Here is a 57,065-nt window from a genome sequence, read left to right on the forward strand (position 1 = left end):
TGCGGGTGGTCGTGGGGGAGCCGTCCGGGTCGGGGATGTTCGCCCAGGTGAAGGAGCCGGAGGTGGCGGTCCCGGCGACCAGGACCTGGAGGGTGCCGGAGGAGAGGTTGCCCCAGGTGGTCGGGACGAAGCGATAGAGGCAGCCGCTCGTCTCGTCCTCCGTCAGGTACACGACCTTGCGCACCGGGTCGGCGGCGGCCGCCTCGTGCTTGAAGCGGCCCATGGCGTCCCGGCGGACCGAAGCGTTCACACCCCAGGGGTCCGTCTCGTAGACGTAGCCGAGGGACACCTCCTCGCAGGACAGCCAGGTGTTCCACGGGGTCTTGCCGCCCGCGCAGTTCTGCCGGGTGCCGGACAGGATGCGGTACGCGCCCGTGATCGCGCCGGAGGACGAGAACCTCACCGCGCTCGCACCGCCCGAGGGGTTGATCTCCGAGTTGGATACGTAGATCCAGCCGCTGCCGTCCGCGTAACAGGCTCCGCCGTCAGGGGCGTTGTGCCAGGTGTACGAGGTTCCGGTGACCGTCTGGCCGGAACGGGCGATCACTCTGCTCGTGAAACCGCTCGGCAGTCTGATGCCGTTGGCGTTCGCCGCGCCGAGTGCTCCGTACGGGCCGGTGCCGGGCTGCGCGGGCGCGGCGTACGCGGCGCCGCGCCACAGGGTTCCGCCGAAGACGGCGGACGAACCGCCGAGGACGGCCGCACGCAGGAGAGTACGACGTTCCACTGTCGCTCCAAGGGGGTGCCGAGATCGCTCCGTCCGCCGGTCGGCGACGGGGTCGCGCAACGCCGGAGCCTAGGAGGGCGGGGTGGCCGCGCCGTGGACGGATGGTGACGTGGACGCGTCACGTTTGTCCGCCCGTGCGCCATCCCCGTTTCCCGTCCCCTGTCCCCCGTGTGCCCCTCCAGCACCTCATACCTTCAGCGTCTCGTACGTGACCCCCGTCAGTCGCTCCGACTCCTCCCAAAGCCGTTCCCCCGCCGCGTCGTTGAGTGTCCATTTGGCACGCCAGGACTTCGCGGGGGAGCCGCGCCAGGACAGGAACGACGGACCCGTGAAGGAGTCCGGGCGTACGTCGGGCGCCGTCGCCGCGTACAGCGTGGGGAGGGCGCCCGCCTCCGCCGACTGGGCGAAGAAGCGGTTGCCGATCCGCATGAACCCCTCAGCGCCCTTGCGGCCCTCCAGCTTGGGGCCCTTGGTCTGGAGGTTGGTGGAGGCGTAGCCGGGGTGCGCGGCCGCCGCCACGACGTCGGAGCCGATGGCGGCGAGCCGGCGGGCCAGCTCGTGCGTGAAGAGGAGGTTGGCCGTTTTGGAGCGCGCGTACGCCGTCCAACGCCCGTACCCGCGCTCGCTGTTGAGGTCGTTGATGTCGATGTTCGACAGCGAGTGCGTCGTGCTGGAGAGACTCACCACGCGCGCACCGGGCGTGCCGAGCAGGGTCGGCAGCAGCAGCCCGGTGAGCGCGAAGTGCCCGAGATGGTTGACCCCGAACTGCGTCTCGAAGCCGTCCACCGTGCGCCCGAAGGGCAGAGCCATCAGGCCCGCGTTGTTGATGAGCAGGTCCAGGCGGTCGTGCCCTTGCCGCTCCGGCCCGTACGCCGCCGCGAACTCCCGTACGGAGTGCAGGTCCCCGAGGTCCAGGCGCGCGAACTCCACCTCCGCGCCCGGCACCTCGGTGACCAGGCGGTCGCCCGCCTCGGTGCCACGTTCCTCGCTCCGGCAGGCCAGGACGACCCGGGCGCCGCGTCGGGCCAGTTCGCGGGCGGTGACGTAACCGAGCCCGCTGTTGGCTCCGGTGACGATGGCCGTGCGGCCGCTCTGGTCGGGGATGTCGTTCGCGTTCCAGCCGGTCATGGCCCTGGACTCCCTCCGCATGCGGTACAGGACTCACTCCCGCTCAGTCTCTAGGAACGGTCAGCGCGATGCGTACTCCTCCGGCGGCGTGGCGTACTCCTCCGGGTGCGTCGGATACTCCTCCGCCATCGGACGGGTGTCCAGGTAGAACCACTCGGCGGTGGGGCCCGGGGTCGGGCCTGTTGCCGGGCCTGTTGTCGGGGGCCCGGTGCGGCGCCTGGGAAGCGGCCGGCCGCTCTCGTAGGTCGGTGAGGACAGGGGCTCGTCAACTGCCGTCGTGTCCATGGCGGTTGGCTGTCGTGTCGGTTTCGCCGGGCCCGGCATCAGCAGTTCCACGCGCAGACCCAGGCCGCGCTGCTGGGTGACGAACTCCTCGACCTGGTTGCGGCAGGCGTGGTCCAGGTGGGTCACCCCGGTCAGGTCGAGGCGGATGCGCGGCTTGCCCGACTCGCCGGCGGCTTCCAGGGCCTCGATCAGCTGCGGGAGGCGTAGGAAGGTGGCGTTGCCGGCCATGACGACCTTGGCGGTGTCCTCCTCCAGGTGCTGCTTGATCACGGTCTGCGACATGCGCAGCGCGGCCAGCACGATCCCGGCGGCGAGACCGATGAGGACGCCTTCGAGCAGCGCGGTCGCCACGATGACCAGAGTGGTGATCGTCATGACCGCGAACTCGCCCCGGTCCTGGCGCCACATCTTCGGGAACTCCTCCGGCGCGAACAGCTTCCAGCCGCTGTGGACGAGGACCCCGGCGAGCACCGAGATGGGGATCAGCGCGAGGACCTGGGGGAGGAGGAGTGCGAAGGCGAGCAGCCACAGGCCGTGCAGCGTGCGGGAGAGGCGGGTCTTGGCGCCCGCCTGGACGTTGGCCGAACTGCGGGCCACGACCGCCGTGATGGGGAGCGCGCCGAGGATGCCGGCCACCGTGTTTCCGGCGCCCTGGGCGATGAGTTCGGGGTTGTAGCGGGTGCGCGGGCCGCTGTGCATGCGGTCGACGGCGGCCGCGGTGAACAGGCTCTCCGCCGAGGCGATCACCGTGAAGGTGAGGATCGCGGTGATGATCCCCGGGTCGGCGAGGCCCGCGAGCTGCTCCGTACCGGGGACGTCGACGGACGCGAGCAGATTGCCGACCTGGAGCGTCTTCACGTTCACGCCCGGGAGGGACGCGACCGCGATACCGATGCCCACGGCGACCAGCGCGGCCGGGATCTTCTTCACCGGGCCCGGCATCTTCTTCCACAGGAAGCTGAGCGCGACGGTGATGACGCCGAGTCCGGCGGCGATCAGGGCCTGGGGGTTCGCCAGGGTGTCGGCGAGCAGGCCGGGGACGCCGGCCATGTTCTCGATCGGGGTACCGGGGGCACTGGAGTCGGACATCGGATACAACTGGCTGAACATCAGCGGCAGTCCGATGCCCGCGAGCATGCCCTGCACGACGGCGAGCGAGATCGCCTGGAAGAACCGGCCGAGACGGACCACGCCCAGGACGATCTGCAGGATGCCGGAGCCGAGGACGATCACGCCGAGCATGGCCACGCCGTATTCGAGGACGGTCTCCGCGACGAGGGCCGCCAGTCCGGCCGCCGGCCCGCTGACCTGGAGGGTGCTGCCGCGCGCCGCGCCGACCACCAGGCCGCCGATGACTCCGGAGATGATGCCCAGCTCGGCGGGGACGCCGGAGGCGACGGCGACGCCGATGCACAGGGGGAGGGCGACGAGGAAGACGACGAGGGAGGCGGTGATCTCGGTGGCGAGGTCGGCCTTCGGTGCCTTGGGGCGGGTGCTGCCACCGGTGTCGGTGTCGGTGCCGGTATCAGCACCGGGACCGGTGACAGGGGTGGTGTCGGGGACGGGGGCCTTGGCGAAGGCGGGGTTCGTGGCGGGTGCTGCCGGTACCGCAGATGCCTCCGGTACCGCCGGTGTCCCGGCGTGCGGTGTCCTGGCGTGCGGTGTCCTGGCGTGCGCCGGAACGCGCCCGCGTGCGTGCAGCCCGCTCATGCGGCGTGCACCCGGAAGCGGCCGTCCTCGTCCAGCTCGTGCACCTGACCGGTGTCGACCTCGTAGTACCAGCCGTGCAGCCGCAGCCGCCCCGAGTCGAGCCGTTGCTTCGTCCCCGGGTAACTGCGCAGTACCGCGAGCTGGTTGACGACGTTGAGCTGGGCCACGTCCGGCATCGACGGGTCCCCCGGCGCTCCGTCGAGCACCGGGGCCAGCTCCGGGCGGGCCAGGTCCAGCCAGGCGTCCACGCCGGGCAGCGCGGACAGGTCGTCGCCGGACTTCAGGGCGCCCATCGCGCCGCAGTGAGAGTGGCCACACACGACGATGTCCTGAACGCCGAGCACCTCCAGTGCGTACTCGATGGTGGCGGCCTCGCCGGAGGCGCCGTGCCGCCCGTGCGGTGGAACGATATTGCCCGCGTTCCGCAGCTCGAATATCTCTCCGGGTCGTGCGCCCGTGATCAGGGCCGGTATGACCCGTGAGTCCGAGCAGGTAATGAACAATGCCTCCGGATATTGACCCTCGGCCAGTTTCCGGTATTCGCCGCTCTCGAAATCGACCCGTCTCTTGAACGTGCGGGCGCGGTCCAGTAATGCCTTCACGGTTCCTCCCGGCATGGGGTTCGACCAGGGCTTTCCCGTCGTTCTCTCCACCGTAGAGGGGTGCCTGCCAGGGGAAGGTTAAGGGAACACTAGAGCGCGGCCAGCAATGGACCATATTTTGTCCGGGCCGCTCTCTGGCACCGCCAATCGGACACTCTTGAGCGGTTTTTGAGCGACTGCTCACATTGCCCCGGATTCGCGCGACGTGCCTTTGGCGGCTCTTGTAGCGTGGCACCTCCACGGCACGGAATTCGTGCTGTCCGGAGTCACGCGGATGGGGAGACAGGACGTATGGGCGTACGAGTGCTGCTCATCGAGGACGACGAGACGATCGCCGAACCGCTCGCCGAGGGCCTCGGGCACTTCGGGCTGACGGTCGACCGCGTCTCCACCGGGGCCGACGGGCTGAGAGGGCCGTACGGCGATGTCGTCCTGCTCGACCTGGGACTGCCCGACATGGACGGCATCGACGTGTGCCGCGGCATCCGGCAGGTCTCCGACGTCCCCGTCATCATCCTCAGCGCGCGGGGCGAGGAGGCCGACCGGGTCCTCGGCCTGGAGCTGGGCGCCGACGACTACCTGGCGAAACCCTTCAGCCTGCGCGAGCTGGTGGCCCGCGTGCGCGCGGTGACACGGCGTACGCAGCAGGGGCGGGGTACGCAACAGGGGCTGATGGGGCCGGAGTTCGCGGAGTTGTCGGGAGCGCGAGCGGAAGCGGGGGCGCTGGAGGCGGGGATGCTTGGTGCCGGGCCCCTCGCCGACGGCATGCGCGGGGGCGGACCACTCGGTGCCGGACGTTTCGGTGCCGGACGGTTCGGAGCCGAACGGCTCGGTGTCGGGCCGCTCGGGGCTGAGCCGCGTGACGCTGGGCCGGGTGGCGACGCACCGCGGGATGTCGGGCCGATCGATGTCGGGCCGATCGCTGTCGGGCCGCGCATCGCCGGGCCCCCCGACGGTGGGCGGCTGGACGCGGGGCCGTTCGACGCCGGGACGCCGGGCGCGGGGGCGCTGGGCTCGGGTACGGATGTCGCCGGAGCGCACGGCGAGGGGGCGTACGACTCGGGGACCTCTGGATTCTCGGGCTCCTCGGATGTCGGGCCGTCCGAATCGCGACCTTGGGCCGTGGGGCCACGAGGTGCGGAGCCGTTCGAGGGCGAGTCGTTCGGCGGGGAGCCGTTCGCCGGGGGGCCGGAGCTCGCGTCGCCCCCGTCGCCCGCACGGGCCTCGTACGAGCCCTCCGGCGCCACCCGTGCGCCGTCCTCGTACGACCCCTCCGAGGTCACCCGCACCACCTCACCGTACGAACCCCCGGACGTCACCCGGCACTTCGAGCCCTCGACCTCCTTCGAGACCGGTCCCTACGAAACGAACCGCCCCCACCGTCCCTACCGCCCCCACCAAGCCGAGGCCTTCGAAACGGGCCCGGCCTTCGAAACGGGCCCGGCCTTCGAAACGGGCCCGGCCTTCGAAACGGGCCCGGCCTTCGAAACGGGCCCGGCCTTCGAGTTCGCGCCGCCCATCGAGCCCGCGCCACCCGTCGAAGCCGTCCCCTCCGCCGACCCCGAGCCGGCCTCGTCGGCCGAGGTCGCGGCCGGTCCCGGCCCTCTCGTGGTCGATCGCCGCACCCGGCAGGTCTGGGTCGGTGAGTCCCCGATCTCGCTGACGCCGAAGGAGTTCGAACTCCTCGCGCTGCTCACCGAGGACCCCGGCGCGGTGTACTCGCGGCAGCAGATCCTCGACCGGGTGTGGGACCCGCACTACCAAGGCCCGACGAAGACGCTGGACGTCCATGTCGCCACGCTGCGGCGGAAGTTGGGGCATTCGGCGTGGATCCAGACGCTGCGCGGGGTCGGGTTCAGGCTGGCCGTGCGGAGCCGGCCGCCCACCGCGGGCGGATCGAGTGGGTCTGGCGGGTCGTCGTACGGCTCGGGCGGGTCGTACGGGGAACGGCCGGCCGGGTCGTACGGAGGGGAGCGCCCGAGCGGACCGTACGAGAACCCGCCGCCGAGCGGAACATACGGCGCGCCCGAGCGACCGGCGGCCTACCCATGACCCGTCGGCTGCTGCTCAGCTACCTCAGCCTCGCCGCCCTGCTCCTGCTTTGCCTGGAGATCCCGCTGGGGTTCGTCTACTCGCGGGGCGAGCGGGAGCGGGTCACCAACGTGGCGATGGACGAGGCGGAGTCGGTCGCCGAGTACGCCTCGCTGTCCATGTCGATGGGGCGTGCGCAGCGGGATCTGCCCGGCCGGGTGGCCCGTTGCGCCGAGCGCATCGGCGGCAAGGTGGTGATCGTGGACCCGTCCGGCGCTCTGGTCGCCAGCTCGCACCGGCTCTCGGCGGAGGAGACCCGAGGGCTGGCCACCCGCCCCGGGATCGCCGCCGCGCTCCGGGGAGCCGCCACCCAGGACGTCCGCACCTCCACCATCGGCGGCGTCCAGTACCTGTCCGTCGCGGCCCCGGTCGCACGCGGCACGTTCAAGCAGGGCGCCGTGTGGATCACGCTGCCCACGCGGATGGTGCAGGACCGGGTCCACCACGTCTGGATGCTGCTCGCGCTCGGCGGACTCGCGGCGCTCACCGCGGTCACCCTCATCGGCTTCGCCATCGCCCGTTGGACGGGTCGCCCCATCCGCGAACTGGAGCGCGCCACCCACAAGTTGGCCGACGGCGGCCCCGCCACCCCCGTGGCGATCACGAAGGGACCGCCGGAGGTACGCAGCCTCGCGGCCACCTTCAACCGTACCGCCGCCCGCCTCGAACACCTCCTCGCCTCCCAGCGCGCCTTCGCCGGCGAGGCCTCGCACCAGCTCAAGACCCCGCTCTCGGCGCTACGGCTGCGCCTGGAGAACCTCGAGCCCGACATCGCGCTGCACGCCCGTGGCAGCCTCACCGCCGCGATGACCGAGACCGACCGACTCGCCAGGATGGTCGAGGGGCTGCTGGCGATGGCCCGGCTCGATGAGAGCGCCGCCGTGCGCGAGCCGGTCGACCTGGACGAGGTCTGCGCCGAACGGCACCGCGCCTGGACGCCGTTGTTCGAGCAGTACGGGGTACGGCTCGTCCTGATCGGCGACCACGCGGGACCCGTACCCGTACCGGTACTGGCCGTGCCCGGTGCGCTGGAGCAGATCCTGGACAACCTGCTCTCCAACGCCCTGCGGGTGGCGCCCCTCGGCTCCGCCGTCTCCATCGACGTGCGCCGCCCCGCGTCCCACGAACGCCGCTTCCACCCCCGCCCGGCGGGCCCGTCCCGCGTCGAACTCCACGTCACGGACGAGGGCCCCGGCATGACCGAGGAGCAACGCCGCCGCGCCTTCGACCGCTTCTGGCGTGCTCCCGACGCGCCCAAGGGCGGCACGGGCCTCGGCCTGGCCCTCGTCCAGCGCCTCACGCACGCGAGCGGCGGCGAGATCACCCTGCGTGCCGCCGCCCGGGGCGGCCTGGACGCGGTGGTCGAACTGCCGCCCGTGAGAGGCAGGGACAGAGACGGCACCACGGTGACGGCTCCCCACCGGCCGCTGGAGAGCACCGCCCAACGAGTGCCGTGAGACACCTGGGCCCGGGTCGGGGTCTCCTCGGCCCGACTACCGCGATGCGCCGCCCCGGCGCACCCGTAGTCATCCCGTCAGAAGTGCCGAGATGGCGTTCCAAAGCTGGGCCGGTTGTGGGGAGGGCGGAACGTGCTGATGGAACGGCAGGGCCGAGCGACCCGCGGGCGCGTCGTCCGCCAAATGAGTGGTGAGCAGACGCAACTGCGGGCCTGGCGTCAACCCCAGTTGGCGCGGGAGGCGGTGATGGGTGAGCAGGAGAGCGGGGATGCCGGTGAAGGCAGCGGTCTTCAGTGCGCAGGCCACGTCGGGGACGTCGAGTGTGCGGGTGGTCCACAGAGCGAGGAGGTCGGCGGGCCGGGCGATGGGCATGCTCTGGGACGGCTGGTCGAGCGTCACCAAGTGCGGATGGCGGCCGTACCGCCACAACTCGGCGGTGATGACATGCGCCGCAGCCCGCAGCAGTCCCTCGACCGGCCCGAACGTCGGCGGGCTGGTGTCGAGGACCAGGGTGACCTCTCCTGGCAAGGGCTCCGCCTCCGTGACATGGAGCCGGTAGAGCAGTTCGTGGCGGGAGTGCTTCAGCAGCAGGAGCGGTCGCGGCAGAGCGAGTTGGGTGGGCAGGAGATGGGTCAGCGCGCCACGGTTGCTCGTGCCGCTCGTACCCGGCGCGTGGGCCGTCGTCCTCGTACGGGCGGAGCCGTCGCTCGCCTGCGTGGCGAGCAGCCGCAGTTGACGGCTGTCGAGTTGCGGCATGTCGGCGGCCGAGCGCGCGAGCAGCAGCGGAAGGCTCGGATCCGCCTCGACCGTCTCGGGGCCGAGGACGGTCAGCAGGGAGATCATCCGGTCGGTGACGGTGTCGGCCGCGGCGACGACCGGCGGCAGCGACACGGCCGGAACATTGCTCGCGCACAGGCCGGCGGCCAGCGCGTCACGAAGAGCTGCCACGCGGTCCGCGTCGCGGCTCCCCGGCGGAGGCTCGCACTCCGCGATCCGCTCGGTCCCGGCCGCGAGGAGACCCACGAACCCCACCCGTGAGCGATCCGGCCAGGCCAGATCCTTGAGCCGGGCCATTCCGGGGTGGTCGGCGAGCACACCGAAGCGGGGGTCGTGGAGTGCGTCGGTGGCCGCCCTGCCGGTGAGTGCGACCAGGTCTTCGGCAAGGGAGAGCGGCGGCCACAGATCAGCCTTGCCGAGAGCGACGAGGCCCGCCGGGTCGACGCGGAGGGTCGTAGGGCGCGGTGCATCGGGCGGTGGAGGCGAGGCAGGGGAGGCCTCGGGGACCGTCGTCTCCTTCTGCGGCCTCGGATCGGCCGGAGGAATCCGGTTACGGGGAACGACGAAGGGAAGCTGCTCGCGCCATACGGTGAAGTCGCTGCACAGTACGGCGACCATCGGTTCGCGGTCGGGCGTCATGCACCAGGTCAGCCTGGTGATGCCGGAGTGAGTGTGGCTGTACTCGAGAGTCTCGGAGTCGTCCCGCCGGTGCAGGAGCCGCCCACCGCCCACCGTCATGACGGTCAGCCGGCCGTCACCAAGACCAGCCGCCAGCAGCGTCAGGCCGGGCAGGGCAAGCCAGTCCAGCGCCCGCACGTCCGCGAGCTTCAGGGACGCCAGTGGCCCGGCGAGTACGCCGTCGCTGAGCGTCACTTCGGACTCTGTCGCACCCGCCACCAGAAAGCCCTTGTCACCGAATACCGGCGTTGCGGCCGGGACTGATATCCGGGATGGGAACGCCGGTATCTCGTGGTGGGTCGCTGACCGACCCCCGTCGGCATCATCCGCGATAAACGCGAACATCCTGCCACGGCTGTTGTCGGTGAAGAAAGCGATCGTCCTCCCCCGCGGGAGGAACACCCCGCAATCCGGCTGGAGGAGGCCCGCGTCACGTCTCCCCCACCGCAGTTCGCCGTACCGGCCGTCGGGGCCCCAGACGTCGATGACCGAGTGCGCCCGGCTGTCGAGGCGATTGAAGAGGAAGCGCCCCGCACCGCGGACTCGCGCCGCCGGGACTCGAACCGTCGCGCCGTGCACCCGGACCAGCAGCGCCGCCGTGAGGCCGTCCCAGATGGCCGTCCCGGAGTCGCTCTGGACCGCCAGCAGCGCCCGTTCCCCGTGGGTGTTCCATGTGACGAAACGCACCACGCCGCGTTCGGGCATCGTGCGCAACAGCCGGCCGGTCTGCCCGTCCCAGATCCGTACCAGGCCCGTCCGGGTGCCCGTTGCCACCAGCAGCGGTCCGCCGGGCACCGCGCAGATGTCCATGCAGGTGACATCCTCGGTCTCCGAGAGCTCCATGTTCAGAGCCGTGCTGCCGGGGGTCACCTCCTGTGACGGTCCGTGCGCGGCCACCGCCGGCTCGGCCGCCCCGCCACCGCGTCCCACCGAGCGGGCCTGGGCCAGCGCCCAGGCGCGCAGAGCCCGGTCCTCGGCAGGCATGGCCGACGTCACGGTCACCCCTCCCCGCCCGGGCCCAGCACCACGAGGTTCGCCTTCAGCTGCTCGCCGTACGCGTCGCCCAGTGTCACCGCGACATGCTCGGCGGCGATCCGCGCGGCCTCGTCCACGGCGGGCACCCGGTCCAGAAGGCCGTAGAGCTCCCGCGCGTAGAGCACCGCCGTCTCGTCGTCGAGCGGTCCCCGGTGGGCGACGACGGTCTCGACGACCCCCGTGAACAGTTCGGCCACCGCCCCGCTGTCGCAGGACGCCAGTACCAGCCCGCGCAGTCGCACACCGTCAGGTCGTGCGTACGCGCCAAGCAGTCTCGCCACGTCACGTGCGGGCACACGGTGGGCGTCGCCGTACGTGTCCTCGAAGATCAGGTGCTCGCCCTCTCCGTGACAGACGAGGTGCACAACGTCGGGGTGCACGTCCAGAACGCGTCCCAGGTCGGTGACGGCCGCGGCCGGACAGTAGTCCACGGCGATCGCACCACGTGCCGTGGCCTGTTGGACGGCTCGCAACTCCCGGTCCGCGCGCACTCGTTCGGTCCCATGCGGGGCCGCGCCCACGACCAGCACGCGGCCGATGGGCAACCGCCCCCGCGCCGCGGCACGGAAGACCTCGTTGTGCGGGAAATCCCGTCCCGCCGTCACCAGCAGCCGCCGTCGGCCGTCCGCCACCCTGCCCGCCGAGACGGCGTCGGCCACGGTGTACCAGAATTCAAGGGCGGTGATTCCGTACTGACTCGGTACATGCTCATGGGGGAATCCGGCCCGGTGGAGCAGGGCCTTGGCGCTCGGTCCCGGGGGGAAGACACGGGCGAGTTCGCGGATCTCCTCGTCCGTCAGGTTCATGGCTTCGGTCCTCGGCACGCGGCTACCGCCTCCGACGGGCGGCCTGCCGCGCCGCACGTTCATAAAGGTTGGCCGCGCGCCGGTCGTCACCGTTGCGCTCGTGGATCTCGGCGGCGGTCACCAGGTTGCCGGCGAACTCCGCGTCGAGTGCGGCGTCCCGCCAGTGCCGGGGAAGGCGGGGGACACCCGTCCCGGCGGGCCTCGGCGGGCTGCCGGGCAGTGGCGTCTGCCGCAGGCGTGGTGGCACCGCCGGGTCCGGCTTGGGCTGGGGAGTGAGTCGCTCGTCGACCACGCGCAGTACGGTCTCCGCCTCGTCGGGCAGTTGAAAGTCCAGCTCGGGCAGCGAGCCCAGCCACATGGTCCAGGCCGGGCGGCGCTGCTCGAGGTTGAAGACGAGAGCGACCCGCGCGGTCAGCACGACGGCTCTGTCGGCGTCGGGCTCGAAGAGAGCCTGCAGGGCGGAGGGCGGCAACAGCGGCTCCGTACGGAATCCGAGGGGGATGTACAACGGGCCCGGGCCGATGCAGTGCAGCGGTTCCCCCAGCGGCAGGCGCTCCAGCAGTCCGCCCGCCGCCAAGAGCAGATGCTGGTCGCGCCCGGTGACGACCTGGACGGCGTCGGCGAGAGGATGCCCCTCCAGAATCATCCGCACGGTGTCCAGTCCCGCGCTGTCCAGCAACGTGGCGTCGACCGTCGCGCCCGGTGTCCGGGCGGGCACGATCGTGAGGCGTGGTGCGTCGGGGGCGGCGGGTGCGTCGTCGGCCCAGTCGGGCGAGGAGCCCGCGTCCTGCAGCGGGTAGTCGGCCGAGAGTTCGACCAGGGAGCCCCCGTCGAGCGGCTCGCCAAGCCGCTCCAGCCGGGCGCAGCCGAACTCCGAACCCGACAGCAGCCACACGCCCCGCTCGGCGAGTGCCAGCAAGGGGCCGTCGCTCAGCGGCGAGGCCTGGCGGTACTGCATCAGTACGGTGTCTTCTCCCCCGACGCGCCGACACAGCAGCGCGAACGGGTCCCGGTGGAGCGCGTCGAGGAAACCGGCCGGCAGATCTCCGTCCATTGCCCGCAGGGCGAGTTCCAGTACGACGCCGTGCTGGACGGAGTCCGACGGCTCGTCGTCGAAGAGCGGGGCGAGGCGGGTGGGGCGGTACGTCACCTCCAGGCCCAGGTCGAGTGCTCGCCTGATGACGCCGCCGGCGTTGGGTGCCCGCAGGAGCACCACCGCCTCGTCCAGGGCTCGCCCCGGCACACTGTGCAGACCGGCCTGCCGTACCAGGTCGAGGAGCGTGGCAGGACGCAAGGGAGCCAGGGGCAGGCGCTGCGCCGACTTGCGTCCCGCGACGCGCTTCGGGTCGCCCCAGCCCTGGTCCCGCACCAGCTGATCGTCGCTGACCAGGAACACCGTTCCGTCTGCAGCCATCGCCAACTGCCGCCCGAGGTCCAGGGCGACGCGCGTGAACACCCACCAGGACGCTCCGTCGTCGCTCCGGCGGTAGTCATCGACCTGGGGCCTGCCCACGCCGAGCCGCCCGGTGAAGACCAGGGCGGCGGTGGCGGTGGCGAACCGCACAGCGATGGCGCTCTCGGCGAGATCACCGGCATCACCGGCGGCGTCGGGGGCGAGACGCACGGGTGCCGGTTCGGGGCGGCGGGCCGGCCCCGAGGCCGCAGGCGCAGCCGGTGGTGTCAACGGGCGGATCGGTGGTCTGTTGCCGACGCCGCTCGGCCTCAGGACCTCCTCCAGTGATCCGGAGGGCGGCCTGGGCGGAATGGAGGGTGCGGCCGGCGGTACGGGCGGCCGGTCGTTGCCGTCGTCTCTGCGTCGTCGAGGCCATTTCATGGTTCATCCCTGTCGGAGTGCACGGACGGCCTGCCGACGGTCGTCCGAAGGCGGAGCTGGGAGCGTGATCTCGGACCGCAGCACCCGCGCCGCCCACTCGGTCCAGCGCTGCGCCGCGCCGCTGCGCCCTCCTCGTACAGCTGCGGCGAAGAGGAGGGCTACCTGGTCGTAGCGTCGCATCGACTCGGCTGTCGCCACCGCCCATTGCTCCACGAGCCGGTCGTGGACGAGGGAGCGGGACTCGAGGAAGGCCATCGCCGCGGCGAGAGCGGCGAGCGGCTCCCGTTCGGAGCGGTCTTCGGCGACATCGCAGCGCGCCAGAGCCAGCCGCATACGCAGTGAGCTTTCCCGGGCGATTCGGTCATAGGTAGAGATCTGGTGCGCCGAAAATTCCAGCCCCATTCGGAACACTGCCTCAGTCCACTTGGGCGACTTGCGGGCGGCGGAGTTCCGGGTGAAGTGCGGCGCGAGCGCCACCGCCCTGGCCGCGGACGCGTTCCCGGCATCGTGGACGAGAACCCAGACAGCCATGTCCGTCATGTCGGCGCGCTCGTAGTCCGCTGCCGCCTCCATGAACTCACCCAGCTCGGCCCAGAGTTCGGCCGAGCGGCGGTAGGCACCCGCCTCCCTGAGACAGCGGGCGGCCTCGCTCGGCAGCCCGCACCGCAGGTAGCAGCCCGCGGCGCGTTCCAGCAACGCGGCGTCACTCACGGTCGCGCTCCTCCCGCCGTGTCGTCGGGCTCTCCTCGGGTACGGAGTGGTGCGGCTCGCGCCGCCGCGGACGGGGATCGCCCCGCACCTCCTCGATCAGGGCGTTGTCCTCGACGAGCCTTGCCAGCGCGGCGGCCGCCCTGTCGTGCCGGGCATCGTGGTCGGCGGCACGCGGACCGGAGCCGATCTCCTCGACCTCGTACAGCTCGACCTCACCGGTATCGGCCCGGTACCGGAACCTCACACGGACCCGCATGGCACCCCTCTCACCCGTTCCCGCAGTTGTCTCAGGCCCGCTAGATCTGGAGCTCGAAGTCGATCTCCAGTACGCCGTCGGTCTCCGAGCACCTGATGAACTCGGCCCCGCGCGAGCGCGCGTACGCCAGCACCGCGTCGCGGTACGCGTCGGCCAGGGCCTGATGGAAGTGGTTCCTGGCCATCACGCCCACCGCGGTCAGCCGCGCCGCCGCCCGTTCCCGCAGCTCCGGCTCACGGGCCCTGGCCGCCGCCGCGAGTGCTTGGTCGGCGCGGACGGCCGCCGCCTCCTGCGCCTCGTCGCCGGCTCCGGCCCCCGCATCGCCGCGGGCCGTGCGGACCCTTTCCTCGGCCTCCCTGTTCAGGGCCGCCTCGGCCGCCATATGTGCCTCGCGCCGTGCGGTCATGGGGTTCGTGCCGCCCCACTCGTCGTCGTAGTACATTCCCGTGCCCTCGGCCTCGATCGTCCCGGTGACCTGGCCGCGCACCGTCTCGGAGGCCTCGCCCACCGCCTGGATCTCCGCCGACTCGGTCGCCACGATCTCCAGCTCCGCCTCCGCCGGACGGTAGACCACGTGACCGCTGTCGAAGGAGAACCGGAACCCGTCCTCGGTCTCCTCCCAGCCCGGTGTACGGGCGAACACGCCTGGCAGCGCGGCCAGTGTCGGCGCGCCGACGGACCCCCGCAGCGACTCGCACACCCGCGCCGCTCCCGTCACCTCCCCGGACCGGACCACTCTCCGCCGTATTTCCTGCTCCCAGGCGACGGCCAGTTCACGCGTGGCCCGTACCCTGATGCGCCTTGGATTGCACACCTCGATCACTCCTCCGGAAAGTCCTCGCGCAGTTTGGTGAGCGTCTCGCGCTGGGCCTGACTGATCTCCTTGAGCAGCGGCTGCTCGGCCGGATGGTCTCTGCGTGCCTCGGCGGACAGGCGTCCGAGGAGCCGCAGTATTTCGCGGATCTCGTCGGAGGTCCGCAGCAGAGCCAGGCGGTTGCGGGTTTCGCGAAGGTCGATCCGCAGGTCGTAGGGATCGCGCAGGATCCGGCCGGGCGTATCGACCGGGACACCGTGGTCGGCGACGATACGGCGAAGCGACTGCTCGTCCCTCGGATCCGTCCACAGTCGCGACAGGACGGCCAGGTCCGAGACCTCCGCACGCAGCCGACCGGCCAGCAGCGCGGACGCGGCGAACGCCTTCTGTGCCTTGACGGCGCGGCGGTCGGAGAACGCGACGCCCTCGGCGCGCAGCGCCCGCACGATACGGGCGTACGGCTCTCGTACGGCGCTGAGGTCGATGTCGGCCACCGCCTGCTGCAGCACGGCCAGGTCCTTGAGCGGGAAGGCCACCTGTGAGCGATCGGCCGCGGCGACCTTGACCGGTGTCTTGCCGGACTGGCCGTCGACCGGGCCCGGATCACTGCGGATCTGCTGCTGCTCCGCCCGCCAGCCCAGTCCCAGCACCTCTTCGACCTCGTCGTCCGCGACGTAGTCGAGGCGGCAGCGGAACAGGAAGCGGTCGCTGAACGCGCCGAGTACAGGGTCGTCGGGGATCTCGTTCGATGATCCGAGCAGCGTGATCAGCCGACCGTGGATGGTCTTGCTGCCGGTGAAGAAGTTCCGCTCGTTGACCAGGGTCAGCAAGGTGTTGAGGATGGCCGAGCTGCCCTGGAAGACCTCGTCGAGGAAGGCGATATGTGCCTCGGGCAGCATGCCGGTGGTGTTCACCTCGTACACGCTCTCGTCCTGGAACTTGCGCAGGTCGATGGGTCCGAAGAGTTCGGCGGGCTCGGTGAACCGGGTGAGCAGATAGGTGAAGGGTGAGGTGTCCAGGATGCGGCAGTACTTCTCGATCAGCCGCGTCTTCGCGGTTCCCGGTGGTCCGATCAGCAGGGCGTGTTCCCGGCACAGAGTGGCCAGAGCCAACAGGTCGACCACGTCGTCGCGCTCGACGAAGCCCTGTTTCACCTCTTCCAGGCGGGTGGCGAAGGTGCGTGCCAGCAGCCGGGTCCTGTCGTGCCTCGTCGGCGTCGCGTTGTTCACGGTGTGGTGCTGTCCCCTCGGTCGAGCGGTGCCGCCCCGGCGGGGGCCCTACGACCCGAAGAGTCCCCCGCGAGTACGATCATGGCGGCGCGCTGGGAGCGCTGTGCCGCGTTGGCGGCCGCGTTGCGGCCTCTCTGCTGCTGAGTGCGGTCGAGGTCCCGCTGCTGGCGCGACCTGCGGAGTTCACCGACGAGCTCGCCGAGACGGCGGGCATCCGGGACGCCCCGTTTGCCGACGAGTTCCCCGGCGCGGGCGTCTCGGAACACCGAACGGATCTCGTCACCGTTCATCCCGTCCGTCGCGGTGGCGATCCGTTGCAGGAGCGCCGGCCGTACGGCGACCCCGAAGTGATCCGCGTGGACCGCGGCGATGGCGGTACGAGCCGTATGGTCGGGAAGATCGATCTTGATGGGGCGGAAGCGGCTGGGCCGCAGGAGCGCGTCGTCGATCAGGTCGATCCGGTTGGTGGTGCCGATGATCAGGACCGGCACCTCGGGCCGGAACCCGTCGAGTTCGGTGAGGAGTTGGGCCACCACGGCGTTCCCGGCCCGGCTGCCTCCGTCGTCGCGGCCGGTGCGCTGGGCGGCGATCGAGTCGAACTCGTCGAAGACGATGACCGCGGGCGCGTTGCGGCGTGCCTCGGCGAACAGGTCGCGTACCTTGCGCTCGCTCTCCCCGACGTACATGTCCGTGATCTCCGGGCCGGAGACGACCAGGATGGTCGCACCGAGTTCGCTGGCGACCGCCTTCGCGAACAAGGTCTTGCCGGTGCCGGGCGGGCCGTGGAAGATGAAGCCGCGCGGGACCAGATCGTGGCGCAGCTCTTTGGGGAGGTCGGCCGCGCCACCGACGATGTCCAGCGCCCGCCGGAGTTCATCCTTGACCTCCTGGTATCCGCCGATGGCATCCTTCAGCGACACGTTGGGCACTTCGAAGGCGCTGGACGTGCGCGCCTTGAAGATGCGCAGCTCCTGGAGGAGGTCGGCGAAGGTCGGCCGGTGACTGGGCTCGTGACCGTCGTCGAGGCCGGCGTGGTGGTGGTAGGCGAAGCGCACTGCGTGCCGGAGCCGAACGGCGTTCATGCCGGCCACGTGCTTGTAGAGGTCGGCCGGGTCGAAATCGGAGAACAGCTCCACCTCGGCCTGCGTGATCAGGGCCTGTCCGAGCGGCACCCGCTCACTGTCGGCGGTGACCACTTCGCGCGGCAGGATGTCCAGCGCGAGCCGGACGCCGAACCGGCCCGCGAGCACCTCCGGGACGACCAGGGAAGGGTCGGTGAACGCCAGCAGGACGCGTTCGCTGCGCTCGTACAGCACATCGGTCAGTTCCCGTGCCTCGGCGGTGAGGGCCGCGTCACTGCCACCCGCCAGCAGGTCGAGGTGGGGGACGACCACGACGTCCTCGGGTGGCGCGTCGGTGACGGCGGTGTGCAGCAGGGCGAGCAGTTCGGCGCGGCGGCCGGGGCCGAAGCCACCGGGCGCGGCGCCGCCGGCGTCCGTGCCGCTCTCCGCCAGCCGTACGGTCTGCTGCGGGCGCCCCGACCGTCCGGCTATCTCGGCTGCCAGATGCTCCACGAGCAGTTTCTCGCAGCGGATGAGTACCGACAGGCCGCTTTCCAAGTAGGCGGCCGCGCGGCTGATCTCGATGTCGTGCGCGATGAGGACGGCTTCCCTCTCACTCAGCCGCTTGGGGTGACCGTTCGCCGGCGCCGACGTGCGGTCCCGGGATTTCCGCGGGGAGACGGGAGCACTCGCGTCCGCGCCGGTGGTCGGCTCGTCGTGGGCCGCGCGGCCGGACAACGCACCGAGCCGGACACCGGGTGGCAGATAGAGCGGGGTGCCGGCGGCGGGCGGCTGATCGAGTACGTCCACGAGCACGCGGCTCAGGGGTAGCTGCAGGTGGTCTTCGCTCAGCTCGGTCAACGACAGGGCCGGGAATTCTTCGAGGAGTTGGCCGAGGGTGAGGTCCGGGTCGTCCACCGGAGCCATCACGCAACGATCCCGCAGGTCCTGGGGATCCTTGCATGCGAGGACGATGCGGCGCTTGGACATGGGGACCACTCCTCTCAGCTGGTCGCGGGCCGGTTCAGCCGGTAGCGGTGGACGAGTTCGACGGCCGGCTGGTGCCCGACCAGCAGGGGCCGGGTCGCGGGCAGCCCCGGGTGCCGGCGGGCCAGGTCCGCGAGCGGTGCCCAGAACCGGACGGTGGCGAGCGTGAGTTCGTCGGGCAGTGAGCGGGCCGCGAGCCGCCGCCGCGCCGCGCTCACCCGCTGGTCCCACTCTTGCCCGTACCGCAGGCGGGCGGCCAGGTAGGTGTCCAGCACAACCTCCGGGTGGTCCGTGGAGAGCCGGGTCAGCAGCTGGGACCGCCAGTCCAGTACCGGGGCGTGACCGTGCCAGGCGGCAAGTCCGCTGCACAGGAGCCGACGACCTGCCGGGCGGGCGACGAGCAGGGCGGCCGTACGCACGGCGGCGGTGGCTCCCCGGGAGAGCCGCCCGGCAGCGGGGCTGTACAGCACGGCTGTCAGCGGGGAGGCGTCCAGCAGTACCTCGGCGATGCGCAGTTCGTTCGCTTCGGCCTCGGCACGGCCCATCCCCACCGCTCCCTGCGCGGCCGGCTTCCCCTCGGAGCGCGACAGGCCGTTCAGGAAGGGATCGACCACGGCATGGCGGGCGAGCGCGTCGGACCAGCCGCCGTCTCGCTCCGACAGGCTTCTGGGCGGCAGCGCCTCGGCGACGGCGCACGCGGATTCCGGTTCCATCCGGCCGCCGATCGCCGCCGCGAGCAGGACACCCCCGGCGCCCGCCGGTTCCGGGTCACCGAGCGGTGGCCGACCGGCGCCGTGGCGCGCCGCGAACTGGCGTATCAGCTCCGCCAGTGCCGTACGCGCCTCCGTACCGGGGTCGATGAGGAGCGAGGTGTGCCGGAGAGGGCCGGCGGGCGGCCGGCCCGTCCCCTCGACCGCCCAGCGCAGCACGCGCAGGGCGGTGGTCAGGGCGTTCACCGCTCCCTCACCCAGTAGGGGACCGCGGTCATCGTGTCGGTCCCGTCCCGGCGGTAGAGGCGCACGACCCGCGACGCCCGGTCGATGTTGACGAGGGCCGCCACCTGCCACGGGCGCTGGAAGGTGGTCGTGTGCAGGTCCACGTCGGCCGAGGAGAGCCCGAAGCGGCTCGTGGCCGGGAACAGGTGGGTGTGGTACCAGCCGACGAGGCTCTCGCCTCGGGCCCGTGCCGCGAGCGATTCACCGATGCGGAGGTAGCTCTCGCCGGTGAAGGTGAAGTGCAGGAGGGAGGCACCGGTGCGTTCGGCGGGGATCGCCCCGGTCACCTCCACCACGTGGCCGTCGGGGTGTTCACGGTTGCGGTGGACGTGCCCCGCGAGGAAGCCGCCTTCCTCGACCTCGCGTGAGAACGGCCGCGTGCTGCTCAGTGCCTGGTGGATACCGGCGTGGAGCACCACGACTACCGGTTCGGACAGCGCCTGTGCGGTGGGTTCGGTGATGCCGAGTTCCTGGAGTGACGCGACGGGGGGCTCCGGGTCGGGCACCTCCTCGATGCCGAAAAGGCCTCGTCTGGGACCGCCGACGGTGATCTCGACCCGGTTGGCGACCACGGGTTTCGGTCGGACGAGGGCGGCCTTCTCAAGTCCGGGTCCGCGGATCCCGAAGCCCCAGTGCGTCTCCTCGGGGAGCCGCTCGCCCAGGAGTTCCTGCAGGGGCCTGCCGACGATCTCGCGCAGGGCGTGCGGGTGCTGGTAGAGCACGGTGTCCCCGCGGACGATCCGCACCCGGACGTAGCCGTGGCTGCCCCTCAGGTTGATGACGGAGGGGGTGCCGCGAACGGGCGTACGGTCGGTCAGCGGCAGGAAGGACAGCTCGATGGTGGCACCCTCGAGTGACTGGCCGACCATGGGCTGCAGGACGCTGCGCAGCAGCGGCAGCAGGGCCAGCCGCCCAGCTCGCACGTAGTCGTCGCTACGGAAGAGTTCCACGTCGATGTTCGAAGCGGTGCTCATGGTTTGTCGACGGGTTCGACGACGTTGGGGTAGCGGGGTGCGTCGCGGGGGACGGGTGTGGCGACGCTGCCGTTGATGGCGCTGATCCGGTCCTGGTGCTCGTCGACCCACTGCGCCGCGGTGCGGTCGTAGAAGTTTCCGCGTACCCGGGGAGTGCCGTCGGGCCCGAGTTCGCCCGTGGGCTCGAACAGCGAGTAGTTCCGGAAGCCCGCCATGTCGACGAGCATCTGGCACAGCGTTCCGAAGTTGAGCGACGGCTGGTACGACTCGGCCAGTAGTCCGAGGCACACCAGGCCCTTGCTCTGCGCGTAGGTCCGCGACTGTTCGCAGTCGTAGTTCGGGAAGACGTTGGGGTGGAAGACGGGGGTCAGCCAGTAGACCTCGGGGGCCGTCTCCGGGAATTCCGGACCGAGTTGGATCAGTACGACATGGTGCGTGATCTCGGACGGTTCCCCATCGGGGGCGGCGGGTGGGCCGAAGCTCAATTGCTCGAACTCCACCTCGAACTCGGTGGGCAGCAGTGCCGAATCCGCGCTGACGGCGAAGCCGGGGTGGCTTTCGGCATAGGCGACGATCTGGTTGCGCACCCGGTAGAGGGCGTCCTGGCGGTCGATGGGGTTGACCGCTCCGGCCGTGGTCTCGAAGCCGACCCGCATACGGTCCCCGTCCTGGACGCCCGAGTCGTGGAGGGTGGCGTCGGGATCCAGACGGCGGCCTTGGCCATCGTCCTGGACATGGTCGATGACGGTGGCACGGGTGGCATCGGAGAACCCCGGGCCGTACTGGTCGACCACGTCGGCGGCGACATCGCTGTTGGTCTGCTGGGCCGGGGCGTCGGAGAGCCGCCACTGTCTGCCGTCCGGGCCTTCGACGAAGAGTTCGCGCAGGAGGTAGTCGGGCTGGCCCGGGGCGACGACGGTCCAGCCGGACAGGGTTTCCCGCAGGCCGTCCCGCACCACGTCGGCCTGGTCGGAGTCGACGCGGAAGGAGACGGCATGGGCGGTCGACCAGATTTCTCTGGGCCGCAGGCCGAGCGCGGTGAGTGCGGCAGCCGCATGTCGGCGGTCGCTCTCGGAGCCTGCGCGGACGATCACATGGCAGGTGGGCTCGGCCTGGGGCACGGCCGCCGTGGCAGGGGCGGGCACGACAGCCGGCGACGGCACGGCTTGCGGGGCGGGAACAGCAGCCGGAGTCGCAGCGCCGGCGGCCGGCGGGAGGATGCCGTACCTGCGGGCGAGGTCCAAAAGGATCTCGTTGGAGCCGTACACGCGAACCGCATGGGTGATCAGCTGGCGGGAGGGGGCCGCGACGACCCCGTTGGCGAGGTCGACGAAAATCGCCGCCCAGGTGTCGTCGGGGTTCGCGCCGACGAAGTTGGGCCGCCGGCCGCGGGGAAACCCGATGCGGTCGAGGATTCCGCCCGCCTCTTTGTCGTTCGTGTAGATGCTCGCCAGTACGTCCTGCAGCCGGTAGAGGTCTTCCCTGGTGATGGGGATTTCCCGCAACGGCTCCTGGCCTGCCGCGCCGTGGGGCTCGGGCGGGCCGCTCAGGAACTCAGCCGATGCCATGTGTAATCCCCCCTCGGCCGTCGGACGGGCAGGATCTCCTGCGGGGGCACTCCGAGTTCGGCCAGTCGGGCTTTTGGAGCGGCGTCCCTGAGGCGATTGCTGAACCGCGGCCGCAGCCCCCGTCCGCAGCGGTCACATCGTGAGACCAGCGAGCCGGCCGCTGGCCGGTCACCGACGGCTTCAGTGTAGGGGTGGCAGGCCCGGCAGCGTGGGGAAAGCGGAAACCGCGACCAGGTGAGCGGCTCGTCACCGGGCGGCATGGTGGCCGTCAACTCACCCGCAGTCGCACGGTTGTTGAGCGGACAGGGCGTGATGTCGCCCTGAATCGGGCGGTGGTGGGGACAGTCGGGTGCGCGGGTCATCAGGACGGGTTCGCTGCGGCCCGTCAGGGTTTCGATGCGCACCATGCGGTACGGGGGTCGCATGCCGAGGACGCTGCGCAGCGCGGCCTGTGTCATCCAGGCGGCGACCAGGGCGGTCGTGGCGATGGAGGTGCCGAGCGGGCCGGCCGTCGTGTCGTCCAGGCAGCTCCACGGGACGTCGGCGCTGCTCCTCTGATGTGCCGTCAAAGTGCAGCCGTAGCAGGCTTCCTGGGTGTCGAGCCGCAGCCGGATCTCCCCTTCCCACGGCCCCGTCGCGCCGTCCACGAGGGGTGCTTCGACGAGCGCGCACCGGCCCAGCAGGCGCATACGGGAGCGCAGGCTGTCCAGGCAGCTCAGGACCACGTCGGCCGAGGCGAGTTCACCCAGTCCCACCCCCGCGGCGAGGTCGTGCGCGCGGGACTCGACGACGACGCTGTTCGACAGGCGGCGCAGGGCTTCGGCGGCGGCCTCCGTCTTGGACCGTCCGACATCGTGGGGGCCGAAGAGGACGGAGCGGCTCAGGTTGGTCGCCTCCACGGTGTCGGGGTCGCACAGCACCAGTCTCCCGATCCCGGCCAGGGCCAGGTTCTTGGCCGCTTCGTTCCCCAGCGCGCCGAGGCCGACGACGACGGCCGTGGCCCGGCTGAACGCCTCCGGATCCCACCCCGGCACCAGCCGCTCGCGCGCGAACCGGTCCTCCCCTGTCATCGGCGGCTACTCCTGTACGGCGACGAGCTTGACGGGGCAGACGGCCAGTCGGCCGTCGGGCCGCCAGCTCTCCCAGCAGACCAGACCTGCGGCGGGGTCCCGGTGGACGGCCGCGCCGCAGGCGGGGCGGCCCGGGGAGCAGGGGCAGAGCACGACATGCTCACCGGCGCGGAAGGTGTGTGCACAGTACAGGCAGCGGGGTGGCCTGGCCCCGTGGACGGCAGGACGGGCCACCTGCCAGTCGTCCGCCGTCAGCGGCACGGCCGGCACACCGTCGACCGGCGGCCAGGTGGCCAGCAGTCCCGCGGCGAAGTCGGCGGAGTCCATGGCGTCGGAGTGGGGGCCCTCCGACTCCTCTTCGGCGACCCCGGCGCAGGCCAGAGCGGGGTCGAGGTGACTCACGTCGTCCTGGGCCGCGCCCCCGTCCGTCAGCGGCCCGGCCCCGACGCGCACGGGGTCCCCGCGCCGGAACGTATGGCCGCACGTCGTGCACAGCCGGTGGTTCCACGGGGAGGAGACGTGCGTGACGGCCGTTTCGCCTGCCTGGACGGTTTCCTCCTGCGGGTCGAGGCCTGCCGCCATACCCGCCTCGAAGACGTGGTCCGTCCCGGCGTCGTCATCGTCGTCGGCTACCCGCACAGCATCTGCTCCATCGGTCCTTCACCGAGCGCGTCGAGTACGGCTTCCACGGCGCGCGGTCGCAGCGCGTCGCCGATGACCTCGATTCCGGACTCGGTGACACGAATGCGGACCCGGACGAGATGTCCGTGCGGGTGGTCCGCGTACTCCTCCGGTCCGATGAGATCGGGAATCCCCTCGGTGAACACATGCTCCGTGGTCACGATCGTGTCTCCCACCTTCCTGGAACATCCGTCCCGCACGAGGGGCAGCTGCCGTCGGCGAGTCTGTTGTCGAGTGTCTCCCAGATGTCCCGCTCCACGACGGTGAACGCACAGTGCGGACAGCGGGTGTTGCGGCCGTCAGATCCCAACGCCCGCTCCACGTAGACGAAGCGCAGTCCCTCCTCGGCCCCCGCACTCCGGGCTTCCGCCAGCGCGGACGGCGCCGTGGGGTCCTCGGCGCCCATCCGGAAGTCCGGCGTGAACCGGAGCAGATGCCAGGGAAGAGCCGGGTCGATGGCCGCCAAACGGCGTGCGATGGAGCGCAGTTGGGAGGGCTCGGCGGACGTTCCAGGGATGAGCGGCGTACTCACCTCGACCCATACGCCGGCGGCCCTGAACCGCTCCACTGCCGCCAGTACGGGTGCGAGCGGCGCGCCGGTGAGCCGTTGGTGGGGGCCCTCTTCGGCGGCCTTCACGTCGATGTTCACCGCGTCGAGCACCGGGGCGACGAGGTCGACGGCCCGGGGGGTGAGGAAGCCGTTGCTCTTCCACACGACCGCCACGCCCAGGGGCCGGGCATGCTCGGCGAGCGCGAGGGTGAGTTCCGGAGCGAGGGAGGGTTCGGCGTAGGACAGGGCGAGGCCCGCGGCCTGCGCGTGCGCCGCGGCCGCCAGTTGCTCCGGGCGGGCGGGCTCCCCCGTCCAGGATGCGCCTTCCTCCCGGCCGTACTGCGACAGCCGGTGGTTGACGCAGTAGTCGCAGCGGAAGCTGCAGCCGGGACCCGCCACGGTCAGGACCTTGCTGCCGGGCCTGAAGTGGTAGAAGGGCTTGCGCTCGATCGCGTCGAGGTGGGCGACGGAGGCGGTGAAGGTCGCGGTTTCCAGCCGGCCGCCGTTGTTGCGGCGCACCTGGCAGTAGCCTCTGTGCCCGTCCCGTATCCGGCAGCGGTACGGGCACAGTTCGCAGCGCACGTCGGTGCCCGCGGCCGGCTCGCCGAGGAGCGCGGGCCGCCAGTGCGGCTGGACCGCCCGTACGGTCATGACGGTGCCTCTCCTGTCAGCAAGAGCCTTATGGCGTCCTCGAACCGGCGCCCGCCCGCATCCGGCGGCAGGTGTACGTGGTGGCCCTCGGCCGGGCGGCCGCGGGGCGGATCGTCGTACATGTGGGTGGTGGCGAGCCGCAGGCGCGGGCCCGCCACGAGGGTGTGGTCCCGGACGAGATGGTGCAGGGCCAGCAGTACGGTCGGCATCCCGGCGGACGCCGCCGTTTTCAGCGCGGCTTGGAGATCCGGCGGCTCCAGTGTGCGCGAGGTCCACAGCATGGCCAGGTCCGCGGGGCGGGAGACCGGGCGGAGCAGTTCGGGCCGGTCGAGCCCGACGAACGCCGCGTGCCGGTCATGGCGCCACAGGGTCGTGGCCAACAGATGCGCGAGCGAGCGCAGGACGACTTCGGGCGGTCCGAAGGTCGGCGGGCTCGTGTCCAGTACCAGGGTCACCGGCTCAGGGACCCACTGCGCGGCAGAACTGTGCAAGCGGTAGAGGAGTTCGTGGCGTGCGTGGCGTAACGTCAACAAGTGGGCGGGCAGAGCCAGTTGACTTGGAATCAGCTGGGTGATCCGGCCCTTTCGGGAGACGCCGCCCGAACCGGGGGCATGCACGACCGTACCGGCGTGCCGGCCCGTCGTCGACGCGGCGCCGGTGAGGATCCGGAGTCTGCGCAGGTCCACCGACGGCATGGCCGGGGCCTGCTGTGCCAGGCGCAGAGGGAGCACCGGGTCGTCGGCGACGGCTTGGGGTCCGATGACCGCGAGCAGGGCGGCCGTACGCCCGGTCACCGCGTCCGCCGCGGCCGTCAGCTCGGCCAGTGGGGGTTCGCGCTCCGGCATTCGGGAGAGTCCCCCGATCAGGGCGCGACGCAGCGCCTCCGACAGCTCGCGGGGGCCGTGGTCGGGTGGCGGAATCGTGTTCGGCTCGGAGAGCCCGGCCGCCAGCAGACCGGCGAGTCCCGCCCGGGCGGCCACGGGCCACCGCAGGTCACGCAGGAGCCGGAGGCCCGGGTGGTCCGCGAGGCTCCTGAGCCGTTCGTCCAGCAGCGGCTCGGTCGCTGGTCCGGTCAGTGTGACCAGGTCGTGGAGCAGGCCGAGTGACGGGCACACCCCGCTCGTCGCCAGCCGCACCAGGCTGTGGCGCAGGGGCACCGGGAAGTGCCGGAACTGGACGGCCGCCGCCTGGCCCGTGGCCGCCGTGCGTTGCTGGGGGAGTCCGAAGGCATCCGACAGGCCGTCGAGTTCGATTTCCCAGATGCGTGTGCCCGTCTCGGCGGCGGCGTACAGCCATACGGTGCCTCCGGGAAGGAGCAGCCAGTCGACGGTGCAGCTGACGTCGGAATGCGTCACTCCGCGGGCGGTGAGGTCGTCGAACTCGTGGAGGACGGAGCCCGTCTGCCAGTCCCAGATGCGCACCGTGCCGTCGCTGTGCCCACTGGCGAGAGCACTCAGGCCGTTCGGTGCGACAGCCCAGGCCACAGAGTCGACGCGCCCGGTGCAGGGCGGGCTGAGCGTCCCCTGGGGGATGCCTGTCGCCCCGTAGACACAGACACTTCCGTTGTCGTGACCGCTTGCGAGCAGTGCCGATCCGTCCGGCTGGGCACTGCCCCAGGCCACTGCCCAGACGGCATGGGGGACGTCGTGCCTCTTCCAGAGGCGGGGTCCCGGACCGGCGTCGTTGAGATACCGCACGTCGACACGGCCGTCCCGGTGGCCGGTCGCCAGGAGACGGCCGCCGTCGGGCAGCGCGACCTCCCGCAGGTCCATCGACGTGACGTCCAGGGCACTGACGCCGGCGTTCGCCGCCTTGCCGTCGGCCAAGTCCCAGATGACGATATTGTCCGATCCCCGGGCAGCCAGCAGCACCCCGCCGTCCCGCCTCTTGGGCAGCAGCTTCGCCGATTCGACAGGTTCACCCAGGTCAAAAGATCTCTTCTGATGACCGTCCCCGATGCCTCGTACATGCAACTGGTCGCCGCCGCCCGTGGCGAGCAAGGCGTCGCCCTCAGCGGTCCGCGCCCAACCGATGGGCCATTCCATCGGTTCGAGGAAGAAGGGGAACCGGGGCAGCAGCTCCGTGCGAAGGCCGGTCGACCCCCGCGGCAGGAGTGTGAACACCAGCGGCAGTAGTCCGCCGCGGTTCAGAGGAGGGGTCATCGCACTGGCCACACCCAACGGCTGCCCGTCGGGCAGGACGGTCAGGCACAGTCGTGCGTACGGGCGCAGTTCGTCCGGAGTTCGGTCGATCACCCCGCCGAGCGAGCCGCTGCCCACCGCCGTCCGCGTTCCGGGCGCGACGGTGGCAGGGATCGCCGTGCTCCCGCCCCTGCTCACCGACCGTGCGTGGGCCTCCGCCCATTCGTGCAGGGCATCGTTCACAGATTCATCACCAGGCTGACCGGGTCCGGCACCGCTTCCCGATACCGCCGCATCACATGCCCCTTACGTACCGCTGCCCCGACCGTCACCGCCGCGCGGCTCGTCGAGCCGCGCGGTGCCCGCACCACCATGGCAAGCCGGTAGGTGCCGCCGATCTTCGCGGTCCGCGTGTGGCGGATCTCCCAGCCGGGGTCGGAGCGCAGTTCGCGGAGCGCTTCCAGGCACACGCGACTCTGCTGGGCGGTCCTGCTGTACCCCACAAAGGCGAGTTGGGGACCCAGTTGGGCGGAGGTCGTGCTCTGGACGGTCTCCGTCAACTGCTTCGGCGTCATGGACCAGGCCACGGGCTGGAATGCCACGGCCTCGTCCGCGGACAGTGTCAGGCCGATGTCGACTCGGTGCAGCTCGGGACCGCCGGATTCCTGCGCACAGGTGATCGAGAGGTGCAACAGGTGGTACACGGCGCTGGCGGCTTCCCCGTCCACAAACGCCTGGAGCTCCGCGTCGTGGGCGACAGCCTTCGCGTCCACCGGGACCGAAACCGGGCCGCCCAGCAGGATTCTGCCGCCGAGCGGAGGTGGCGGCGCCGGATCGCCGGGCCCTCGTACGGGCCCGGCGGCCGTCAGCCTGAGCTCTCTCTGGGGTAGGTCCGGGAGAACGACATCGATCAAGGCAACAGCCCCCAGTCCCTGTGATGGCCATCACAGGATAGCCAAGTACTCACTTTTGTGGACTGGTTGTGCGAGGCGAAGGCATCCCCAACTGCACGCCAGACACCGGCCATGCGCCCGAATCACACTCACCCGCGGCCTCCGCGCAAACGTCGCACCAGTGTGCGCACGGCGGGCAGCGCCGGCCCCGGCCGGGACAGCTCGCGCGGGCCGCCTTACTGCGCCCGCACCTCGTACGTCGCCACCATCACCGTCTCGTCGTCCAGGCACTGACCCTTCTCCAGGTCGAAGCGCTGCTTCAGGAGCGGCGAGGCGACGAAGGGGCGGCCCTTGTTCGTGCCGATCAGGCCCCGGGAGAGGACGGCGGCGCCGGAGAACGGGTCGCGGTTGTCGATCGCGTACATCCGGCCCGCGCGGTCCAGGAAGAGCGCGACCTGGCGGCCGTCCGGGAGCAGGGCCGCCACGCCGCGGCCGGGAGTCAGCACACTCAGGTCGCAGACGGTGAACCAGCTGTCGTCCAGGCGGAGTTGGACCTTCAGGGCGGTGGTCTCGGGTGCGAGCGTCATCGCTGGGCGCTTCCTTCCAGGGGACGGGTGCCGATGGTCAGCAGCGGCAGGTCGGGCTTGATCTGGTCGCGCTCGGGGACGAAGCCGACGACCGGGTCGGGGGTGTCCGGCGCGTTCACGAAGGAGACGAAGCGGGACAGCTTCTCCGGGTCGTTGATGGTCTCGGCCCACTCGTCGCGGTAGCTCGCGACGTGTGCCGTCATCAGGGACTCCAGCTCCTCGCAGATGCCCAGGGTGTCGTGCACGACGACGTCGCGCACGTGGTCCAGGCCGCCCTCGATCCGCTCCAGCCAGGTGGAGGTGCGCTCCAGCCGGTCGGCCGTGCGGATGTAGAACATCAGGAAGCGGTCGATCAGGCGGATGAGCTCGGCGTCGGAGAGGTCCTGGGCGAGCAGGTCCGCGTGGCGCGGGGTCGCGCCGCCGTTGCCGCCCACGTACAGGTTCCAGCCGTTGGCCGTGGCGATGATGCCGAAGTCCTTCGACTGGGCCTCGGCGCACTCACGGGCGCACCCGGAGACCGCCGACTTGAGCTTGTGCGGGGACCGCAGACCGCGGTAGCGCAGCTCCAGGTCGATCGCCATGCGGACCGAGTCCTGGACGCCGTACCGGCACCAGGTCTGCCCGACGCACGACTTGACCGTCCGCAGCGACTTTCCGTACGCGTGCCCGGACTCGAAGCCCGCGTCCACCAACCGGGCCCAGATGAGGGGGAGTTGCTCGACCCGCGCACCGAACATGTCGATCCGCTGACCGCCCGTGATCTTCGTGTAGAGACCGAAGTCCCTGGCCACCTCGCCGATCACGATGAGCTTCTCGGGAGTGATCTCCCCGCCGGGGATGCGCGGCACGATCGAGTACGAGCCGTTCTTCTGGAGGTTGGCGAGGAAGTGGTCGTTGGTGTCCTGGAGCGAGGCCTGCTCGCCTTCCAGGACATAGCCGTTCGCGCCGATCGTGGGCGCGAGTGAGGCGATGATCGAGCCGACCGCCGGCTTGCAGATCTCGCAGCCGTTGCCGCCGCGCGCGTCCTCGCGGCCGTAGCGGTCGAGGAGCTGCTGGTAGGTGTTGATGCGCAGGGCGAGGACGATCTCGTACAGCTCCTGGCGGGTCTGCGCGAAGCAGCCGCACAGGCCGTGGTCGACCTCGACGCCGCCGGCCTCCAGCTCGTCGTTGAGGAGCTGGCCGAGGACCTTGACGCAACTGCCGCAGCCCGTACCGGCCTTGGTGCACTTCTTGACCTCGGGAACGGAGGTGCAGGAGTGCTCGGTGACCGCGCCGCGGATCGCGCCCTTGGTGACGTTGTGGCAGGAGCAGATGATCGCCTCGTCCGGCAGCGCGGACGGACCGAGCGCGACCGGGGCACCCGAACCGGCCGGCAGGACCAGCTGCTCCGGGGAGACCGGCGGCACCGAGCCGGTGAACGCGCGCAGCGTGCCGTACGCCTCCGCGTCGCCGACCAGGATGCCGCCGAGCAGCTGACCGTCCCGGCCGATGACCAGCTTCTTGTACGTGCCGGAGCGGGAGTCGGAGTAGACGACGTCGAGGCAGTCCTCGGTGGCGCCGTGCGCGTCACCGAAGGAGGCGACGTCGACGCCGAGGAGCTTCAGCTTGGTCGAGAGGTCGGCGCCGGTGAAGCAGGTCTGCTCGTCCTCCTCGTCGGCGGCGATCGTGGCGGCCACCGTCTCGGCCATCTCGTAGCCGGGCGCGACCAGCCCGTACACCCGGCCGTCCGAGGCCAGCGCGCACTCGCCGATCGCGAAGACATGCGGGTCGGAGACCGTGCGGCACTGGTCGTCGACGCTGATCCCCCCGCGCTCGCCCACGGTGAGTCCGCAGTCGCGGGCGAGCGCATCACGGGGGCGTACACCGGCCGAGAACACCACGAGATCCGTGGCGACCTCGGAGCCGTCGGAAAGCTTCATGCCGGTCACGGCGCCGTCGTCGCCGGTGAGGATCTCCTGCGTGCCCGTGCCGGTGTGGACGGTGAGGCCCATGTCCTCGATGGTCCGCAGGAGCGCGGCGCCGCCGCCCTCGTCGACCTGTACGGGCATCAGGCGCGGCGCGAACTCCACGATGTGCGTGCTCAGTCCGAGGCCCTTGAGCGCGCCGGCCGCTTCCAGGCCGAGCAGACCGCCGCCGACCACGGCACCGGTCGTCGCCCGCGCCTTCGCGTACTCCTCGATGGCGAGCAGGTCCTCGATCGTGCGGTAGACGAAGCAGCCCTCGGCGTCCTTGCCGGGGACGGGCGGCACGAAGGGGTACGAGCCGGTGGCGAGGACGAGGGTGTCGTACTCGACGACCAGGCCTGAGCGGGCCGTCACCCTCTTCGCGGCGCGGTCGACCGTCTCCGCCGGGTCACCGACGTGCAGCTCGATCCCGTGGTCCTTGATGAACTCCATGTCCGTCATGGACAGGTCCTCGGGTGTGCGGCCCGAGAAGTACGAGGTCAGCTGCACGCGGTCGTACGCGGGGCGTGGCTCCTCGCACAGCACGACCACGCGGTGCGTGGCGGTCAGGCCGCGCTCGGCGAGCGCTTCGAGGAAGCGCTGGCCGACCATGCCATGGCCGACGAGCACGATCGTGGGGCGGGGGCGGTCCCCAACAATTGCGGTCGCGGACATCAGGAGCCTCCATCGTTGGTAAGCAGGTGGAGCAGCGGTGCGCCGTCAGTGGGGAGCGGCTCTGCTCCCTCCCAGGCGCGCGCGAGCGCGCCGACAGTGCCGAGTTCGCCGACGAGAACCCCGCCGACCAGGCGGTCGTCACGGACGACGACCTTGCGGTAGGTGCCGCGGGTCGCGTCGGTGAGCTGGATGACGTCGTCGCCGGGGCGCGGGGTGTGCTCGCCGAAGGCGGCGAGGTCGAGCGGGATGCCGGAGGGCAGAGTCAGGCGGGTGAGGGCCCGGGTGCCGGTGTATGACTGGGCGTCGTCGTCTCCCGCGAGCAACTCGGCCAGTACGTCGGCCTGTTCGAGGGCGGGAGCGGCGAGACCGTAGACGTTGCCCGCGTGCTGGGCGCAGTCGCCGATCGCCCGGATGTGCGGGTCGGAGGTGCGCAGTTCGTCGTCGACGACGATGCCCTTGCGCACGGCGAGGCCCGCGTCCTGGGCGAGACCCACACGCGGGTGCACACCACAGGCCAGCACCACCAGGTCGGCGTCGAGGGCGTATCCGTCGGCCATCTCGACCGAGCGGACCGCGCCGTCGACGCAGCGTACGTCGCGCACCCGGCACTCGGTGTGCACCTCGACGCCGAGGTCCTTGAGGTGCCGGAGCACCAGCTTGGAGGCCGACGGGTCGAGTTGACGTTCCATCAGCCGCTCGGCCTGCTGGGCCAGCACCACCTGGGCGCCACGCTCGGCGAGCGCGCGGGCGGCCGAGACGCCGAGCAGACCGCCGCCGATGACGACGGCCCGGGCGTCCTGCCGTACGGCCTCGGACAGACCCAGGCAGTCGTCCATGGTCCGGAACGCGTGAACGCCCTCCGGCAGTTCGTGCCGGTCCGGGGTGAAGAGGCCGCGCAGGGGCGGAAGGACCGGGTTCGAACCGGTGGCCAGGACCAGCGTGTCGTATGCGATCACCGAGCCGTCGGCGAGGTGGACCTGGCGTTCCGCGCGGTCGATGCGCACCACGCGGGCGCGGGTCAGCCGCTCGGGTGTCGGAAGCGCGATCACCTCGGGGGCGTAGCGTCCGGCCAGGACCTCGGCGAGCAGGACCCGGTTGTACGGGCTGTGCGCCTCCTCGCCGACGAGCACGGCGTCCATGCCGAGCTCTCCGAGCCGCCGGGCGAGCCGTACGCCCGCGAGCCCGGCGCCGATCACCACCACACGCGTATTCGAGGTCATGACCGCAGCGTGCGTTGCCGGTGTTACCCGGCCGCATCACGACTGTTTCCCGCGGGGAACGCTGCCCTCAGCGGAGCGGGGGCGGGGATGTGAGGGTTTTCGACGGACGGCACGGGGGCGGCGTGAGGTGGGGTCACCCGAACCGTGGGTGTGCAGGTGGCCGTACCTCCGGCTTCCGTGCGGGCACGATCGATCGCGCGACCGGGCCGCGGAACCCCTGAGTGTCGGGTCAGCCGCACACTGTGTTACGCCGCGCACATCAGGGGAGCGAGCCATGGACACAACCCAGAAGCGCGATCCACACTCACACCTGCACACGCTCCGTCCCCGTCCTCGGAGGCCCGGAGGCCCGGAGGCCCGGAGGCCCGGAGGCCCGGAGGCCCGGAGGCCCGGAGGCCCGGAGGCCCGGACGCCGCAGCTGTACGCGCCTGGCCTCGGGACAGTCCGTTGTCTCCACATACGCTGGTGCGGTGCGAGGTCCCCGGCACGGCTCAGGGCTTTTTCGTGCCGGACTGCTTCGCGCCTCTGCCCCTGTTGGTGCTCGTACCGCTGCTCCCTGGCTTTGCGGGCACGCTCCTGCGCGTCGTGGCCTCCTCCGTGCCTGCGGCCGTCCGCGACGGCGCTGTCCCGGTCGGTGCGGTCGGCCACTTGAACTCGATCTCCAGCTCGATCTCCCCACTACCGATCTCGACCTCTATCTCGCTGCGAAGGTCGTCGGGGATCCGCAGGCTCAGCGTTCCGGGGCTGAGTTCCAGTTCGGCCTCCCCACCTTCCCGCAGCGCGTCTGCGAGAGCCGTGAGCTGGTCAGCCGCCTCAAGGCGTGACAGGGAGCGCTTCTGCTCAAACTTGAGGTCCTTCATGGTGTCTCCGATCCGGATACGGCCTGGATGTCGGGCCGCCCCTCGAGGCCATCCCCTGCGTCATTGCTCCGACGGACCGGGAGCGGTGCACAGTGCCCGGATCACGAAGCCATTGATCGCGATCAGGACAACCGCCCAGAACGGCGCGCAGCGAAGCCACAGGAAGTCCGCGAGCATGGCCAGGCCGGCCAGCCCCACGCCGACGACCGTTCGGCCGGTCGGGTTACCTCCAATCTCGTCCTCTCGGGTTCGCTGCGCACGTCGGGGTGCCCGATGGGCGGTTCTCGATGAGCAGTTCGCGAGCCAACTGTGCAGGTCAGGGTGGTGCCGTCGCGTTTGCGGGCAATTAACCGATCACGGCAGCTCGGTTTTTCAGCACCTGCGGAGGACATCCCTTACGGTCATCCGCAAGTCGGCGCCGACGAACTGTGACAGGAAACAGCGTGGCCAGCCGCGCCGCCGGCGCTGGAACGGGCGGGACCTGTCGGCTCGGCCGATGGGCACCGTCACCCCGGATGGCCGGGGCCTCCGTCAGGGCCGGACCCTCCCCGGGCTGCACGCCCGCCGCCATGGCCGCGGCGAACATGAGCGCGCGATGCGCGAGGCCCGGATGGGTTCTACGGTTGAGGGGAGGCCCCACATTTGCGGAACTCGGTTCTTTCCGCCTCACACCCCCTCGGGCTCGAAACTCACCAGGAGGGCATACACATGTCCACTGCATCCGACACCCCTGTCCTGGACACCCTCGCCGCCATGACGGTCGACTCGATCGAGCGATGCGGGCTGGCCCCGGACATGCTCATCCTCACGCGCATCGCGGCACTCGCCGCCTCGGACGCCCCGCCCATCTCCTACGCGGCCCACATCGACCCCGCCATCAGGACCGGCCTGACCGTCGAACAAGTGCAGGACGTACTGGTCGCCATCGCACCCATCGTGGGCACCGCCCGCGTCATGACTGCAGCAGGCAACATCGCCACGGCGTTCGGCATCGCCATCGCCGTCGCCGATGCCCAGATAGAGGCCCAGGGCTGAGAGCAGCCGCCAGAAGCCCAGGGCTGAAAGAAGCCGCCCACCCGGTATCGATGATCCGCGCGGCCGACCTCGGACAGTCGGACAGAAGGCCAAGGAACTGCCCGTCGGGTTCGAAGTGCCCTGTGCCGGGCGTCCCCATGGCCGCAGGACCAGGCAGGAGCGTCCCGATGTCCCAGAGCGCGACCAGCGCGATGCGCGCGGCGCCCCACACCACGCCCGAGGATCGCGCGGCTCTCGGCAAGGAGGCGCGGCGCCGCTCGCCGCGGTCGGGTCACGCCGTGTACAGGCCGTCTTCCAACCGGCCGGACCCGCTGGCGATCCTGGAGGCGCAGTCCGCGGCACGGGTGCCCGAGCTGGTCCCGATCCGCTACGGCCGGATGATGGAGTCCCCGTTCCGCTTCTACCGGGGTGCCGCCGCGATCATGGCGTCCGACCTGGCCGGCAGCCCGCGCTCGGGGCTCACGGCCCAACTGTGCGGGGATGCGCACCTGCTGAACTTCCGTCTTCTCGCCTCGCCTGAGCGGCAGTTGGTGTTCGACATCAACGACTTCGACGAGACGCTGCCGGGGCCCTGGGAGTGGGATGTCAAACGGCTGTCGGCGAGTCTCGTCATCGCGGGCCGGGCGAACGGCTTCGACGACGCCGAGCGCGCCCGCATCGTGAGCTCCACCGTCCGTGCGTACCGCGAGGCGGTGATCCGCTTCGCGGGCGCGGGTAACCTCGACGTCTGGTACGCGAAGATCGACGCGGACCTCCTCGAGTCCCTGGTCGCGAGCCGACTCCACGGAACGAGGCGCGGTCAGAAGAACCTGGCCCGCGCCATGGCCAAGGCCCGCACCCGCGACAGCCTCCAGGCTTTCGACAAGCTCACCGAGACGGTCGACGGCCTGCCCAGGATCGCGGCGGATCCCCCGCTGCTCGTCCCGGCCGGCGACCTGCTGCCGGACGTCGAGCGCAGCGCGCTGGAGCGCCGGTTCCGCGGTCTCATCGAGCGGTACGGCAGCACGCTCGCTTCCGACCGGCGCACGCTCCTGGCGGACTACCGTCTGGCGGACGTGGCACGCAAGGTGGTCGGCGTCGGCAGTGTCGGCACTCGATGCTGGATCTTTCTCCTGCTCGGCCGGGACGGCCAGGACCCGCTCTTCCTCCAGGCCAAGGAGGCCGACGCCTCCGTGCTCGCCGCACACGTCGGCGCGAGCCGGTACCGCAACCAGGGCGAGCGCGTGGTCTCGGGCCAGCGGTTGATGCAGGCCGCGAGCGACATCTTCCTCGGCTGGGAGCGGGTGGACGGGATCGACGGCAAGCAGCGCGACTTCTACGTCCGCCAGCTACGCGACTGGAAGGGCATCGCCATGCCGGAGAGGATGCGGCCGAAGGACATGCGGGCGTTCGGCGAACTGTGCGGGGTCACGCTGGCTCGCGCGCACGCGCGGTCCGGCGACCGCATCGCGATCGCCGCGTACCTGGGCGGCGGCGACTCGTTCGACCGCGCACTCGCCACCTTCGCGGAGGCGTACGCCGACCAGAACGAGCGTGACCACCAGGCCCTGGTCGACGCGGTGCGCGCGGGCCGGTTCCCAGCGGAGGAGCTGCCGGCAGCCTGACCCGGGAGAGGACACCCGGCTCGCCCCGAACGCGTAAGTACGGGCCTTCCGCTACTCCAGCGAGGGCCGCTCGCGGTCGTTGTACTTCAGCACCAAGGTTCAGCACGAAGGCGGACGCCCTGCGTGCGCTCCACCCGGATGCCGAGTACCTCGCCGAAGTGGGGGACCGGCGTTCCGGGGTGGGCTCCGCGTCAACTGCTGGAGGACGGTCGAAGGCGTCGGTGGCGGCGCCAGTACCAGAGCGCGCCGACCGCGCCGGACGCCGTGGCCAGGGTGATGCCGAGGACCGGCCAGCGGCTGTCGGCGATGCGCAGGCCGGTCAGGAAGGTCAGGGCGGTCAGGACGAGCGGCACGAGGAGGGAGAGGAGCGCGCGGAGTGCGGCCGCCAGGACTTCCGGTTCGGGGCGGGAGGTCCCATGACGCGGGGCGGGTGCCGTGTCGAAGTAGTGGGCGAGGACGCGGTCTGCCAGGCGGGCGTCGGCGCGCTGGTAGGTCACCGCCATGTACGGGAGCCAGACGAGGGGGGCGACCAGTCCGACCAGGAAGACCACGCCGAGGAGCAGCCACCGCCAGGCCTGGACGGCGACCCGACGTACGCGCCGGCCCGCGGCCCGACTCTCGTCGCCTGGCGCGAGCACGCCGAGGAGGTGGGCCATGCGCAGGGTGACCTCCCACAGGGCCACCCATCGCTTCCAGCGGGCGGGTGCGTCGGCGGCGCGTCCGGTGCGGGCGAGTGCGTCCTGAGCCTGCCGGGTGTCCTCGTACACGCCCTGGAGGACGAGGAGTTCGCCGGCGCGAGCGCTCGCCGTGGGGTCGCGGCCGTCGAGGGCGGCCAGCTCCAGGACCGTACGTGCCTGGCGGAGCAGCGCCGCGCAGAACGCGACGGGAATGAGCACGAGGAACGGGCCGCCCACGAGGGATCCCTCCGATACGACGGTCCGTCGGCCGCGAGCGACCACCCGAGCCCGGAGTTCCGCCTCGGTGTCGTTGGGGTGGTCCCGCCGAAGCGAGGCGATTGCTTCTGGCACGGCCGGACCGACGCGGCGGACGGCGAAGTCGGCGAGGCGTTCGGGGAGGTGCCCGGGATCGGTGACGACCGACGCCAGCAGCGAGCGTTCAGCGGAGGGCTCCTTGCGGGAACCCGCCGTGTTCGGATTCTCCCGGTGCGGCACGAATCGTATCTATCATAAATAGCCTTAATTAGGACGAATAATCAATTTTCCTACCTTTCATCCCACCTGTCGGCCCCTGTGCGCCGTGCGCAGGGGCAGGCGGGCTGGGATGCTGGGGTGAAGAGGTGCAGCCCATGACCTGACCTTGACGGACAGCGGTGGTGAGCCCTGTGGCAGAGACCGACGAGAACGCTCCAGGGCTGACCGGTCCCACCGTTCCGTGCACCGATCCACTGGGGGACCCGTTTCTGCGCACCCGGATCGTGCTGCCGACGAGGCCCGCCACGTACCTGCGGCGGCAGCGGCTCGTCGACCACCTCGACCAAGCTCTCCGGACACCGCTGACCCTGCTCAACGGTGCCGCCGGTGCGGGCAAGACCCTGCTGGCCGCCGACTGGGCCGCCGGCCTGCGGCAGCCCGTCGCCTGGCTCACCGTTGAAGCGGGCGACCGGCGTCCCGGGGTGTTCTGGGCGTACGTCATTCAGGCCCTGCGCGCCTGCGGTGCGCCCGCCTCCGACGCGGTCGGGGCCCCCGCGGATGCGACCGGGGTGGACCAAAGGCTGCTGGCGGCGCTCGCCGCCGAGCTGAACGATCGCGACCGGCCCGTGGTCCTCGTGCTCGACGAGTACGACCGCGTGACCGCTCCGGAGGTCGCGGAGCAGCTGGAGTTCGTCCTGCACCACGCCGGGCGGGGGCTGCGCCTGGTCCTCGTCACCCGCACCGAACCGCTGCTTCCGTTGCACCGTTACCGGGCGGCCGACGAGCTGACGGAGATCCGCGCCGCCGAGCTGGCGTTCACCCCCGAGGAGGCCGCCGCACTGCTGGAGCTGCACGGTCTGAGCCTTCCGGTCCCTGCCGCGCGCGCCCTGGTGGACCGCACCCGGGGCTGGGCCGCCGGCTTGCGCCTGTCCGCCCTGGCCGCTCTGGAGAGCGCCGACCCGGAGCTCTACCTGAAGGAGTTCGAGGCGGACAGCAGTACGGTCGCGGACTTCCTGCTGGCCGAGGTCCTCAGAGGACAGCCGGAGGAGACACAGGACCTTCTGCTGCGCGTGAGCGTCCTGGAGCGTTTCTGTCCCGGTCTGGCCAACGCGCTGACCCTCCGGACCGATGCCGGGCCCATTCTCGCCGGGCTGTACCGCGGCAACGCGTTCGTCGAGCACCTCGGGCACTCGTGGTACCAGCTCCACCCGCTGTTCGGGGAGATACTCCGGGCCCATCTGCGCGAGCGCCTGCCCGGCCTGGAGCCGGAACTCCACCGGCGGGCCGCGCGGTGGCTGCGTCGTTCCGGATTCCTGCCGGAGACGCTCGCTCACGGCGCCGCCGCGGGCGACTGGGATTTCGCCGCCGGCGCCCTCGTCGACGACCTGGCGATCGGACAGCTCTTCACCGGCCTGCGCTCGGGTGACCTGACCGACTTGTTCTCCCACATGGGGCCCGAGGCCAGGAGTCCGGCGACAGACCTCGTGCGCGCGGCCCGCGACCTGTCCCGGTACAACCTTGACCGCGGACTGACCCGCCTGCGCCAGGCCGAGGAGCATCTGGCCGACGACGCGCCCGACGACGCGCCCGAAGCGGCGGCCGTCCAGCTGAGCTGTGCGCTGCTCGAGGCACTGGCCGCCCGGCTGACCGGATGTCCCTCACGGGCCGAAAGAGCCGCCGAAGCGGCCGATGAACTGCGGCAGGAAGTCCCGGTACACCTCCTGGACAAGCATCCCGAACTCACCGCCCTCCTGCTGACCCATCTGGGATCGGCCCGCCTGTGGGCCGGGCACTTCGAGGACGCGCGCACCGCCCTGACCACGGCAGCCGGCGCTCCCGGCGGGGCCTCCACCGTGCTGCCCCGGGAGGACTCGATGGAGCACCTGGCCCTGCTCGACTATCTGAGCGGCTGGCCCGGCCGGGCGGAGCGCAAGGCCCTGGCGGCGGTGCCCGAGGCGGAGCGGGTCGGTCTGCCCCAGCCGTCCGGCTCCGGCATCGGGCAGCTGGTCCTGGCCGCCGTGGCCGTCGATCGCCATGAGCTGGGCCGGGCCCAAGCCCTCATCGACGAGGCGGCCCGGCCCTCATCGGGAACGCGTGATCCGGTGATAGCCGCGGGACGAGCTCTCGCCACGGCTCGCCTCCTGCTGGTGAAGGGCAGGGCACGAGCCGCCGTCGAGGCAGCGAACCCGGCCGTCTCCGCGGCCGTGGCCTCCCCCTGGGCGGCAAGCCATGAAGCGCTCGTCACCTCCGCCGCTCACCTGGCCGAAGGACGGCCGGACAGAGCGGCCGAGGTGCTCCAGAGCGTGTCCGGCGACCAGCCGGCGTGTGCCGTGGAGGCCGCGGCGATCCAGGTCGCCGCAGGCCGTACCGGGGCGGCCATCGACCTGCTCGACAGCATTCGCACCGGGGGCCGGGCCGGGCCGGCGGTGACCGTGAGGGCAGCGCTGGTGAGGGCACAGGCCGCGGAGGGGGCGGGAGACACCGCCACCGCCCGTAGGCTCGTCGCGCATGCGCTCCTCGACGCTCGGCGGGAGCGGCTGCGACGTCCGTTCCTCGATGCGGGAGCGTGGATCCGGCCCCTCCTGGCCACGCCTCCGCTCCACGAGCTGGCAGCGGGCTGGCTCACACCCGGCCTGCCGCGACACGGTGAGCAACCCCGGCCGGAGTCGCTGTCCCCGCCGCTCGTCGCGGTGGAGCTGAGCGGACGCGAGCGTGACGTTCTGGAGCGGCTGGCGCGGATGATGTCGACGGAGGAGGTCGCCGCCGACCTCTACGTGTCGGTGAACACGGTGAAGACCCACCTCAAGAGCGTCTACCGGAAGCTGGCGGTGAACCGGCGAGGCGACGCGGTGCGCCGCGCGCGCGAACTCCGGCTGCTGTGAACGCGCGTCGGTAAGAGGGTTCGGCGCCCGCGCTCCCCACCGGTCGGACATCACGGGTGTGCAGCCTTCCCCCGTGGCGGGTGAGGCACGAGGCGCGTACTTCGGATGCGATGGGCGGGAGCGGCGGGGCGTGTGCGGGCCACTGCCCGGCCGACTCCGCCTGTGTACCGGCCGACCTGGCGAGATGGACAGTGTGAGGTGGACAGCGTGAAGCACTGGCGGGCTCTGATCGTCCTCGGTACGGCCCAGTTCCTCATGGTCCTGGACACCGCGGTCATGAACGTGTCCATCAGTCAGCTGGTCGAGGACTTCGACACGGAGGTCACCGCCATCCAGGCCGTCATCACTCTGTACGCGCTGGTCATGGCGGCCTTCATGATCATCGGCGGCAGGTTCGGCGACATCCTGGGGCGTCGCCGCATGTTCCTGCTCGGGCTGGTCGTCTACGGCGTGGGGTCGGCCCTGACCGCCGTGGCACCCACTCTGTGGGTTCTCACGCTGGGCTGGTCCGTCATCGAGGGACTGGGCGCCGCCATGGTGCTGCCGGCCATGGCCGCCCTCGTCGCGGAGTCGTATCGCGGGAAGGACCGGGCCGTCGCCTACGCGGTCATCGGCGGGCTCGCCGGCGCCGGGATCGCGGTCGGCCCGCTGCTGGGCGGCTGGGTGACGACGTACCTGACCTGGCGGCTGGTCTTCGCCGGCGAGGTCGTGGTCGTCGTGGCCGTCCTGCTGTGCCGCCGGGTGATCGTGGAGTCACCCCGGACCGGCCCGCGCCCCCGACTGGACGCGGTCGGTGCGGTGCTCTCGGCGGCCGGACTGGGGCTGGGCGTGCTCGGGGTGCTGCAGAGCAGCACCTGGGGATGGGTGCAGCCCCGCAACCCTCCCTTCACCGTCCTCGGCTTCGCCCCGACGCTGTTCGTCGTCGGGGCCGGGGTGGCCGTCCTGGCCCTCTTCCGGCACTGGGAGCGACGGCGGGAGCACCAGGGCGCCGACCCCCTCGTGCACCTGTCCCTACTGGGCAGGCCCGTGCTGCGGTCCGGCCTGATGACGCTGCTGAGCCAGAACCTCATCCTGCTGGGGCTGTTCTTCACCATCCCGCTGTACTTGCAGGTGGTTCAGGGGTTCGACGCCTTCGAGACGGGGCTGCGCCTGCTGCCCGTGTCCGCCACCATGCTGGTGACCTCTCTTTCCGCGTCCTCGCTGGGACGGGTGTGGGGACCGCGCAGGGTGGTCCGGCTGGCCCTGGCGATCCTGGCGGCGGCCATCGTCTGGCTGCTGACCACCATCGACCCGGTCATCGACGACGCGCAGTTCGCCGGAGCCATGGCCCTGCTGGGTGTGGGCGTCGGCCTGCTCGCCTCGCAGCTGGGCAACGTCGTCCAGTCCGGCGTCGGCGCGGAGGAACGCAGTGAGGCCGGAGGACTCCAGTTCACGGCACAGAATCTGGGCTCCGCGCTGGGCACCGCGCTCATCGGGTCGATCCTCATCGGTGCGCTCGCCCACGCCTTCACCACACAGGTGGCGGACAACCCGCAGCTGTCCGAAGAGACCCAGGAGCAGGTCGGTGTCGCCCTCCAGGCGGGGGTCACCTTCGTCTCCACCGATCAGGTGCGCTCGGCGGCCGACCGTGCCGGGTTGCCGCCGTCCGAGGTCGACGCCGTCGCCGACTCCTACGCCTCCGCGCAGCTGGACGGCCTGAAGGCGGCGATCCTGGCCACCGGCGGCATCGCTCTCGCAAGTCTCCTGGTCACACCGCACCTGCCGACCGCCCGGGACAGCCGTCCGCGGCAACCGGGCGCCGACTCTCCGGCCGGAGCGACCGGATCGACGCGCTGAGTCCGGAGGGAGTCACCAGTGTCCAGGACCAGGGGCGGCCCGGCCACGGCCCGCGGGGAGCGTCGTGCCGAGCGCCGAGACCGCGCGGACTACACGGGCGGAGTCTACGGATCCATGCTCGCGGCCTCCGTGGTGATCGGCGCCGGCTCCCTGGGCTCGTTCCCCCGCACCGAGCTGGTGTTGCTGCTGTTGCTCACCGGCGTGGTGTTCTGGATCGCGCACGTGCATGCCCAGTTGTTCGGGGCGCGCCTGGCGCAACAAGCTCTGGACCGCCGGGTCGTGCTGCAGGTGTGCCGTGACGAGTGGCCGATCGTCAAGGCCGCCGTCCCGCCGGCCACCGCGGTGGCCGTCAGCCCGCTCCTGGGCCTCGACGTGCGAGGTGCCCTCTGGCTGGCGCTCTCCATCGCCGTGGCCGGCCAGGTGGGCTGGTCCGTGGCCGCGGCACGCCGCGCCGGTGCCTCGCGGCGGCTTGTTGCCGCCACCGCATCGGTCAACCTGCTGCTCGGTCTGCTGATCACCTCTTTCAAGATCGTTCTCAAGCACTGAAACGTGTTGATCCGGGGGTCCGTTTCCGGGCCACGGGTCACCTGTACCGGGTGAGGCCCGAAGGGACGCGGCGGTGCACGATCGCAGGGAGGGGCGCCGTCCGCCTGTCCCACGCAGTCCATGGGAGGACAGCTCGTGCGCTACGAGATCCGAGTCGAGGGACACCTGTCGGAGACGCTGACCAAAGCCTTTCCGGAGCTGGGCCACGTGGTGATGTCCGGCCAGACCGTCCTGTTCGGCCCCGTCGTGGACGAAGCGCATCTGTACGGGCTGCTGGCACGCTGCCAGTCACTGGGACTGCGTGTCGTGGAGATGCGACAGCTGCCGGAGTGATGGGACCCGGGCGGTGTGCGGCACCGGATCGCCCGGAGGGCCATGAGCGAGCACCGGCCGGCCCGCTGGACGGCAAACCGTGCACATGCCCTGATGACGGCGACGGCGACTCGAGCATGCGGACGCAGTGGAACTCGAGCATGCGGACGCAGTGGATCGGCACCAACTCCGGTACATGATCGGTCGACTGACGCTCTATCACCCCGACGGGTCGGATCGCCGCCGCGCCGTCTCGTACCAGCCGTGGCACGAACGCGACGCGCGTCTGCGCGCATTCCCGCCGTACGCCGCTCGCTCGGCCGGTGCCAGGGACGCGGTGAAAGCGCTGGGTACGGTCATGGTCCGGCCTCCCGGTCCGGCGTCCCGGCGTCGGTACCGGGACGCGGCTGAGCCGACGGCCCTCGGCGCTGTCGGCGCAGCCCCGCCTGGACCGCGCTCGCCAGCACCCGTGCGGCCACGCCCACGAGCAGCAGCCCTCCAGCCATCTGCAGCATCGTCAGCACGCGCCCGGCCTGGGAGCGTGCCGTGATGTCCCCGAAGCCGACGGTGCTGAACGTGGTCAGAGTGAAGTACAAGGCGTCCGTCCTGGTCAGCGGCTCGCTGAAGGAGCCCGGGGCGGAGCGGTCCAGCAGGTAGTAGGCGCCGGCGAAGAGGACGAGGAACAGAACCAGCGTGGCGGCCAGGGCCTCGACAGCCTTCAGGCGCGGGTGGGGTGAGCGCGCGATGGCCCGCACCTCCCACCCGAACACCAGCAGCACCGCGACCAGGCCGCACACGAGCAGCGCCGACGCACGAGCCGTACCGCGCTCGTCCAGGGGCAGCAGGTAGTAGGCGGTGACGAGGCCGACGGCGATGAACACGGCGCGGGTGACGGCGACGGCCACCGCCCACCGGCGGGGGCGGAGCCGCCGGTGCGGGTGCGCGTCCGGCCAGGACCGGGTGCGGTCCGTCCGGGCAGTGCGCGGATCGCTCATCTCGTGTCTCTTCGTTCCGTCCGGCCGGAAGGCCGGTGGGCAGGCGCCCGGAGATTCCCACCCTCACCGCCACGGCGGCGTCGCCGGATCACCCGTGGCGGGTGACCCCGGCACCCGGCGACAGGCATGACCCTGAAGCGGTCAGGTCCTCGCACACCACCCCCTCATACACCGCCCCGTCGGCGGTCCGGAAACGACCGCTCGATCACGCGAGGAGGAGCCATGACCATGTCGCGTGGTCCGGCATCGCGCACCGGACAGGAACACGAGCCCGACGGGGCGGCCCCCGGTCCGATGGACGACCCCGCGCAGGCACTGGCGCGGCTCGGCCGTTCATGGACCTGGCTCCTGGCCTCGGCCGTCGCGACGCTGGTGCTGGGCGTCCTCGTACTGGTCTGGCCGGAGGCGACGCTGCACGTCCTGGCGGTCCTCATCGGCCTGTACCTGCTGGTGACCGGGGCGTTCCGGTTCGTGGACGTCTTCGCGCGCGAGGGGCACGAACGACTCCCGGGGCTGCTCCTGGCCGTGCTGTACGTCCTCGCCGGGGTGCTGTGCCTACGGAACCCACTGCAGACGATCGCCGCGCTCTCACTGATCGTCGGGGTCGTCTGGCTGGTGTCCGGCATCCTCACCCTCTACACGGCCCTCGCCGCCGCGGACCTGCCGCACCGTGGCGTCGTGCTGGGCGCCGCGGTGCTCGGCATCGTCGCCGGGATCGTGGTGCTCGCGCTGCCGGCCGAGTCCGCCCGCGCCCTGACCCGGCTGCTCGGTCTGTGGCTCGTCCTGCTCGGCCTGGGCGAGGCGGTGGTCGCCCTCGCGTGGCGAGCCGCGCTCCGAAAGACGCATCCCACGCGGCCGGACACCCCCGCCGAGATGGCCTGACACCGCACCCGCCGCTCCGGCGCGCGCGACAAACGTGGCGGCACCGGCGCACCGGGCCCGTGCGGTCGCCCCACCACGGTCACCCCGACCGGCTGCCTTCGCGGCCGGGGCGGCGCACACACGGAAAGGAGCACCCATGAACCCGGCCGCGACCCCGGATCCGCCGGACTCCGGCGGAGCCTCACACCGGAAACACGTCATGACCGCCGAGGAGCGAGCGGAATACGAGCGACTGCGCCGTCATGCCGCGGTGCGCCACCGGCGGGTACGCCAGGCCGGCTCCTCGGTTCTCCTCCTGCTGGCCCTGCTGCTCGCGCCCCTGGCCGTCGTCGCGGCCTGGGTCCAGGACACGGTCTCCGACACCGACAGGTACGTGGAGACCGTCGCGCCGCTGGCGTCCGAGCCGCCCGTCCAGGAGGTTGTGATCAACCGGCTCACGGACCGCGTGGTGGCCAACGTGGACGTCAAAGCGGTGACGGACTCGCTCACCAGGGTCCTCCAGGACGCCGGGGCACCACCCCGCGTCGTGGCGGGGGCCGAGTCCCTCGAGGGTCCGCTGCGCAGCGCGGTCAGGAGCGTAGTGGACCGCACCGTGACCCGCGTGATCACCAGCGATGCCTTCCAGCAGGTGTGGGAGGGCGCCAACCGGCGGTCGCACGCCGCGGTGGTGAACATGCTCACCGGAGAGGGCGAGGGTGCCGTGCGCGCCGAGGGCGACACCGTCCAACTGGACGTGGGAGAGGTCGTCAGCGAAGTACGGGAGCGGCTCGTCGACGCGGGGTTCGACAAGGCCGCCGCCATCCCGGACACCGACCGGACCATCACGCTGTTCCACACCGAGGAACTGGGCAAGGCGCAGGACACGATGCGGCTGCTGGACATTCTCGGCACCTGGCTGCCCGTCCTGACCGTCGTACTCGCCGCGCTCGCCGTGTGGACCGCTCCGGCACACCGGGTGATGCTGATGATCACCGCGACGGGTGTCGGCGTGATGATGGTGGTGCTGCTCGTCGCGCTGGCCGTGGTCCGACGGGTCTATCTGGACTCGATCCCGCCCACGACGCTGCCCACCGACGCGGCGGCGGCGATCTACGACACGTTCGTCCGGTTCCTGCGCGACAGCACGCGCACCCTGCTGATCGTCGCGGTGATCACGGCACTGGTGGCGTACCTGTACGGTCCCGGACGTCCCGCCCGCGCCGTCCGCACGGCGACGAACAGGGGCACGACGGCCGCCGGCCGGGGGCTGCGACACGCCGGAGTGCGCACCGGGTCCACCGGACGCTGGCTGGCGGGCCACCGGGCATGGACCACCGGTGGCGTCATCGCGGCCGGAGCGCTGGCTCTGGTGCTCTGGAACCACCCATCGGTCGGAGGGGTGGCGCTCGTTCTGGGCATCGCCGTGGCCGTCCTGATCGTGGTGGCGGCCCTCGCGGCCGCCGCGGGCCCGACCGCCGGGCATGAGGACCGGGCGGCGGTCCCGTGAGCCATGGCAAGGAAACCCGGCCCGGCCCCGGCGTCCCGCAGGCGCACGGCCGTGGAGCGGGTCCTGGCGAGCCTGCGGTCCGGTCCGGTGGCCCGGCTGCTTCCCCGCCTGTCCGCGCTCAACGTCGTGGAGGGCTCCGTGAGGCTGGCCGCGCAGGCCTTCATCACCGCGCTGCCGCTGCTGATGACCGTCGCGGCGTTCGCCCCCCGAGGGGTGCAGGACCTGCTGACCGACTCCCTCCGTGCGGTTCTGGGGGTGCGCGGCGACACGCTCGACGAGGTACGCCGCGCCTTCACCGCCACCGGCACACCACGGGACGCCGCCGGAGCCGTGGGCGTGGCGGTGACTCTCGTGTCCGCCACGGCCTTCAGCCGGGCGCTTCAGGCGGTATGCGAGCGGTGCTGGCACCTGCCCCGGACACCGGTGCGGGCCGCGGTCTGGCGCTGGCTGCTCTGGCTGCTGGTCTGGCTGGGCGTCCTCCTGGTCCAGGCACCGCTGCGCAGCGGGTTCGGCGTCGGCGCGGTGATCGGATGGGTGCTGTCCGTGCTGTCGGCGACTCTGCTGTGGTGGTGGTCCCAGCACCTCCTGCTGGGCGGCAGGATCGGCTGGCGGGACCTGCTGCCGGGAGCGCTGCTCGCGGGCACGGGCACGGTCGTGCTGAGCCGGGCCGCGGGCCTGTTCATGCCCACGGTCATGGAGCGCAGCCTGCAGGAGTTCGGCCCGCTGGGGCCCGTCTTCACGTTCCTCTCCTGGTTGATCGCCGTGTTCCTGGTGGCCGTCTCGGGCCTCGCCCTCGGCCAGTACGTCGCCTCCTCCGACTGGTACCGGACAGCCGCCGTCCCCCGTCGTACGCGGGCAGAACCCTGATGTGCCGCAGGAGCGCGTCCATCGAGTGCCGGGCCGCCCGCAGGCTCACCCGCGTCGGGTGAGGCCACCCGGCCCCGGCCGTGCCCACGCTGAGGACAACACGCAACGGCGGCCGGGCGAGCGGCAGCCGGGCGAGCGCCCGGGACGGAGAAGAGACATGAGCGCGCAGACCTACCTGGCCTACGACTACCCCATGCTGAGCATCTTCTGGAGCATGCTCCTGTTCTTCCTGTGGATCATGTGGTTCATCCTGCTCTTCCGCATCATCGGCGACATCTTCCGCGATGACGTGCTGAGCGGGTGGGCGAAAACCGGCTGGCTGGTGTTCACCATCCTGCTGCCCTTCCTGGGCGTCTTCGTCTATGTGATCGCCCGCGGCAAGAACATGGGCCGCCGGGAAATAGCGCAGGCCCGAGCACAGCAGGAAGCCTTCGACGCCCACATCAGGGAGGCCGCGGGCAGCGGGGGCCGACCCAGCAGCATCGACGAACTCGCCAAGCTGTCCGACATCCGCGCCCGCGGCGACATCACGGACGAGGAGTTCCGCAGGGCCAAGGAACTGGTCCTGACCGGCCACGGTCCGGCGGAGCACGCCGGCTCCGCCGCCCGCACTCCCGGTACTCCCGGTCGCTGAGCATCCGCACACCACGAATGGAGGCACAAGATGACCGCAACACACACCCGGCCGGCACACACGGCGAGGCAGGAATGGGCAACCGGCCTGACGACCTTCGGGGCCGTGATTCTCTTCCTCGTCGGCCTGCTCGACATCTTCCGGGGCATCATGGCCATCGCCGAGGACGACATCTTCGTCACGACGCGCAATTACGTGTTCGAGTGGGACCTGACCGGCTGGGGCTGGATCCACCTCGTTCTGGGCGCGCTCGCCGTGATCATCAGCATCGGACTGCTCAAGGTCTCGGTGTGGGCGCGTGTCGCCGGCGTGGCCATCGCCGGACTCGTCATCATCGCCAACTTCCTCTCCCTGCCGTACTACCCGGTCTGGTCGGTCGTGATGATCGCGCTCTCGGGCTTCATCATCTGGGCCCTGTGCGTGGTCCAGCGCGACAACCTCTTCGACATGTCCGGGGAGCGCCCACCGTCCGAGGAGCGCCCACCGCACAGGGCGTGAGGCAGAGAGACGCACAGGGCGTGAGGCAGAAAGAGAAGGGCCGACCGGTGGGACGACACGGCCGGAACACGAGGGGGTCGGGGGAGGCAGGGGCCGCAGCCCTACGCGAGGACAGTGCCGGACGGGCTCGCCTCGCCATGTGATCGATCGCGAGGGTGATCATTGAGGCGGCGCAGGCGTGTTCGGTGAGCTCGGCGACGAGGATGGCTCCGGCGACGGCCGTGCCGAGTGAGGGAGCGTGCCGAGTGAGGGAGTGGGTGTCGCACACGCGGACCGAAGCTCAGATCTCGCTCAACCTTCCAGGGATCAATGGACGGCACATCTACCCCGTCCATAGGGTCGCGATCATGCCCGACATATCGCTGACCATGGTCGTCGTCCTCTGCCTCGCCGCCCTCGCCGCGGGCTGGATCGACGCGGTCGTGGGCGGCGGCGGGCTCCTGCTGCTTCCGGTGCTGCTGCTCGGGCTGCCGAACTCGGGATCGGCGGCCCAGTACGCGCTCGGCACCAACAAGGCCGTGGCGATCGTCGGGACGTCGGGTGCGGCGGTGACGTACGCGCGCAAGGCGCCGGTGGACGTCGGCACGGCCGTACGGATCGGGCTCGCGGCGCTCGCCGGCTCCACGGGCGGGGCGTTCGTTGCCGCCGGGATGAGCACCGAGGTGCTGAAACCGGTGGTCATGGTCGTGCTGCTCGGCGTCGGTACCTTCGTGATCATGAGGCCCGCCTTCGGTACGGCGCCGTCGACCGAGCCCGTCTCGCCGCGCCGCGTCCTCGCCGCGATCGGCCTCGCGGGCCTCGGTATCGGCTTCTACGACGGGCTCATCGGCCCCGGCACGGGTACGTTCCTCGTGCTCGCCCTCACCGCGCTCCTCCACCTCGACCTGGTGACCGCCTCCGCCACCGCGAAGATCGTGAACTGCTGCACCAACGCGGGCGCGCTCGCGACATTCGCCTGGAAGGGCACGGTGTTCTGGCAGCTGGCCGCGCTGATGGCCGTCTTCAACCTCGTCGGCGGGACGGTCGGGGCGCACACCGCGCTGAAGAAGGGCAGCGGGTTCGTCCGGGGCGTGCTGCTGACGGTGGTCTTCGCGCTGGTGGCGAATCTGGCGTATCAGCAGTGGCTGGCCTGATCCCCTGTCGGCGTCAGGAGCTCCCTGTCAGGTGGGCGAAGACGACCACGTTCCCTTTGTACCCCGTGGCCTTCGAGTAGCCGCCCCCGCACGTGATCACGCGCAGCTCCGGCCGCCGCGAGGCCCCGTACACCTTCTCGTCCGGGAAGCCTCGGGTGTCATACACCTCGACGGCGTCGACCGTGAAGTGCGCGACCGTGCCGTCGCGCCGCTCGACCTCGATCGTGCCGCCCTTCCTCAGAGCGCCGAGGCGGTAGAAGACGGCGGCGCCCTCCGCGTTGTCGACATGGCCGGCGACGACCGCGGTGCCCGTCTCGCCGGGCGCGGTGCCGGCCTCGTACCAGCCGGCGAGGTTCCTCCGCGCGGCCGGCGGCACGTCGAGGCTGCCCTGTGCGGTGAGGCCGAGGCCCATGAGGGGGGCGTCCACCCGGATCGAGGGGATGCGGACGCGGTCGGGCGGGGAGGGCGGCAGCGCGGCGACCGCGGGCCGGTCCAGGTGGCTGCCCGCGCGGGCCTGGGCGGCCGACGGCTGGGGCGGGGCGTGCGTCTCGGCGCCGCTGCGCAGCAGCCAGGCGCCGCCGAAGAGGGCGACGATGGTGACGGCGGCTATCGCGAGGTTCGCGATGTTGCCGACCCGGCGGAACCGGCGGGACCGGCGCACGTGGGCCACCTCTCTGGCTCTTCTGGCATTTCTGACTCCTTGGTCCCGCGTCCCCCTCCGGGCCGCGAGGGGCGTCGGACCCGGAGGGGGAGGGGATGGCGGTACCGGCGAACGGACAGCGGAGGGCGTCCGTCAGATCCCGTCGCCTCTCGCCCGGCGATGCAGGAGCCAGGTACCGCCCGCGGCGGCGACGGCCAGGGCCGCCACTCCCGCCGCGGTCTGCACGGGGTCGGGGCCGAGTGCGCCGCCGACCCCCGTCTTCACGCTTCCTCTCGGGTGGAGTCGCTGCCCGCTCTCCTGGGTATCCCGGGACGAGGTCAGTGTGACCACCAGGTCGCCCGTCATCCGCGTACCGCCCGAGCAGCGCGCGACGATCTCGTACGTGCCCGGCTGCGCGGAGGCCGGCACCCGGAAGTGCCCGACCGCGTCGCCCTCGTGCGCGCTGGGCATCAGCGTGAAGTCGCCCGCGCCCACGGCACCGGCGTCGCCCGACACGGTGTCGTGCGCACCGCACGCCGCCGTGTTCACCGTGACCTCGGTGCCGGGCGCGACGGTGGCCGGGTACACCTCGAGGGACCCCGGGTCCAGGGATCCCGCCGTCGGGCCCGCGCTGTACGCGGGCGCGGCGGTGAGGCCCGCGGCGGCGACGGCGAGCGCGGTACCGGTCAGCAGACGGGCTGTGCGCATCGTGCTTGCTCCTCCGAGAGGACACGGCCCGCGGCACCCCCATGTGCCACTGCGTCGGTCGCGCCCTTGCCCTTCCGAGGTAAGTGGCAGTCGAGGGCGTACGCCTCCTGATGGCACGTCAGAAATGATGTGAACGGGGGTCAGACAGGCGTTCCCGGTGGCGTGCCGAGTCGTGTTTCGGCAGGTCACCGCCGTGTCTTCGATGCGCCGAGAAAAAGAACCCGAAGGGTGTGGGCGGCGCGTGTGAACGGGTGACCGGCTCGGTGGCCGGTCCGCCGGGGAGACGACTTGACCTCAAGTTTGGTCGAGGTACGAGGCTGGGCCCCATGACCTCTGCCACAGATGTTCCAGTCCCCCTCCCCACGCGCCTGCCCGCGCCCCTCAGGATCGCCGTCATCGTCGGCAGCAACCGCGAGGGCCGCTTCGGTCCCGTCGTCGCCGACTGGCTGCTGGGCCGGGTCCGCGATCGCGACGACCTGGCGGTGGACGTCGTGGACATCGCCGACGTGCGCCTGCCGACGGCCCTGTCCTACTCGCCCTCCGAGGAGGTGAGTGCCGAGCTCGCGACGGTCACCCCGAAGCTGGCGGACGCCGAGGCGTTCGTCGTCCTCACCCCCGAGTACAACCACTCCTTCCCGGCCTCCCTGAAGAACCTCATCGACTGGCACTACAACGAGTGGCGCGCCAAGCCCGTCGCCCTCGTCTCCTACGGTGGCCTCTCGGGCGGCCTGCGCGCCGCCGAACACCTCCGCCAGGTCTTCGCCGAACTCCACGCCGTCACCGTCCGCGACACCGTCTCCTTCCACAACGCGGGCGCCTCCTTCGACGACGAGGGCCGCCACAAGGACCCGTCGGCTCCGGACGCGGCCGCCAAGACGATGCTGGATCAGTTGGTGTGGTGGGGGTTGGCGCTGCGGGAGGCCAAGGCGGTGCGGCCGTACGGGAGCTAGGCCCGGTGATGTGAACCTCGCCGGTGGTGCCCCCGGCCTGATCATGACCCGCGAGATCGAGGAGGGCGCACCGCCGGCCATGCTCGCCCGGAATCACAGCACCCGCCACGGCCATGCCGGAGATGTCGCCGGCATGGCCGCCTACCTCCTCTCCGACGAAGGAGCGTGGATCAACGGACAGGTCATCAAGATTGACGGCGGAACCGTCCTGCGCTGACCTGCCCGCCTCTGTGACAGGGGCGGGTCGGAGTCCGGATCACCTACCGGCAACTCAAGTCACTTGCTGGTGCTAGCCGTTGACCGTGACGGCAGTCGCGTGAACCACCCTCACGCCTGCCTCATGCAGCGCCACGCAGGTCGCGTCCAGCGGAGACGCGTCGGTCACGACCACGTCCAGGTCCTCGGGGCCGCAGATCTTCACCATGCCCGTTCCGGGGAACTTGCCGTGATCGGCGAGGAGCGCCACCTTGTCGCTACCGGCGATCATGGCGCGCCTGGCAGGTACTTCGGCGACGGTCGTGTCCATCACCTGGCCCCCGGGCCGGACGCCACAGGCGCCCATGAAGAACCAGTCGGCCTGTACGTGGCGGAGGTTGTCCTCGGTCATGAAGCCGTCCAGTGAGCGCGACTCGCGTATGACCATGCCACCGAGCAGCATCAGGGCAATGGCCTCGTCTTCGACGAGTTCCTCATACACCGCGAGGCTGTTGGTGATCACGGTCAGCCGACGCCCGTGCAGCTGCCGCGCCAGCCGGCTCACGGTCGTGCCGCTGTCGAGGATGACCGACTGGCCGTCCTCGATCATCGTGGCGGCCTCGGCGGCTATCGCGTCCTTCTCGGACATCCGAACGTCGGCGGCCTCGACGAAGGGCGCTGGGTTCCCCTCGATGACCGCGCCCCCATGGACACGGGTGAGTAGCCCGTCCCCCTCCAGTCTGAGGAGGTCACGACGGACGGTCGCCTCACTCACATCCAGCTGCCCCGAGAGGTCGGCCACGGTGGCCGAGCCTCCGGAACGCAAGGCCTGCAAGATGAGTTGGTGTCGTCTTTCAGCCAGCACGCAACGAAACAGTACACGTCACCGATGGACACAACCTGCCTACTTTTGGCCGTAGTTGACGACCTCACGCCATGTTCAGGACGCCGGTTGCAAGGGCCTTTTGGAAGGTTGCCCAGGCGATCGGGACGACGTGGAGGGACGGGCCCTGGACGATGGGCTCATGGATCTCGTGCTCAACCAGCTACCGGTCGTACTCCGGACCGTTCCGTATGTCGGCGGCCGCTTTCCGGGGTCACCGGCTGTGGCTCGTCGAGTCGGCCTGGCGGCGGGCGCGAACTGCCAGCTGTTCGCCTACGAGGTGCTCCGCCACTTCGGCTTGGCCGCGCCTGCTCTGCGGTCGAGCGACCTGTGGACGGATACGCGGGCCACGCTCCGCGTCTCGTCGGCCCAGCCCCTTGACCTGCTGCTGTTCAACGCCACCGACGATGCGTACGGCGCTCACGTCGGGGTCTGGGCGGGCGAGGAAAGGGTGCTGCACCTGTGTGCGGAGGTAGGACGTCCGGCGGTCTGGGAAATGACCGAGTTCGCGGCGCGGGAGCGCTACCGGGTCTTGGTCGGCATCAAGCGTGTGATCGCCCGTCAGCAGCCCAGCACTTTGGGCAACCACGTGTAGCGGGCAGGTCCGGGGGCGACTGTCACGGCCGCGAACGAGAGGCGGTCCCGTCCGCTGTCGTCCGCGTGTTCCGGTCTGTGCGGCGGCCGTTCCTTGTGGGGCGAACGACCGGCACACCCAGCGAGCGGGCCGGGCTACTGTGCCCGTCGTACGGGGCCGACACCGGCCGTGACGGGGCGCGCATGACCTCACTTTCACTTTTCCGCTCATGACCCGGCAGCCGACACCGGCAGGAGCATCCCGCATCAAACCAGTGAGCCTGAGTTCACGCTGCTTCAGTCGCACCCGCAGTCCCGTCCTGCGCGAACTCGGGCGATTCGCCCGACAATTGGAAGGTGGAGCAGAGTTGATCAGAATCCGAAGCGGGCGCGCCAAGTCGGCTACGGCCACGGGGGCCCTTCTGGCCGGCCTCCTCGGTGGCGTTATCGTCGGCGCTCCGTCCGCGACCGCGGCCACGGCTGACTCCCCTTGCAGTTACGGGGCCACCATTTACAACAGAGTCACAAACCCCACCTCTTACAAGTACGTCCCATACGTCACCGGCGATCAGAGCTATTGCTGGCTGGACCGGGGGATGAGCAACACGGCAGTCCGTGCCCTTCAGAAGAACCTGAATTCCTGCTACGGATACGGCCTGGCAACGGATGGGGTCTTCGGAGCCCTCACCGAGTCGGCGCTCATCTCCGTTCAGAAGAGGGTGGGTGTCAGGGCGGACGGCGATTACGGCCCCAATACGCGGGATGCCATGGTGTGGGCTAACTACAGCGTGGAAACCGGGGCGCGGATCAGCTGTAACTGACGAACGCCGCTCGGAATTGGACGCCGCCCCGTTGTTCGCGGCGGCGGCGTTCACTGACTACAACGGGGAATACAACGGCGCGATCGATGGAATCGCCGAATCGGGTACCAAGGCCGCGTTCGCGCGGTTCGCCGACCGCGGAGATGCCAGGCCCCCTACTCGCCCAGCACCTCCGCCACCGCCCGATGCCCCACAGCCGCCAGCACGGGATTCGTGACCCGGTAGTAGTGCTCCGCCACCAGCCCGAAGCACAGAGCCCAGCCCCGCCCCCGCGCCCAGGTCGCGTCGTCGACGTCGGCCGCCTCGCGGAACAGGCCGCGGGTCTCGGCCGTGAACACGGCCCAGGCGGCGAGCACGTCGGCGGCCGGGTCGCCGACGCCGAGGCCGCCGAAGTCGATGACCGCGCTGAGCCGGCCGCCCTGGGCCAGCAGGTTGCCCGGCAGGAGATCGCCGTGGAGCCAGACGGGATCGCCGTCCCACTGGGGGAGCCGCAGCGCCTCCTCCCAGGCCGCGGTCGCGGCGTCCGCGTCCAACGTGCCGTCCGCGCCGAGGTCACGGATCGCGGCACGGACGTCGTCCTCGCCGTCGTCGGTGAGGGGCCCGCCACGCCAGGACGGCGGCCCGCCGGTGGCGTCCACCTTCCGCAGCGCCGCCACGAAACGACCCAACTCCACGGCGGCATAAGCGAGTTCGGTGCCATCGGTGAGGGGCGCGTCGTAGACGTTGTCGCCGTCCAGCCAGCGGAACACCCCCCACGGCAGCCCGTACCCCTGACCGGGCGCCCCCTTGGCGAGGGACACCGGCACGGCCAGCGGGAGATGCGGGGCGAGCCGCGGCAGCCAGTGCTGCTCCTTGTCGGCCTGCCGGGCCCCGCCGGGCAACCGCGGCAGCCGTACGACCATGTCGTCGCCCAGCCGGTACATGGCGTTGTCGGTCCCGGCGGACACGACCTCCTTCACGGGCAGCCCGGCCCACTCGGGGAACTGCTCCGCGACCAGCCGACCGACGAGCGCCGCGTCGATGTCGAACTCGTCGGCGTGCATCTTCGCGCCGGTCATGGCCCTCCGTAGGCAGTCGAAGTACCGAAGTACCGAAGTACCGAAGTACCGGAAGTACCCGAAGTACCGGAAGTACTCGAAGTGGTCGAGGTAGTCGGACGGCCGAGCGTATCCGCGTCGGCTTCTTCGGCTCCACGGCTTTTCGACCACCGGTCCGGACCACGTACGGCCGCCCCGGACCGGTGACCGAGGCGGCCGTACAGAGGTGTCCTACCAGGCCAACCTCCGCAGCGCGCGGGTCAGTTCACGGACACCGCCGACCAAGCCGCCCCCACCGCGTCGTACTCCGCACTCCCCGCCCCGTACAGATCCCGCGCCGCGTTGAGCGTCGCCGTCCGCGCCCCCGCGTACTTCGTCGACGACGTCATGTAGACCGTCAGCGCCCGGTACCAGATGGCCCCCAGCTTGTCCTTGCCGATGCCCTCGACCGTCGCGCCGTCGCAGGTCGTGCCGTTGTGGGCGGTGCCGCCGATGGTCTTCGGGCCGCTGCCCTCCGCGAGGAGGTACGCGAAGTGGTTGGCGACGCCCGAGGAGTAGTGGACGTCGAGGTTGCCGACCGAGGAGGTCCAGCAGTCCACGGAGTTGCCGTCCTTGGAGGGCTGGTCCATGTAGCGCAGGGCCGGCTTGCCGAAGCCGGACCGGACGACCTTCTCGCCGATCAGGTAGTCGCCCGGGTCGGCTGGGTTGTCGGCGTAGAACTCCACCAGCGTGCCGAAGATGTCGGATGTCGCCTCGTTCAGGCCGCCGGGCTCGCCCGAGTACGTCAGGGCCGCCGTCTTCGATGTCACGCCGTGCGACATCTCGTGGCCGGCCACGTCCAGCGACACCAGCGGGCCGAACGTCGTACCGTCACCGTCCCCGTACGTCATGCAGAAGCAGTTGTCGTCCCAGAAGGCGTTGTTGTAGCCGTTGCCGTAGTGGACGCGGTTGTACGAGCCCTTGCCGTCCCCCGCGATACCGCTGCGCCCGTGGACTTTCTTGTAGTAGTCCCAGGTGGTGCTGGTGCCGTACTGCGCGTCCACCGCCGCCGAGGCGCGGTCCGAAGTCGCCCCGCTGCCCCATTTGTTGTCGGTGTCCGTGAAGACGGTCGAGGGGGCACGGATGACGCAGATGACGAGGAGGCAGGTGTCCGTCTTGTTCTGGGCGTCGCCCGTGTACGTGTTCCCGCGTGTGGGGTCGGTGAGTTGGTACGCCGAGCCGGACGTCGTCGTCGGCGTCGTCTCCAGCGGGACCGTACCGCTGTAGAGGGACTGACCGTCTCCGGTCGCTGTCTCGATGCTGTCCCAGGCGTCGATCTGTTTGCCGGTCGCGGCGTCGGTGAGGACGACCCGGGCGACCGGGTTGCCGAGCGAGTCCTGGCCCCCGGCCTCGGTGCGCCAGGCCAGCCTGGGCGCACCGTGCAGGGCGTCGACGACGAGCTGCGGCTTGGCGGTCACCTTGCGGAGCGTCTCACCGAGGTTCGCGGCGCGCAGCGCGATGGCGGCCAGGTCGGCGGCCTTGGGGGCGGGGATCGATGGCTGGACGCTCGGGAGGGCGAGGGGGCGGGTGGTGGCCCGGGTCTCGCCGCGGTAGTCGCCGGCTTCGGTCAGGTGGAGGACGAAGTCACCGCCCAACACCGGGAGTTGACGGTACGTCCGGTCGTAGCGGACATGCTGCGTGCCGTCCGCGTCGACGATCACGTCGCGGGCCTTCGTGCCCTGCGCGGAGGTGAGGCCCAGCCGAGCGGCCTGGTCGGCGAGGACCGCCGCCGCGTTGCCGAGGACGGTGTCCAGGGTCGGCCTGTCGGCCGCTCCCGCACTCGGGGTCAGCGCGCCCGCGAGCAAGGTGGTGGCCGCCGCGGATATGCCGACGGTGGCGAGGCGTGAACCTCGCATGTGCCATGTCCGACGCATCGAACTCCTCAGGAAAACGCGCGCGAACGCGTGGTGGTGGGGGGAGTGGGGGAGTGGAAAGTAGGGGGCGCGGGGGATGTCCGCACAGTTCTAGGCGGCCGGGACCTGTCATGTCCATAGCGGATGGCTGCCGGACGTGTGAGGAGTGAGAATCGTTTCTGCAAAGACCTGGAAAGGAGATCGATCATGACCGTGACCGACTGGCTGACCGTCCTGACCACGACCGACGCCCCGGAGAAGGCGGAGGCGCTCGCCCGGGGCGCGGTGGAGGCGCGCGTCGCCGCCTGCGCGCAGATCGCGGGGCCGGTCTCGTCCGTCTACCGCTGGAAGGGGGAGATCGAGACCACGCGGGAGTGGCAGGTGCTGTTCAAGACGACGGAGCTGCGGTACGGGGAGCTGGAGACGTATCTGCGCGGGGCGCACGACTACGACGTCCCGGAGATCATCGCGACGCCGGTGGTGCGGGGGAGCGCGGAGTACCTGGAGTG

General features: G+C 71.1%; 51 protein-coding genes and 2 pseudogenes (2 of these 53 only partly in view). 20 read left to right on the forward strand and 33 right to left on the reverse strand.

What is annotated here, in order from left to right; translation table 11 throughout:
* The 4 genes from ACTWQR_RS12755 to ACTWQR_RS12770 all read right to left on the reverse strand — a co-directional run.
* A protein-coding gene (locus tag ACTWQR_RS12755; RefSeq protein WP_443227118.1) for an alkaline phosphatase PhoX crosses the window boundary here: on the reverse strand, positions 1 to 727 show its 5' portion. 434 nt of this gene lie to the left of the window's left edge; only the first 727 of its 1,161 coding nucleotides appear in the window; it begins with the start codon at positions 725 to 727; the stop codon falls past the left edge of the window.
* Positions 728 to 913: 186 nt separating this feature from the next.
* Positions 914 to 1,855 carry an oxidoreductase gene (locus ACTWQR_RS12760; protein ID WP_443227119.1) on the reverse strand — a complete coding sequence of 314 codons (942 nt, stop codon included), beginning with the start codon at positions 1,853 to 1,855 and terminating at the stop codon, positions 914 to 916.
* Between the two features lie 60 nt (positions 1,856 to 1,915).
* Positions 1,916 to 3,850 carry a SulP family inorganic anion transporter gene (locus ACTWQR_RS12765; protein WP_443227120.1) on the reverse strand — a complete coding sequence of 645 codons (1,935 nt, stop codon included), beginning with the start codon at positions 3,848 to 3,850 and terminating at the stop codon, positions 1,916 to 1,918.
* Positions 3,847 to 4,452: a carbonic anhydrase gene (locus ACTWQR_RS12770; RefSeq protein WP_443227121.1), complete on the reverse strand. Its 606-nt coding sequence runs from the start codon at positions 4,450 to 4,452 to the stop codon at positions 3,847 to 3,849. Before ACTWQR_RS12770 ends, ACTWQR_RS12765 begins: the two co-directional genes overlap by 4 nt.
* A gap of 291 nt (positions 4,453 to 4,743) precedes the next feature.
* On the opposite strand from ACTWQR_RS12770, the pseudogene ACTWQR_RS12775 reads away from it, so the two are divergent.
* From ACTWQR_RS12775 to ACTWQR_RS12785, 3 genes and pseudogenes are all read left to right on the forward strand, one after another.
* Positions 4,744 to 5,106: pseudogene (locus ACTWQR_RS12775) on the forward strand (response regulator transcription factor); the annotation flags it as partial.
* Between the two features lie 870 nt (positions 5,107 to 5,976).
* Positions 5,977 to 6,333 (forward strand): annotated as a pseudogene (locus ACTWQR_RS12780) (winged helix-turn-helix domain-containing protein); the annotation flags it as partial.
* A gap of 167 nt (positions 6,334 to 6,500) precedes the next feature.
* Positions 6,501 to 8,000, forward strand: a complete 1,500-nt coding sequence (locus ACTWQR_RS12785) for an ATP-binding protein (RefSeq protein ID WP_443227122.1) — start codon at positions 6,501 to 6,503, stop codon at positions 7,998 to 8,000.
* A 69-nt stretch (positions 8,001 to 8,069) separates the two neighbouring features.
* On the opposite strand, the gene ACTWQR_RS12790 is transcribed toward ACTWQR_RS12785, so the two are convergent.
* From ACTWQR_RS12790 to ACTWQR_RS12895, 22 genes are all read right to left on the reverse strand, one after another.
* Entirely contained in the window at positions 8,070 to 10,451 is a 2,382-nt protein-coding gene (locus ACTWQR_RS12790; RefSeq protein WP_443227123.1) for a hypothetical protein, read from the reverse strand.
* Positions 10,452 to 10,453: 2 nt separating this feature from the next.
* Complete coding sequence (locus ACTWQR_RS12795; RefSeq protein ID WP_443227124.1) at positions 10,454 to 11,296, reverse strand: effector-associated domain EAD1-containing protein; 843 nt, start codon at positions 11,294 to 11,296, stop codon at positions 10,454 to 10,456.
* A gap of 22 nt (positions 11,297 to 11,318) precedes the next feature.
* Positions 11,319 to 12,920, reverse strand: a complete 1,602-nt coding sequence (locus ACTWQR_RS12800) for a hypothetical protein (RefSeq protein WP_443227125.1) — start codon at positions 12,918 to 12,920, stop codon at positions 11,319 to 11,321.
* A 213-nt stretch (positions 12,921 to 13,133) separates the two neighbouring features.
* Positions 13,134 to 13,841: a hypothetical protein gene (locus tag ACTWQR_RS12805; protein ID WP_443227126.1), complete on the reverse strand. Its 708-nt coding sequence runs from the start codon at positions 13,839 to 13,841 to the stop codon at positions 13,134 to 13,136.
* A complete protein-coding gene (locus ACTWQR_RS12810; RefSeq protein ID WP_443227127.1) occupies positions 13,834 to 14,097 on the reverse strand; it encodes a hypothetical protein in 264 nt (87 codons plus the stop codon). The genes ACTWQR_RS12805 and ACTWQR_RS12810 overlap by 8 nt, the downstream gene beginning before the upstream one ends.
* A gap of 40 nt (positions 14,098 to 14,137) precedes the next feature.
* Positions 14,138 to 14,911 carry a hypothetical protein gene (locus tag ACTWQR_RS12815; RefSeq protein ID WP_443227128.1) on the reverse strand — a complete coding sequence of 258 codons (774 nt, stop codon included), beginning with the start codon at positions 14,909 to 14,911 and terminating at the stop codon, positions 14,138 to 14,140.
* A 5-nt stretch (positions 14,912 to 14,916) separates the two neighbouring features.
* Complete coding sequence (locus ACTWQR_RS12820; RefSeq protein ID WP_443227129.1) at positions 14,917 to 16,140, reverse strand: AAA family ATPase; 1,224 nt, start codon at positions 16,138 to 16,140, stop codon at positions 14,917 to 14,919.
* A complete protein-coding gene (locus ACTWQR_RS12825; protein WP_443227130.1) occupies positions 16,137 to 18,191 on the reverse strand; it encodes an ATP-binding protein in 2,055 nt (684 codons plus the stop codon). Before ACTWQR_RS12825 ends, ACTWQR_RS12820 begins: the two co-directional genes overlap by 4 nt.
* 14 nt (positions 18,192 to 18,205) lie before the next feature.
* A complete protein-coding gene (locus ACTWQR_RS12830) occupies positions 18,206 to 19,144 on the reverse strand; it encodes a hypothetical protein (RefSeq protein ID WP_443227131.1) in 939 nt (312 codons plus the stop codon).
* The gene (locus tag ACTWQR_RS12835; protein WP_443227132.1) at positions 19,141 to 20,157 is read right to left on the reverse strand and encodes a JAB N-terminal domain-containing protein; all 1,017 of its coding nucleotides are present in this window, start codon (positions 20,155 to 20,157) and stop codon (positions 19,141 to 19,143) included. The genes ACTWQR_RS12830 and ACTWQR_RS12835 overlap by 4 nt, the downstream gene beginning before the upstream one ends.
* Positions 20,154 to 21,725 (reverse strand): effector-associated domain EAD1-containing protein, encoded by a 1,572-nt coding sequence (locus ACTWQR_RS12840; protein ID WP_443227133.1) that lies wholly within the window; start codon positions 21,723 to 21,725, stop codon positions 20,154 to 20,156. Before ACTWQR_RS12840 ends, ACTWQR_RS12835 begins: the two co-directional genes overlap by 4 nt.
* Positions 21,704 to 22,795, reverse strand: coding sequence for a ThiF family adenylyltransferase (locus ACTWQR_RS12845; RefSeq protein WP_443227134.1), 1,092 nt, complete (start codon positions 22,793 to 22,795; stop codon positions 21,704 to 21,706). The genes ACTWQR_RS12840 and ACTWQR_RS12845 overlap by 22 nt, the downstream gene beginning before the upstream one ends.
* A 6-nt stretch (positions 22,796 to 22,801) precedes the next feature.
* Entirely contained in the window at positions 22,802 to 23,434 is a 633-nt protein-coding gene (locus ACTWQR_RS12850; RefSeq protein ID WP_443227135.1) for a hypothetical protein, read from the reverse strand.
* Complete coding sequence (locus ACTWQR_RS12855; protein ID WP_443227136.1) at positions 23,425 to 23,637, reverse strand: radical SAM-modified peptide, FtsH ternary system-associated; 213 nt, start codon at positions 23,635 to 23,637, stop codon at positions 23,425 to 23,427. The genes ACTWQR_RS12850 and ACTWQR_RS12855 overlap by 10 nt, the downstream gene beginning before the upstream one ends.
* The gene (amrS, locus tag ACTWQR_RS12860; protein ID WP_443227137.1) at positions 23,634 to 24,677 is read right to left on the reverse strand and encodes an AmmeMemoRadiSam system radical SAM enzyme; all 1,044 of its coding nucleotides are present in this window, start codon (positions 24,675 to 24,677) and stop codon (positions 23,634 to 23,636) included. Before amrS ends, ACTWQR_RS12855 begins: the two co-directional genes overlap by 4 nt.
* Positions 24,674 to 27,061: a hypothetical protein gene (locus tag ACTWQR_RS12865; RefSeq protein WP_443227138.1), complete on the reverse strand. Its 2,388-nt coding sequence runs from the start codon at positions 27,059 to 27,061 to the stop codon at positions 24,674 to 24,676. Before ACTWQR_RS12865 ends, amrS begins: the two co-directional genes overlap by 4 nt.
* Positions 27,058 to 27,732, reverse strand: coding sequence for a hypothetical protein (locus ACTWQR_RS12870; protein WP_443227139.1), 675 nt, complete (start codon positions 27,730 to 27,732; stop codon positions 27,058 to 27,060). The genes ACTWQR_RS12865 and ACTWQR_RS12870 overlap by 4 nt, the downstream gene beginning before the upstream one ends.
* Positions 27,733 to 27,947: 215 nt before the next feature.
* A complete protein-coding gene (gene nirD, locus ACTWQR_RS12875) occupies positions 27,948 to 28,298 on the reverse strand; it encodes a nitrite reductase small subunit NirD (protein ID WP_443227140.1) in 351 nt (116 codons plus the stop codon).
* Complete coding sequence (gene nirB, locus ACTWQR_RS12880; protein ID WP_443227141.1) at positions 28,295 to 30,916, reverse strand: nitrite reductase large subunit NirB; 2,622 nt, start codon at positions 30,914 to 30,916, stop codon at positions 28,295 to 28,297. Before nirB ends, nirD begins: the two co-directional genes overlap by 4 nt.
* Entirely contained in the window at positions 30,916 to 32,136 is a 1,221-nt protein-coding gene (locus tag ACTWQR_RS12885; protein WP_443227142.1) for an NAD(P)/FAD-dependent oxidoreductase, read from the reverse strand. The genes nirB and ACTWQR_RS12885 overlap by 1 nt, the downstream gene beginning before the upstream one ends.
* A gap of 491 nt (positions 32,137 to 32,627) precedes the next feature.
* A complete protein-coding gene (locus ACTWQR_RS12890) occupies positions 32,628 to 32,996 on the reverse strand; it encodes an amphi-Trp domain-containing protein (RefSeq protein WP_443227143.1) in 369 nt (122 codons plus the stop codon).
* 60 nt (positions 32,997 to 33,056) lie between these two features.
* Positions 33,057 to 33,194, reverse strand: coding sequence for a DUF7144 family membrane protein (locus tag ACTWQR_RS12895; RefSeq protein ID WP_443227144.1), 138 nt, complete (start codon positions 33,192 to 33,194; stop codon positions 33,057 to 33,059).
* 510 nt (positions 33,195 to 33,704) lie between these two features.
* Between ACTWQR_RS12895 and ACTWQR_RS12900 the strand changes: the two genes are divergently transcribed.
* Positions 33,705 to 34,031 (forward strand): carboxymuconolactone decarboxylase family protein, encoded by a 327-nt coding sequence (locus ACTWQR_RS12900; protein ID WP_443227145.1) that lies wholly within the window; start codon positions 33,705 to 33,707, stop codon positions 34,029 to 34,031.
* A gap of 167 nt (positions 34,032 to 34,198) precedes the next feature.
* On the forward strand, positions 34,199 to 35,635 hold the full coding sequence (locus tag ACTWQR_RS12905; RefSeq protein WP_443227146.1) for a DUF2252 domain-containing protein: 1,437 nt from the start codon (positions 34,199 to 34,201) through the stop codon (positions 35,633 to 35,635).
* Positions 35,636 to 35,826: 191 nt separating this feature from the next.
* Here the strand turns inward: ACTWQR_RS12905 and ACTWQR_RS12910 are convergent, their stop codons facing one another.
* Complete coding sequence (locus ACTWQR_RS12910) at positions 35,827 to 36,807, reverse strand: hypothetical protein (RefSeq protein ID WP_443227147.1); 981 nt, start codon at positions 36,805 to 36,807, stop codon at positions 35,827 to 35,829.
* 170 nt (positions 36,808 to 36,977) lie between these two features.
* Between ACTWQR_RS12910 and ACTWQR_RS12915 the strand changes: the two genes are divergently transcribed.
* The 4 genes from ACTWQR_RS12915 (at position 36,978) to ACTWQR_RS12930 (ending at position 42,383) form a co-directional block, all read left to right on the forward strand.
* A complete protein-coding gene (locus ACTWQR_RS12915; RefSeq protein WP_443227148.1) occupies positions 36,978 to 39,668 on the forward strand; it encodes a LuxR C-terminal-related transcriptional regulator in 2,691 nt (896 codons plus the stop codon).
* Between the two features lie 207 nt (positions 39,669 to 39,875).
* The gene (locus tag ACTWQR_RS12920) at positions 39,876 to 41,504 is read left to right on the forward strand and encodes an MFS transporter (protein WP_443227149.1); all 1,629 of its coding nucleotides are present in this window, start codon (positions 39,876 to 39,878) and stop codon (positions 41,502 to 41,504) included.
* An 18-nt stretch (positions 41,505 to 41,522) separates the two neighbouring features.
* Positions 41,523 to 42,050: a hypothetical protein gene (locus ACTWQR_RS12925; protein WP_443227150.1), complete on the forward strand. Its 528-nt coding sequence runs from the start codon at positions 41,523 to 41,525 to the stop codon at positions 42,048 to 42,050.
* Positions 42,051 to 42,185: 135 nt separating this feature from the next.
* Positions 42,186 to 42,383 (forward strand): hypothetical protein, encoded by a 198-nt coding sequence (locus tag ACTWQR_RS12930; protein ID WP_443227187.1) that lies wholly within the window; start codon positions 42,186 to 42,188, stop codon positions 42,381 to 42,383.
* A 335-nt stretch (positions 42,384 to 42,718) separates the two neighbouring features.
* On the opposite strand, the gene ACTWQR_RS12935 is transcribed toward ACTWQR_RS12930, so the two are convergent.
* Positions 42,719 to 43,357: a potassium channel family protein gene (locus tag ACTWQR_RS12935; protein WP_443227151.1), complete on the reverse strand. Its 639-nt coding sequence runs from the start codon at positions 43,355 to 43,357 to the stop codon at positions 42,719 to 42,721.
* Positions 43,358 to 43,579: 222 nt separating this feature from the next.
* Between ACTWQR_RS12935 and ACTWQR_RS12940 the strand changes: the two genes are divergently transcribed.
* From ACTWQR_RS12940 to ACTWQR_RS12965, 6 genes are all read left to right on the forward strand, one after another.
* Positions 43,580 to 44,239: an HdeD family acid-resistance protein gene (locus tag ACTWQR_RS12940; RefSeq protein ID WP_443227152.1), complete on the forward strand. Its 660-nt coding sequence runs from the start codon at positions 43,580 to 43,582 to the stop codon at positions 44,237 to 44,239.
* Positions 44,240 to 44,375: 136 nt separating this feature from the next.
* Positions 44,376 to 45,725 (forward strand): hypothetical protein, encoded by a 1,350-nt coding sequence (locus tag ACTWQR_RS12945; RefSeq protein WP_443227153.1) that lies wholly within the window; start codon positions 44,376 to 44,378, stop codon positions 45,723 to 45,725.
* A 3-nt stretch (positions 45,726 to 45,728) separates the two neighbouring features.
* Positions 45,729 to 46,592, forward strand: a complete 864-nt coding sequence (locus ACTWQR_RS12950) for a YhjD/YihY/BrkB family envelope integrity protein (protein ID WP_443227154.1) — start codon at positions 45,729 to 45,731, stop codon at positions 46,590 to 46,592.
* Between the two features lie 157 nt (positions 46,593 to 46,749).
* The gene (locus tag ACTWQR_RS12955) at positions 46,750 to 47,226 is read left to right on the forward strand and encodes an SHOCT domain-containing protein (protein ID WP_443227155.1); all 477 of its coding nucleotides are present in this window, start codon (positions 46,750 to 46,752) and stop codon (positions 47,224 to 47,226) included.
* Positions 47,227 to 47,256: 30 nt separating this feature from the next.
* Complete coding sequence (locus ACTWQR_RS12960; protein ID WP_443227156.1) at positions 47,257 to 47,724, forward strand: DUF7144 family membrane protein; 468 nt, start codon at positions 47,257 to 47,259, stop codon at positions 47,722 to 47,724.
* 347 nt (positions 47,725 to 48,071) lie between these two features.
* Complete coding sequence (locus ACTWQR_RS12965) at positions 48,072 to 48,857, forward strand: sulfite exporter TauE/SafE family protein (protein ID WP_443227157.1); 786 nt, start codon at positions 48,072 to 48,074, stop codon at positions 48,855 to 48,857.
* Between the two features lie 13 nt (positions 48,858 to 48,870).
* On the opposite strand, the gene ACTWQR_RS12970 is transcribed toward ACTWQR_RS12965, so the two are convergent.
* Positions 48,871 to 49,518: a class F sortase gene (locus tag ACTWQR_RS12970; RefSeq protein ID WP_443227158.1), complete on the reverse strand. Its 648-nt coding sequence runs from the start codon at positions 49,516 to 49,518 to the stop codon at positions 48,871 to 48,873.
* Positions 49,519 to 49,650: 132 nt separating this feature from the next.
* Positions 49,651 to 50,205, reverse strand: a complete 555-nt coding sequence (locus ACTWQR_RS12975; RefSeq protein ID WP_443227159.1) for a hypothetical protein — start codon at positions 50,203 to 50,205, stop codon at positions 49,651 to 49,653.
* A 326-nt stretch (positions 50,206 to 50,531) separates the two neighbouring features.
* Between ACTWQR_RS12975 and ACTWQR_RS12980 the strand changes: the two genes are divergently transcribed.
* Positions 50,532 to 51,155 carry an NADPH-dependent FMN reductase gene (locus ACTWQR_RS12980; RefSeq protein WP_443227160.1) on the forward strand — a complete coding sequence of 208 codons (624 nt, stop codon included), beginning with the start codon at positions 50,532 to 50,534 and terminating at the stop codon, positions 51,153 to 51,155.
* Between the two features lie 10 nt (positions 51,156 to 51,165).
* Entirely contained in the window at positions 51,166 to 51,372 is a 207-nt protein-coding gene (locus tag ACTWQR_RS12985) for an SDR family oxidoreductase (protein ID WP_443227161.1), read from the forward strand.
* A gap of 72 nt (positions 51,373 to 51,444) precedes the next feature.
* Here ACTWQR_RS12985 and ACTWQR_RS12990 read toward each other — a convergent pair whose 3' ends face one another.
* Positions 51,445 to 52,215: a DeoR/GlpR family DNA-binding transcription regulator gene (locus ACTWQR_RS12990; RefSeq protein ID WP_443227162.1), complete on the reverse strand. Its 771-nt coding sequence runs from the start codon at positions 52,213 to 52,215 to the stop codon at positions 51,445 to 51,447.
* Positions 52,216 to 52,375: 160 nt separating this feature from the next.
* On the opposite strand from ACTWQR_RS12990, the gene ACTWQR_RS12995 reads away from it, so the two are divergent.
* Both ACTWQR_RS12995 and ACTWQR_RS13000 read left to right on the forward strand, forming a co-directional pair.
* Positions 52,376 to 52,828, forward strand: a complete 453-nt coding sequence (locus ACTWQR_RS12995) for a hydrolase (RefSeq protein WP_443227163.1) — start codon at positions 52,376 to 52,378, stop codon at positions 52,826 to 52,828.
* Positions 52,829 to 53,174: 346 nt separating this feature from the next.
* Complete coding sequence (locus ACTWQR_RS13000; RefSeq protein ID WP_443227164.1) at positions 53,175 to 53,627, forward strand: peptidoglycan-binding domain-containing protein; 453 nt, start codon at positions 53,175 to 53,177, stop codon at positions 53,625 to 53,627.
* A gap of 155 nt (positions 53,628 to 53,782) precedes the next feature.
* Here the strand turns inward: ACTWQR_RS13000 and ACTWQR_RS13005 are convergent, their stop codons facing one another.
* The gene (locus ACTWQR_RS13005; protein ID WP_443227165.1) at positions 53,783 to 54,685 is read right to left on the reverse strand and encodes an aminoglycoside phosphotransferase family protein; all 903 of its coding nucleotides are present in this window, start codon (positions 54,683 to 54,685) and stop codon (positions 53,783 to 53,785) included.
* A 239-nt stretch (positions 54,686 to 54,924) separates the two neighbouring features.
* Positions 54,925 to 56,577, reverse strand: a complete 1,653-nt coding sequence (locus ACTWQR_RS13010; protein WP_443227166.1) for a M4 family metallopeptidase — start codon at positions 56,575 to 56,577, stop codon at positions 54,925 to 54,927.
* A 186-nt stretch (positions 56,578 to 56,763) separates the two neighbouring features.
* Here ACTWQR_RS13010 and cutA point away from each other — a divergent pair, with 186 nt between their 5' ends.
* Positions 56,764 to 57,065, forward strand: the 5' portion of a protein-coding gene (cutA, locus tag ACTWQR_RS13015) for a divalent-cation tolerance protein CutA (protein WP_443227167.1). 25 nt of this gene lie beyond the right edge of the window; 302 of the gene's 327 nt are visible here — the first part of the coding sequence; the start codon lies at positions 56,764 to 56,766; its stop codon lies off the right edge, out of view.

It is taken from the genome of Streptomyces sp. 2A115 (genome assembly GCF_052245575.1).
GTDB lineage: Bacteria > Actinomycetota > Actinomycetes > Streptomycetales > Streptomycetaceae > Streptomyces.

Excerpts from the sequence above, each read along its gene's own strand:
- ACTWQR_RS12950 (WP_443227154.1), top strand. The coding sequence starts at position 45,729 with ATGGCAAGGAAACCCGGCCCGGCCCCGGCGTCCCGCAGGCGCACGGCC.
- ACTWQR_RS12975 (WP_443227159.1), bottom strand. The coding sequence starts at position 50,205 with ATGCGCACAGCCCGTCTGCTGACCGGTACCGCGCTCGCCGTCGCCGCC.
- ACTWQR_RS12935 (WP_443227151.1), bottom strand. The coding sequence starts at position 43,357 with ATGAGCGATCCGCGCACTGCCCGGACGGACCGCACCCGGTCCTGGCCG.
- ACTWQR_RS12845 (WP_443227134.1), bottom strand. The coding sequence starts at position 22,795 with ATGACAGGGGAGGACCGGTTCGCGCGCGAGCGGCTGGTGCCGGGGTGG.
- ACTWQR_RS12810 (WP_443227127.1), bottom strand. The coding sequence starts at position 14,097 with ATGCGGGTCCGTGTGAGGTTCCGGTACCGGGCCGATACCGGTGAGGTC.
- ACTWQR_RS12955 (WP_443227155.1), top strand. The coding sequence starts at position 46,750 with ATGAGCGCGCAGACCTACCTGGCCTACGACTACCCCATGCTGAGCATC.
- ACTWQR_RS12900 (WP_443227145.1), top strand. The coding sequence starts at position 33,705 with ATGTCCACTGCATCCGACACCCCTGTCCTGGACACCCTCGCCGCCATG.
- amrS (WP_443227137.1), bottom strand. The coding sequence starts at position 24,677 with ATGACCGTACGGGCGGTCCAGCCGCACTGGCGGCCCGCGCTCCTCGGC.
- ACTWQR_RS12960 (WP_443227156.1), top strand. The coding sequence starts at position 47,257 with ATGACCGCAACACACACCCGGCCGGCACACACGGCGAGGCAGGAATGG.
- ACTWQR_RS12825 (WP_443227130.1), bottom strand. The coding sequence starts at position 18,191 with ATGTCCAAGCGCCGCATCGTCCTCGCATGCAAGGATCCCCAGGACCTG.
- ACTWQR_RS12965 (WP_443227157.1), top strand. The coding sequence starts at position 48,072 with ATGCCCGACATATCGCTGACCATGGTCGTCGTCCTCTGCCTCGCCGCC.
- nirD (WP_443227140.1), bottom strand. The coding sequence starts at position 28,298 with ATGACGCTCGCACCCGAGACCACCGCCCTGAAGGTCCAACTCCGCCTG.
- ACTWQR_RS12760 (WP_443227119.1), bottom strand. The coding sequence starts at position 1,855 with ATGACCGGCTGGAACGCGAACGACATCCCCGACCAGAGCGGCCGCACG.
- nirB (WP_443227141.1), bottom strand. The coding sequence starts at position 30,916 with ATGTCCGCGACCGCAATTGTTGGGGACCGCCCCCGCCCCACGATCGTG.
- ACTWQR_RS12885 (WP_443227142.1), bottom strand. The coding sequence starts at position 32,136 with ATGACCTCGAATACGCGTGTGGTGGTGATCGGCGCCGGGCTCGCGGGC.
- ACTWQR_RS12980 (WP_443227160.1), top strand. The coding sequence starts at position 50,532 with ATGACCTCTGCCACAGATGTTCCAGTCCCCCTCCCCACGCGCCTGCCC.
- ACTWQR_RS12890 (WP_443227143.1), bottom strand. The coding sequence starts at position 32,996 with ATGAAGGACCTCAAGTTTGAGCAGAAGCGCTCCCTGTCACGCCTTGAG.
- ACTWQR_RS12940 (WP_443227152.1), top strand. The coding sequence starts at position 43,580 with ATGACCATGTCGCGTGGTCCGGCATCGCGCACCGGACAGGAACACGAG.
- ACTWQR_RS12905 (WP_443227146.1), top strand. The coding sequence starts at position 34,199 with ATGTCCCAGAGCGCGACCAGCGCGATGCGCGCGGCGCCCCACACCACG.
- ACTWQR_RS13010 (WP_443227166.1), bottom strand. The coding sequence starts at position 56,577 with ATGCGTCGGACATGGCACATGCGAGGTTCACGCCTCGCCACCGTCGGC.
- ACTWQR_RS12765 (WP_443227120.1), bottom strand. The coding sequence starts at position 3,850 with ATGAGCGGGCTGCACGCACGCGGGCGCGTTCCGGCGCACGCCAGGACA.
- ACTWQR_RS12995 (WP_443227163.1), top strand. The coding sequence starts at position 52,376 with ATGGATCTCGTGCTCAACCAGCTACCGGTCGTACTCCGGACCGTTCCG.
- ACTWQR_RS13005 (WP_443227165.1), bottom strand. The coding sequence starts at position 54,685 with ATGACCGGCGCGAAGATGCACGCCGACGAGTTCGACATCGACGCGGCG.
- ACTWQR_RS12795 (WP_443227124.1), bottom strand. The coding sequence starts at position 11,296 with ATGAACCTGACGGACGAGGAGATCCGCGAACTCGCCCGTGTCTTCCCC.
- ACTWQR_RS12945 (WP_443227153.1), top strand. The coding sequence starts at position 44,376 with ATGAACCCGGCCGCGACCCCGGATCCGCCGGACTCCGGCGGAGCCTCA.
- ACTWQR_RS12835 (WP_443227132.1), bottom strand. The coding sequence starts at position 20,157 with ATGAGCACCGCTTCGAACATCGACGTGGAACTCTTCCGTAGCGACGAC.
- ACTWQR_RS12785 (WP_443227122.1), top strand. The coding sequence starts at position 6,501 with ATGACCCGTCGGCTGCTGCTCAGCTACCTCAGCCTCGCCGCCCTGCTC.
- ACTWQR_RS12840 (WP_443227133.1), bottom strand. The coding sequence starts at position 21,725 with ATGGCATCGGCTGAGTTCCTGAGCGGCCCGCCCGAGCCCCACGGCGCG.